Origin of the sequence: Streptomyces galbus, assembly GCF_005280195.1 — a bacterium.
Lineage (GTDB): Bacteria > Actinomycetota > Actinomycetes > Streptomycetales > Streptomycetaceae > Streptomyces > Streptomyces galbus.
Genome location: NZ_SZPR01000009.1, coordinates 1 through 57,351 on the forward strand (window position 1 = coordinate 1; position 57,351 = coordinate 57,351).

General features: G+C 72.7%; 46 protein-coding genes and 1 riboswitch (1 of these 47 only partly in view). Of the genes, 15 read left to right on the forward strand and 31 right to left on the reverse strand.

What is annotated here, in order from left to right:
• The first annotated feature begins 231 nt into the window (after nt 1–231).
• Together E4U92_RS07680 and E4U92_RS07685 are read left to right on the forward strand one after the other, a co-directional pair.
• Complete coding sequence (locus tag E4U92_RS07680) at nt 232–1,473, forward strand: MFS transporter (protein ID WP_137299538.1); 1,242 nt, start codon at nt 232–234, stop codon at nt 1,471–1,473.
• Complete coding sequence (locus E4U92_RS07685) at nt 1,433–2,752, forward strand: D-arabinono-1,4-lactone oxidase (protein WP_137299539.1); 1,320 nt, start codon at nt 1,433–1,435, stop codon at nt 2,750–2,752. The genes E4U92_RS07680 and E4U92_RS07685 overlap by 41 nt, the downstream gene beginning before the upstream one ends.
• Here E4U92_RS07685 and E4U92_RS36545 read toward each other — a convergent pair.
• The gene (locus E4U92_RS36545; RefSeq protein ID WP_373311718.1) at nt 2,676–3,548 is read right to left on the reverse strand and encodes a hypothetical protein; all 873 of its coding nucleotides are present in this window, start codon (nt 3,546–3,548) and stop codon (nt 2,676–2,678) included. The genes E4U92_RS07685 and E4U92_RS36545 overlap by 77 nt on opposite strands.
• Nucleotides 3,549–4,083: 535 nt before the next feature.
• Here E4U92_RS36545 and sepH point away from each other — a divergent pair.
• Nucleotides 4,084–5,118 carry a septation protein SepH gene (gene sepH, locus E4U92_RS07695; protein ID WP_137299540.1) on the forward strand — a complete coding sequence of 345 codons (1,035 nt, stop codon included), beginning with the start codon at nt 4,084–4,086 and terminating at the stop codon, nt 5,116–5,118.
• Nucleotides 5,119–5,175: 57 nt separating this feature from the next.
• On the opposite strand, the gene E4U92_RS07700 is transcribed toward sepH, so the two are convergent.
• Entirely contained in the window at nt 5,176–6,027 is an 852-nt protein-coding gene (locus E4U92_RS07700; RefSeq protein ID WP_137299541.1) for a sulfurtransferase, read from the reverse strand.
• Between the two features lie 296 nt (nt 6,028–6,323).
• Here E4U92_RS07700 and E4U92_RS07710 point away from each other — a divergent pair, with 296 nt between their 5' ends.
• Together E4U92_RS07710 and E4U92_RS07715 are read left to right on the forward strand one after the other, a co-directional pair.
• Nucleotides 6,324–7,127, forward strand: a complete 804-nt coding sequence (locus tag E4U92_RS07710) for a VOC family protein (protein WP_137299543.1) — start codon at nt 6,324–6,326, stop codon at nt 7,125–7,127.
• Between the two features lie 92 nt (nt 7,128–7,219).
• Nucleotides 7,220–8,053 carry an SAM-dependent methyltransferase gene (locus E4U92_RS07715; protein WP_373311717.1) on the forward strand — a complete coding sequence of 278 codons (834 nt, stop codon included), beginning with the start codon at nt 7,220–7,222 and terminating at the stop codon, nt 8,051–8,053.
• 13 nt (nt 8,054–8,066) lie between these two features.
• On the opposite strand, the gene E4U92_RS07720 is transcribed toward E4U92_RS07715, so the two are convergent.
• The 4 genes from E4U92_RS07720 to E4U92_RS07735 all read right to left on the reverse strand — a co-directional run bounded on the left by E4U92_RS07720 (nt 8,067) and on the right by E4U92_RS07735 (nt 13,610).
• Nucleotides 8,067–8,714 (reverse strand): thymidine kinase, encoded by a 648-nt coding sequence (locus tag E4U92_RS07720; protein ID WP_137299545.1) that lies wholly within the window; start codon nt 8,712–8,714, stop codon nt 8,067–8,069.
• 69 nt (nt 8,715–8,783) lie between these two features.
• Nucleotides 8,784–9,977 carry an alkaline phosphatase family protein gene (locus tag E4U92_RS07725; RefSeq protein ID WP_137299546.1) on the reverse strand — a complete coding sequence of 398 codons (1,194 nt, stop codon included), beginning with the start codon at nt 9,975–9,977 and terminating at the stop codon, nt 8,784–8,786.
• Nucleotides 9,977–10,573, reverse strand: coding sequence for a DUF5998 family protein (locus E4U92_RS07730; protein WP_174863755.1), 597 nt, complete (start codon nt 10,571–10,573; stop codon nt 9,977–9,979). Before E4U92_RS07730 ends, E4U92_RS07725 begins: the two co-directional genes overlap by 1 nt.
• A 58-nt stretch (nt 10,574–10,631) precedes the next feature.
• Nucleotides 10,632–13,610, reverse strand: a complete 2,979-nt coding sequence (locus E4U92_RS07735) for a bifunctional acetate--CoA ligase family protein/GNAT family N-acetyltransferase (RefSeq protein ID WP_137299547.1) — start codon at nt 13,608–13,610, stop codon at nt 10,632–10,634.
• Between the two features lie 178 nt (nt 13,611–13,788).
• Here E4U92_RS07735 and E4U92_RS07745 point away from each other — a divergent pair, with 178 nt between their 5' ends.
• Complete coding sequence (locus E4U92_RS07745; protein ID WP_029382363.1) at nt 13,789–14,070, forward strand: HPr family phosphocarrier protein; 282 nt, start codon at nt 13,789–13,791, stop codon at nt 14,068–14,070.
• 272 nt (nt 14,071–14,342) lie between these two features.
• On the opposite strand, the gene E4U92_RS07750 is transcribed toward E4U92_RS07745, so the two are convergent.
• The 4 genes from E4U92_RS07750 to E4U92_RS07765 all read right to left on the reverse strand — a co-directional run bounded on the left by E4U92_RS07750 (nt 14,343) and on the right by E4U92_RS07765 (nt 19,206).
• Entirely contained in the window at nt 14,343–15,038 is a 696-nt protein-coding gene (locus E4U92_RS07750; protein WP_137299548.1) for a GntR family transcriptional regulator, read from the reverse strand.
• A 187-nt stretch (nt 15,039–15,225) separates the two neighbouring features.
• Nucleotides 15,226–15,978 carry a M23 family metallopeptidase gene (locus E4U92_RS07755; RefSeq protein ID WP_137299549.1) on the reverse strand — a complete coding sequence of 251 codons (753 nt, stop codon included), beginning with the start codon at nt 15,976–15,978 and terminating at the stop codon, nt 15,226–15,228.
• A 13-nt stretch (nt 15,979–15,991) separates the two neighbouring features.
• A riboswitch (cyclic di-AMP (ydaO/yuaA leader) is annotated at nt 15,992–16,156 on the reverse strand.
• 273 nt (nt 16,157–16,429) lie between these two features.
• On the reverse strand, nt 16,430–17,818 hold the full coding sequence (locus tag E4U92_RS07760; RefSeq protein WP_137299550.1) for a M16 family metallopeptidase: 1,389 nt from the start codon (nt 17,816–17,818) through the stop codon (nt 16,430–16,432).
• Nucleotides 17,815–19,206 (reverse strand): M16 family metallopeptidase, encoded by a 1,392-nt coding sequence (locus tag E4U92_RS07765; protein WP_137299551.1) that lies wholly within the window; start codon nt 19,204–19,206, stop codon nt 17,815–17,817. The genes E4U92_RS07760 and E4U92_RS07765 overlap by 4 nt, the downstream gene beginning before the upstream one ends.
• 332 nt (nt 19,207–19,538) lie before the next feature.
• Between E4U92_RS07765 and E4U92_RS07770 the strand changes: the two genes are divergently transcribed.
• Nucleotides 19,539–21,995, forward strand: coding sequence for a DNA gyrase/topoisomerase IV subunit A (locus E4U92_RS07770; protein ID WP_137299552.1), 2,457 nt, complete (start codon nt 19,539–19,541; stop codon nt 21,993–21,995).
• Here the strand turns inward: E4U92_RS07770 and E4U92_RS07775 are convergent.
• The gene (locus tag E4U92_RS07775; RefSeq protein WP_137299553.1) at nt 21,992–23,212 is read right to left on the reverse strand and encodes a CobW family GTP-binding protein; all 1,221 of its coding nucleotides are present in this window, start codon (nt 23,210–23,212) and stop codon (nt 21,992–21,994) included. The two genes, E4U92_RS07770 and E4U92_RS07775, sit on opposite strands and share 4 nt — an antisense overlap.
• Before the next feature lie 321 nt (nt 23,213–23,533).
• Between E4U92_RS07775 and E4U92_RS07780 the strand changes: the two genes are divergently transcribed.
• Entirely contained in the window at nt 23,534–24,040 is a 507-nt protein-coding gene (locus tag E4U92_RS07780) for a DUF6082 family protein (protein WP_137299554.1), read from the forward strand.
• Between the two features lie 36 nt (nt 24,041–24,076).
• Here the strand turns inward: E4U92_RS07780 and E4U92_RS07785 are convergent, their stop codons facing one another.
• Nucleotides 24,077–24,313: a hypothetical protein gene (locus tag E4U92_RS07785; protein WP_137299555.1), complete on the reverse strand. Its 237-nt coding sequence runs from the start codon at nt 24,311–24,313 to the stop codon at nt 24,077–24,079.
• A gap of 270 nt (nt 24,314–24,583) precedes the next feature.
• The gene (locus E4U92_RS07790) at nt 24,584–25,747 is read right to left on the reverse strand and encodes a citrate synthase/methylcitrate synthase (protein ID WP_137299556.1); all 1,164 of its coding nucleotides are present in this window, start codon (nt 25,745–25,747) and stop codon (nt 24,584–24,586) included.
• 97 nt (nt 25,748–25,844) lie between these two features.
• Here E4U92_RS07790 and E4U92_RS07795 point away from each other — a divergent pair, with 97 nt between their 5' ends.
• From E4U92_RS07795 to E4U92_RS07810, 4 genes are all read left to right on the forward strand, one after another.
• Entirely contained in the window at nt 25,845–27,113 is a 1,269-nt protein-coding gene (locus tag E4U92_RS07795) for a citrate synthase (protein ID WP_137299557.1), read from the forward strand.
• 223 nt (nt 27,114–27,336) lie between these two features.
• The gene (locus E4U92_RS07800) at nt 27,337–28,281 is read left to right on the forward strand and encodes a sucrase ferredoxin (RefSeq protein ID WP_137299558.1); all 945 of its coding nucleotides are present in this window, start codon (nt 27,337–27,339) and stop codon (nt 28,279–28,281) included.
• Between the two features lie 170 nt (nt 28,282–28,451).
• Entirely contained in the window at nt 28,452–30,122 is a 1,671-nt protein-coding gene (locus E4U92_RS07805; RefSeq protein ID WP_137299559.1) for an ATP-binding protein, read from the forward strand.
• Nucleotides 30,119–30,799: a response regulator gene (locus E4U92_RS07810; RefSeq protein WP_137299560.1), complete on the forward strand. Its 681-nt coding sequence runs from the start codon at nt 30,119–30,121 to the stop codon at nt 30,797–30,799. Before E4U92_RS07805 ends, E4U92_RS07810 begins: the two co-directional genes overlap by 4 nt.
• A 40-nt stretch (nt 30,800–30,839) precedes the next feature.
• Here E4U92_RS07810 and E4U92_RS07815 read toward each other — a convergent pair whose 3' ends face one another.
• From E4U92_RS07815 to E4U92_RS07825, 3 genes are all read right to left on the reverse strand, one after another.
• Nucleotides 30,840–31,895, reverse strand: a complete 1,056-nt coding sequence (locus E4U92_RS07815; protein WP_137299561.1) for an ABC transporter substrate-binding protein — start codon at nt 31,893–31,895, stop codon at nt 30,840–30,842.
• Between the two features lie 72 nt (nt 31,896–31,967).
• Nucleotides 31,968–32,831: an ABC transporter permease gene (locus E4U92_RS07820; RefSeq protein WP_137299562.1), complete on the reverse strand. Its 864-nt coding sequence runs from the start codon at nt 32,829–32,831 to the stop codon at nt 31,968–31,970.
• On the reverse strand, nt 32,821–33,636 hold the full coding sequence (locus E4U92_RS07825) for an ABC transporter ATP-binding protein (RefSeq protein WP_137299563.1): 816 nt from the start codon (nt 33,634–33,636) through the stop codon (nt 32,821–32,823). The genes E4U92_RS07820 and E4U92_RS07825 overlap by 11 nt, the downstream gene beginning before the upstream one ends.
• 166 nt (nt 33,637–33,802) lie before the next feature.
• Here E4U92_RS07825 and E4U92_RS07830 point away from each other — a divergent pair, with 166 nt between their 5' ends.
• Nucleotides 33,803–34,495, forward strand: coding sequence for a response regulator (locus E4U92_RS07830; RefSeq protein ID WP_137299564.1), 693 nt, complete (start codon nt 33,803–33,805; stop codon nt 34,493–34,495).
• Nucleotides 34,496–34,524: 29 nt separating this feature from the next.
• Here E4U92_RS07830 and E4U92_RS07835 read toward each other — a convergent pair whose 3' ends face one another.
• The 6 genes from E4U92_RS07835 to E4U92_RS07860 all read right to left on the reverse strand — a co-directional run bounded on the left by E4U92_RS07835 (nt 34,525) and on the right by E4U92_RS07860 (nt 41,443).
• On the reverse strand, nt 34,525–36,117 hold the full coding sequence (locus E4U92_RS07835; RefSeq protein WP_137299565.1) for a solute symporter family protein: 1,593 nt from the start codon (nt 36,115–36,117) through the stop codon (nt 34,525–34,527).
• A complete protein-coding gene (locus E4U92_RS07840) occupies nt 36,114–36,653 on the reverse strand; it encodes a DUF485 domain-containing protein (protein WP_137299566.1) in 540 nt (179 codons plus the stop codon). Before E4U92_RS07840 ends, E4U92_RS07835 begins: the two co-directional genes overlap by 4 nt.
• 94 nt (nt 36,654–36,747) lie before the next feature.
• Nucleotides 36,748–37,434, reverse strand: a complete 687-nt coding sequence (locus tag E4U92_RS07845; protein WP_137299567.1) for a response regulator transcription factor — start codon at nt 37,432–37,434, stop codon at nt 36,748–36,750.
• A complete protein-coding gene (locus E4U92_RS07850; RefSeq protein WP_137299568.1) occupies nt 37,431–38,582 on the reverse strand; it encodes a sensor histidine kinase in 1,152 nt (383 codons plus the stop codon). The genes E4U92_RS07845 and E4U92_RS07850 overlap by 4 nt, the downstream gene beginning before the upstream one ends.
• Nucleotides 38,579–39,106, reverse strand: a complete 528-nt coding sequence (locus E4U92_RS07855) for a CcdC protein domain-containing protein (protein ID WP_137299569.1) — start codon at nt 39,104–39,106, stop codon at nt 38,579–38,581. The genes E4U92_RS07850 and E4U92_RS07855 overlap by 4 nt, the downstream gene beginning before the upstream one ends.
• 213 nt (nt 39,107–39,319) lie before the next feature.
• Complete coding sequence (locus tag E4U92_RS07860) at nt 39,320–41,443, reverse strand: DNA gyrase/topoisomerase IV subunit B (protein WP_137299570.1); 2,124 nt, start codon at nt 41,441–41,443, stop codon at nt 39,320–39,322.
• 443 nt (nt 41,444–41,886) lie between these two features.
• Here E4U92_RS07860 and E4U92_RS07865 point away from each other — a divergent pair, with 443 nt between their 5' ends.
• Complete coding sequence (locus tag E4U92_RS07865; RefSeq protein WP_137299571.1) at nt 41,887–42,117, forward strand: DUF7455 domain-containing protein; 231 nt, start codon at nt 41,887–41,889, stop codon at nt 42,115–42,117.
• 114 nt (nt 42,118–42,231) lie between these two features.
• On the opposite strand, the gene E4U92_RS07870 is transcribed toward E4U92_RS07865, so the two are convergent.
• From E4U92_RS07870 to E4U92_RS07905, 8 genes are all read right to left on the reverse strand, one after another.
• The gene (locus E4U92_RS07870) at nt 42,232–43,098 is read right to left on the reverse strand and encodes a serine protease (protein ID WP_137299572.1); all 867 of its coding nucleotides are present in this window, start codon (nt 43,096–43,098) and stop codon (nt 42,232–42,234) included.
• A gap of 133 nt (nt 43,099–43,231) precedes the next feature.
• Entirely contained in the window at nt 43,232–44,773 is a 1,542-nt protein-coding gene (locus tag E4U92_RS07875; protein WP_137299573.1) for an RNA polymerase sigma factor, read from the reverse strand.
• A 432-nt stretch (nt 44,774–45,205) separates the two neighbouring features.
• Nucleotides 45,206–46,093, reverse strand: coding sequence for a FadR/GntR family transcriptional regulator (locus E4U92_RS07880; RefSeq protein WP_137299574.1), 888 nt, complete (start codon nt 46,091–46,093; stop codon nt 45,206–45,208).
• A 162-nt stretch (nt 46,094–46,255) separates the two neighbouring features.
• The gene (locus E4U92_RS07885; protein ID WP_137299575.1) at nt 46,256–48,199 is read right to left on the reverse strand and encodes an ABC transporter ATP-binding protein; all 1,944 of its coding nucleotides are present in this window, start codon (nt 48,197–48,199) and stop codon (nt 46,256–46,258) included.
• 235 nt (nt 48,200–48,434) lie between these two features.
• Nucleotides 48,435–49,193: an NUDIX hydrolase gene (locus E4U92_RS07890; RefSeq protein WP_137299576.1), complete on the reverse strand. Its 759-nt coding sequence runs from the start codon at nt 49,191–49,193 to the stop codon at nt 48,435–48,437.
• Between the two features lie 140 nt (nt 49,194–49,333).
• Nucleotides 49,334–51,427, reverse strand: coding sequence for a glycogen debranching N-terminal domain-containing protein (locus tag E4U92_RS07895; protein WP_137299577.1), 2,094 nt, complete (start codon nt 51,425–51,427; stop codon nt 49,334–49,336).
• Between the two features lie 286 nt (nt 51,428–51,713).
• Nucleotides 51,714–53,492 carry a DUF4192 domain-containing protein gene (locus E4U92_RS07900; RefSeq protein WP_229863364.1) on the reverse strand — a complete coding sequence of 593 codons (1,779 nt, stop codon included), beginning with the start codon at nt 53,490–53,492 and terminating at the stop codon, nt 51,714–51,716.
• Between the two features lie 178 nt (nt 53,493–53,670).
• On the reverse strand, nt 53,671–55,830 hold the full coding sequence (locus tag E4U92_RS07905; protein WP_137299578.1) for a RecQ family ATP-dependent DNA helicase: 2,160 nt from the start codon (nt 55,828–55,830) through the stop codon (nt 53,671–53,673).
• Between the two features lie 315 nt (nt 55,831–56,145).
• On the opposite strand from E4U92_RS07905, the gene E4U92_RS07910 reads away from it, so the two are divergent.
• Entirely contained in the window at nt 56,146–56,757 is a 612-nt protein-coding gene (locus E4U92_RS07910; protein WP_137299579.1) for a hypothetical protein, read from the forward strand.
• A gap of 392 nt (nt 56,758–57,149) precedes the next feature.
• Here E4U92_RS07910 and E4U92_RS07915 read toward each other — a convergent pair whose 3' ends face one another.
• Nucleotides 57,150–57,351 carry the 3' portion of a hypothetical protein gene (locus tag E4U92_RS07915; protein WP_137299580.1) on the reverse strand. It continues 428 nt past the right edge of the window, so the window shows 202 of its 630 coding nt (coding positions 429–630); its start codon lies beyond the right edge, outside the window; its stop codon occupies nt 57,150–57,152.

Sequence of the window (57,351 nt, forward strand, 5' to 3'; positions counted from 1 at the left end):
AGGAGCAAGGCGTCGTACGGGGTGGCATCGAGCACGTCTGGCATGTCTCGATCCTGCCACCCGCCTCCGACACCGGGAAAACGGCGGGGTCGCGGACGCGGTTCCCGGTCCGTTCCCGGTGGTGCATAAGGGTGCCCTCACTCGTAAGCTGTATCGACTGCATTCGCACCTTACGAGTTCACCGCGCGCCCAGCCGTCCCCGCGCGCGTGACCCACCGACCGGAGCCGCCCGTGCCCAGCCCCTACCGCGCCCTGTTCGCCGCCCCCGGCTCCAGGGGCTTCTCGGCCGCCGGGTTCATCGGCCGGATGCCCCTGTCGATGATGGGCATCGGCGTGGTCACGATGGTCTCGCAGCTCACCGGGCGCTACGGGCTCGCGGGGGCACTGTCGGCCACCATCGCCCTGTCGGCGGCGCTGCTCGGGCCGCAGATCTCGCGGCTGGTCGACCAGCACGGGCAGCGCCGGGTACTGCGCCCCGCGACGCTGGTGGCGCTCGCTGCGGCGGCCGGACTGCTGCTCGCCGCGCACTTCGACTGGCCGGACGGGGTGCTCTTCGCCTGTGCGGCCGGCATCGGTTCGGTGCCGAGCCTCGGCGCGATGATCCGGGCCCGCTGGGCGGCGGTGTACCGGGGCACCCCTCAGTTGCACACGGCGTACTCGTTCGAGTCCGTGATGGACGAGGTGTGCTTCATCTTCGGGCCGATCATCTCCATCGGCCTGTCGACGGCGTGGTTCCCGGAGGCGGGCCCGCTGCTGGCGGCGTGCTTCCTCGCGGTCGGTGTGTTCTGGCTGACCGCGCAGCGCGCCACCGAGCCCGAGCCGCACCCGCGCGGGCGCAACGGCGGCGGTGGCACGGCGCTGCGCTCCCCCGGCCTGCAGGTGCTGGTGGCCACCTTCGTGGCCACGGGCGCCATCTTCGGCGCGGTGGACGTGGTGACCGTCGCGTTCGCCGACGAGCGGGGCCACAAGAGCGCCGCGAGCGTCGTGCTCGCCCTGTACGCGGCCGGATCCTGCGTGGCCGGGCTGGTCTTCGGCCTGCTGCACGTGAAGGGGGCGCCGGAACGCCGCTGGCTCCTGGGCGTGCTCCTGATGTCCGTGAGTATGATCCCCCTCCTACTGGTCGGAAACTTGCCGTTTCTGGCCGTGGCGCTCTTCGTCGCGGGCCTGTTCATCGCTCCCACGATGATCACGACGATGTCCCTCATCGAAGAGCACGTACCACGCGCACAACTGACCGAGGGCATGACCTGGGTGAGCACGGGGCTCGCGGTCGGGGTGGCGCTGGGTTCGTCGGCGGCCGGCTGGGTCATCGACGCGGCCGGTGCCCGGGCCGGGTACGGGGTCCCGGCGGTCTCCGGGGCCGTCGCGGCCGTGGTCGGTTTCCTGGGGTTCCGCCGGCTCAGCAGGCCGGCTCCGGGTCGGGGAGGCACCGTTGAGCAGCACGACGAGCGGCAGGAACGGCACGTGGCGTAACTGGGGCGGCAACGTCGTCGCCCGGCCCGCGCGGGAGGTCACGCCCGCCTCCGTGGACGAACTGGCCGCGGTGGTCCGCCGGGCGGCCGAGGACGGCCTGACGGTCAAGGCCGTCGGCACCGGGCACTCCTTCACGGCGATAGCCGCCACGGACGGAGTGTTGATCCGCCCTCAACTGTTGACGGGTATCCGTGACATCGACCGTGACGCCATGACCGTCACGGTCGAGGCGGGCACGCCGCTCAAGCGGCTCAACGTGGCCCTCGCGCGCGAGGGCCTGTCGCTGACCAACATGGGCGACATCATGGAGCAGACGGTCTCGGGCGCCACCAGCACGGGCACGCACGGCACCGGCCGGGAGTCCGGCTCCATCGCCGCCCAGATCCGGGGCCTGGAGCTGGTGACGGCCGACGGCTCGGTGCTCACCTGCTCGGAGAAGGAGAACCCGGACGTCTTCGCCGCCGCCCGGATCGGGCTCGGCGCGCTCGGCGTCGTCACCGCGATCACCTTCGCCGTGGAACCGATCTTCCTGCTCACCGCGCGCGAGGAACCGATGCCGTTCGAGCGGGTGCTCGCCGACTTCGACGCGCTGTGGGCCGAGAACGAGCACTTCGAGTTCTACTGGTTCCCGCACACCGACAACACGAACACCAAGCGCAACAACCGCAGCGCGGGCCCCCGCAAGCCGGTGCCGCAGCTCGCGGGCTGGTTCGAGGACGAGTTCCTCTCCAACGGCGTGTTCCAGGCGGCCCAGTGGGTGGGGCAGGCGGCGCCCGCGACCGTCCCGGCGATCGCGCGGATCTCCAGCAGGGCGCTGTCCGCGCGCACCTACACCGACATCCCGTACAAGGTCTTCACCTCCCCGCGCCGCGTGCGCTTCGTGGAGATGGAGTACGCCGTCCCGCGCGAGGCGGTGACCGGGGCGCTGCGCGAGCTGAAGGCGATGGTCGAGCGCTCCGGGCTGCGCGTCAGCTTCCCGGTGGAGGTGCGCACCGCGCCGGCCGACGACATCACCCTGTCCACCGCGTCCGGCCGGGACAGCGCGTACATCGCCGTCCACATGATGCGGGGGACGGCCTACCAGCGGTACTTCACCGACGCCGAGCGGATCTTCACCGCCCACGAGGGCCGGCCGCACTGGGGCAAGGTGCACACGCGCGACGCGGCGTACTTCGCCTCGGTCTACCCGCGCTTCGGGGAGTTCACGGCGCTGCGGGACCGGCTGGACCCGGACCGGCTGTTCCAGAACGACTACCTGCGGAGGGTGCTGGGTCCGTAGGGGCGGTGGTGGCCGCGTCGGAGCTCCCGGGTGCCGGGGTCTGCGAGGTGGCCCCGGTGCTCCCGGTAGCGTCCGGCGTGGGGGTCGGGGTCGGGGTGGCGCCGGACGGCGTGCCGCTGTCCGTGGCCGCGCCGCCGTCGTCCGCCGGGGCGCCGGAGGAGGCGCCGGACGAGGGGGCCGGGCCGCCGCCGGTGGCCGGTGCCGTGGCGGGCGGTGCCGGGGAGGGGCCGCCGCCGGAGCCGGACCGGGAGGTGCCGCCGGTGACCGCGTCGCTGACGGTGGTGCCCCGGCCGCCGCTGAAGCTGTTGCCCGACGCCAGTTCGTAGGCGGTGATTCCGGCCATGGTGACGCCGAACACCAGCGCGGCCGCGACGACCGGGCGCTTCCAGCTCCTGGTCCGCGCGCGGTAGACCGTTCCCTGCGAGTACTCCCCCGGCGCCCGCGGTGCGCCGGACCTGCCGGGTGCCCCTCGGCTCGTCCGTGCCGGCGTCTCGCGTGGGCGGGCGACGGTCGCCTCCCGCAGCTGTTCGCCGGTCCGCTTGAAGAAGTGCTGGAAGACCGTGCCGCCGCAGGTGGCGACGATGCTGACGACACCGGCGCCGAGGATCGTGCCGTAGACCCCGAAGTACGAGGCGAGCTTGGCGGCGATCACGGCCGCCACGGCGCTGCCGGCCACCTGGGGGACGCTCAGGTCGATGCGCCTGACCGGCACCGGCTCCCCGGGGCCCGGCCCCGTCCCTTCGGTTCCCTCCCCTCCTGAGGACGACGTGTCGACGACATCGGTCCTTTCACGCATCCCGGAACCTTGCCTGCCTTTCCCGTACTTGACCGACGATCCACCTGATCCACACTTGATCGACCAATCACCCCGAACCGTCCATTCGGTCTTGATCGACCAAGTGCACAAGAAGGGGGACGTACGAGCGAAATCCATAGTTCCGTTTCTGCGGATTCCGTGAAGTACGCCACGTGGACGATCACGTCGGCCGCGTGACGGACGGCCAAGTCGCACCCCTTGCCAGAAGTTGGACGGCGCGCCAATCCACGCACGTGGCCCAAATGGAGTACTGTTGCGAGCCCTGGGTCCGGTCTCCCGCCAGGGCGTCCGGGGCCTCACTGGACGGCCGGGAGGGAGCTTGTTGCTCAGGGTGACGGACTTGGTCACTCAGCGTGGCGAATAGGTAACCGTGCCATAACGGCGATCCCGGGCCCGAGCCCGACACGCCGGGCAACTCGGCAAGGTTGTGGCAGGCTGCACCCGGGCAGGCCACACTCGACTAGCGGAAGCAGCGACGCACGTGACGTCGGCAGGCACCACCCGGGAGGTCCCCATGCCCGAACTGCGTGTCGTGGCCGTCTCGAATGACGGCACACGGCTGGTGCTGAAGGCTGCGGACAGCACGGAGTACACGCTTCCGATCGACGAACGGCTCCGCGCCGCCGTGCGCGGCGACCGTCCCCGCCTCGGCCAGATCGAGATCGAGGTGGAGAGTCATCTCCGCCCCCGTGACATCCAGGCGCGTATACGTGCCGGCGCGACCGCGGAAGAGGTCGCCCAGATGGCCGGCATCCCCGTCGACCGCGTGCGCCGCTTCGAGGGTCCCGTGCTGGCCGAGCGCGCCTTCATGGCCGAGCGGGCCCGCAAGACGCCCGTCCGCCGCCCCGGTGAGAACGCCGCGGGACCCCAGCTCGGCGAGGCCGTCCAGGAGCGCCTGCTGCTGCGCGGCGCCGAGAAGGACACCGTGCAGTGGGACTCCTGGCGCCGCGACGACGGCACCTGGGAGGTCATGCTGGCCTACCAGGTGGCGGGCGAACCGCACTCGGCTAGCTGGACGTACGACCCGCCCCGGCGGCTCGTCCAGGCGGTCGACGAGGAGGCGCGCTCGCTGATCGGCGAGTCCGACGACCTCGCCGCGCCGGAGCCCAGCTTCCCCTTCGTCCCGCGCATCGCGCGCCTGCCGCGCGACCGCGGCATGGACCGCGCCCTCGACCGGCCGAGCCTGCCCGCGCAGGCCGCCGAGCCGGCCGAGGAGACCGTGGAGCGGGAACGGGACTCGCTGACCAGCCTGTTGGAGGCGGTGCCGAGCTTCCGAGGCGACCTGGTCGTCCCGGAGCGCCCGTCGGACGAGCCCGACGACGAGCCCGTGCCGGAACCGGCCGCCGAGGAGCCCCCGGCTCCGGCCGCGTCCGCCGGCTCCGCCTACGCGGACGTCCTCATGCCCCGTTCGGTCGGCAGCCACCGTGACCGTCTGGTCGGCGCCACGGACCGTCAGGCCGAGGCGGACGGCGTCCGCCCGGGCCGCCGCGCGGCGGTCCCGAGCTGGGACGAGATCGTCTTCGGGACGCGCCGCAAGAAGCAGGAATAGGTCAGGACAGGACACACAGGTGGGGGCCGCGCCGGGGACGGCGCGGCCCTCACCGCGTCACTGCGGGTCCGGCCCCACGGCCACCGGACGCGACGGGTCCGACGACCACTCCGACCACGAACCGACGTACAGCGCGGCCGGGATGCCCGCCACCGCCAGCGCCAGCACCTCGTGCGCCCCCGACACGCCCGAGCCGCAGTACACGCCGACCGGTGTGCCGTCGGCGGCGCCCAGCGCCTTGAAGCGTGCGCCGAGCTCCTCGGCGGGCAGGAACCGGCCGTCCGGGCCGACGTTGTCGTTCGTGGGCGCGGAGACGGCCCCCGGGATGTGCCCGCCGACCCGGTCGATGGGCTCGACGTCACCGCGGTAGCGCTCACCCGCCCGCGCGTCGAACAGGACCCCGGAGCGGGCCAGCGCCGCGGCCCCGTCCGCGTCCAACAGGCCCGCGGCCGCCGGAACCGGCTCGAAGTCGCCTTCGGCCGGCGCGGGGACGTCCGTGGCGAGCGGCCCCTCCCACGCCGTCAACCCGCCGTCGAGCACGCTCACGTCCGGGTGACCCGTCCAGCGCAGCAGCCACCACGCGCGCGCCGCCGCCCAGCCCTGCCCGCCGTCGTACACGACGACCGGACGCGCCGGCGACACGCCCGCGCGGCGCATCGCCGCGCCGAACTCCGCCAGGTCCGGCAGCGGATGACGCCCGTCGGCGCCGGGGCTGCCGGCCAACTCCCGGTCCAGGTCGACGAAGACGGCACCCGGGAGGTGCCCGGCCGCGTAGGCGGCGCGGCCGTCGAAGGGCGGCTCCCCGGCCGCCTTCGCCACACTGAGCTGCCAGCGGACGTCGAGCAGCACCGGCGGGTTCTCGCCGGCCAGCGCGCTCGCGAGTTCGGATGCGGAGATGATGGCGTTCATGGGCCCATCCTCGCGCACGGGGTGGCCCCACCGCCGATGTCCGGCTACTCTGCTCCGCCGGGCAGACCCGGTCACGTGGCGTACGGGACCGGGTACGTGCCGTACAGCCGATCGACAGACATCGGCCATCGCACGGAAACGGACGGACACCGCACATCGGGCATCCTCCGGTCGCGGGCCACCGTGCGACGGCGCGCCCCCGTGGCGCGCGGTACCACCGGTGGTGCGGGCATCCGCGCGCGGGCCGGAGGGCGGAAGCGACGCGGCCACCACAACAGGCCGAGAAGAGAGTGACGATGACCGGGGCACGTGGGTCGGCCGGACACAACGGCGAAGCACACGCTCGGTACGCGCCCGGCACACCCTGCTGGGTGAGTCTGATGGCGCACGGGTTGACGGCCGCGCAGGAGTTCTACGGAGCCCTGTTCGGCTGGGAGTTCGTGCCCGGACCCCCGCAACTCGGCCCGTACGCGCGGGCCCTGCTCGACGGCCGCGAGGTGGCCGGCATCGGCCAGCTCGCGCCGGACCGGCTCGCGGCGGTCGCCTGGACGCCCTATCTCGCCTCGGACGACGTCGACTCCACCGCCGAGACGGTGCGGCTGTGCGGCGGCACCATCGGCGTGGGCCCCCTGGAGGCCGCCGACTTCGGCCGCCTCGCGCTCGGCTCCGACCCCTCCGGCGCGGTGTTCGGCATCTGGCAGGGGGCGGCCCACCGCGGCACCGGGATCACCGGCGTGCACGGCACGCCCGCGTGGAACGAACTGGTGACCTACGAGACGGCCGGTGTCGCCAAGTTCTACGAAACCGTGTTCGGTCACGAGCGTCAGGCCCCGGACTCCGCCGACCTGGACTACGTGACGCTCTGTCTCGACGGCCGCCCGGTCGCCGGCCTGCACGGCGTGGGCACCGCGCTGCCCCGGGACCGCGGGCCGCACTGGACGACGTACTTCGAGGTCACGGACGCCGACGCGTCCGTCGCGCTGGTCGCCGAGTTGGGCGGCCGGGTGCTCACGCCGCCCCACGACAGCGCCCACGGGCGCGTGGCGACGGTCCGCGATCCCGAGGGGGCGCACTTCGCGCTCGTGGAGGGGCCGCGCTGAGAGCCGCGGCCACGGCCCCGCCCGGAACGTGTGCGGCATCCGTCCGCTCCCTGCGCCCAAAACCATGGTCATCGGCGGTACTTGCGGGAAGGATGGTCCCCATGACCGAAGGCCTCTCCATCGACCCCACCAAGCCGAGCATCGCGCGCGTCTACGACTACCTGCTCGGCGGCAAGGACAACTATGCGGTGGACCGGGAGGTGGGAGACGTGTTCAAACGTGACCTGCCCGGTTCGGTCGCGATCGCGTTCGCCAACCGCGCGGCCCTGACCCGGGCGGTCCGGGAGATCGCGACCACCACCGGGGTACGGCAGTTCATCGACCTGGGAAGCGGCCTGCCGACCGCCGACAACGTGCACGAGGTCGCGCAGCGGCACGCACCCGAGTCGCGCGTCATATACGTGGACACCGACCCGCAGGTACTGGTGCACGGCCGCGCCCTGCTCGAGAGGAACGAGCACACGCGCGTGGTCGCGGCGGACGTGCGCGAACCCGAGGCGATACGCAACCACCCGGACACGGTCGAGCTCATCGACTTCGAGCAACCCGTCGCCGTGATGTTCAGCGCCATCCTGCACCACGTGAACGACGAGGAGGACCCGGCCGCCATCGTCCGCTACTGGAAGGACCAGGTGCCGTCGGGCAGTTACTTCTTCGTCAGCCACTTCCGGTCGGGCAACAACGCCGAGACGGCGGAGGCGGAGACGGTCCTGCAGCAGACGTTCGGCCGGGGCCGGTGGCGCACCGACGAGGAGATCCTCGCCCTGCTGGACGGCCTGGAGATACTCGAACCGGGCGTCGTCCCGGCGTCGTTGTGGCACCCCGACGAGGTGACCGAGACCGACGGTCCGTGGCGCGGTCAGGCACCCCGGGAACTGACCGTCTGGGAGCACCTCATCGCCGCGACGCTGGCCCGCAAGCCGTAGGCGCAGCGGCTCGTCAGGCCGGGGTGACCGGCAGCACGTCGGGCGAGAGGACCGCCGCCCGGGCCGTCGCCGCCGTCATGCGACGGCGGTGGTGGCGTCGGCACAGCACCTCGTAGCCCACGGTGGCGGACTGGTCGACGTCGCCGACGACGACCTGTGCGCCCTCAACGACCATGACGCCGCCCACCGTACGGGCGTTGTGGGTGGCGCGGGCGCCGCACCAGCACAGCGCCTCGACCTGGAGGACCTCCACCCGGTCGGCGAGTTCGACGAGGCGCTGCGAGCCGGGGAACAGCTTCGAACGGAAGTCCGTCGTGATGCCGAACGCGTACACGTCGATGCCCAGGTCGTCGACCACGCGTGCGAGCTGGTCGATCTGCTCCTCCGCCAGGAACTGCGCCTCGTCGGCGATCACGTAGTCCGCGCGGCCGCCCTGCGAGAGGTGCTCGACGAGGTACGCGTACAGGTCCCGTCCGTCCTCGACCTCGACCGCGTCGGTGACCAGGCCGAGCCGCGAGGACAGCTTGCCCTGGCCGGCGCGGTCGTCCCGGGTGAAGATCATGCCGACCAGGCCGCGCGAGGAGCGGTTGTGCTCTATCTGGAGCGCCAGGGTGGACTTCCCGCAGTCCATGGTTCCGGAGAAGAACACCAGCTCGGGCATGGGGAGTCGAACACCTTTCGGCATGGGGAGAGCAACGGGACGTGGGCGGGGGGCCGGGGGCGGAGGATGTCAGGTGCGCACTTCGAGCAGGGGGACGAACTGCTCGGCAGGGGTGAGCGAGCCGTGGTTGCCGACCATGGCGGACTCCTTCGGCTCGCGCTCCGAGGCGATCAGGAGCACGTCGTCGTGGGCGGCGGCGACCACGTCACCGATGCGCGCGTACACCCGTTCGTCGATGCGCGGCCCGAACCAGCCCGCCGCGATCGCCTCGTCCCGCGAGGCCACCCAGAACTGCTCCCCCAGCACCTCGCGCCAGCAGGTCAGGACGTCGTTCGCGGCGCCCGGCACCGCGTAGACGTGGCGGGCGCGGCCCTCGCCGCCCAGCAGGGCCACGCCGGCGCGCAGCTCCCAGTCCTCGTCGAAGTCGATGCGGTGTTCCTCGTCGAACGGGATGTCGACCATCCCGTGGTCGGCGGTGACGTACAGCGCGCTGCGCGGCGGGAGTTGCTCGGCGAGGCGCTGCGCCAGCCGGTCGACGTACATGAGCTGGCCGCGCCAGGTGTCGGAGGCGACGCCGTAGCGGTGGCCGGCGCCGTCGAGTTCGGCGTAGTACGTGTAGACCAGCGCGCGGTCGCCTGCGGCGAGCTGCTCGGCGGCGAAGTCGACGCGCTCCTCGCCGGTGAGGCGCCCGTGGAAGGTGCCGCCGCTGAGCGCGACCTTGGTCAGCGGGGTGTTCTGGAAGGTGGGCGAGGAGACCTGGGCGGCGTGCACGCCCGCGTCGTGGGCCAGCTGGAAGACCGTCGGGTACGGCTGCCAGGCGCCCGGCGGGCTCCACGGCTGCCAGCGGAGCTGGTTCATCAGCTCGCCGGTCTCCGGGTTGCGCACGGTGTAGCCGGGCAGGCCGTGGGCGCCGGGGGGCAGGCCGGTGCCGACGGAGGCGAGGGAGGTCGCGGTGGTCGCCGGGTAGCCCGCGGTGATCGGACGGCCGGTGCCGCCGCGGGAGGCGGGCAGCAGCGAGGTGAGGAACGGCGCCTCGTCGGGGTGGGCCCTGAGCTGCTCCCAGCCGAGGCCGTCGACCAGGAAGACGCAGTTGCGGTCCGCCGGGGCCAGTTCCTCGATGGTGGCCGTCAGGCCGGGCACGCCCGCGCCCGCGGCGAGCGTGGGCAGCAGGTCGGCGAGGGAGCCGCTGCCGTACTGCGGGGCGGGAGCGGAGCCGACGGCGAGCGGCTCGGCGTGCTGGTCCCAGGGCGCGGACTGGGCCATCAGCGGGTGAGGTCCGCGGTCGCCTCGGAGAGCGACTGCGCGAAGGCGAGCGCCTGGCGCACCGTCTCGGGTCCGTCGCCCGCCTCGCTCACCCGCAGGCTGAGGTCGTCGGCCGTCGAGTTGCCCGTGTAGCCGTGGTCGGCGTCGCAGTTGGGGTCGCCGCAGGCGGCCGGCTCCAGGTCGATGCGGGAGACGGCGCCCCAGCCGATGGTCAGCACGACCTCGCGCGGGAGGGTGCCCGGCGTGTACGACTCGGGGTTGGCGACCACGCGGCTGACCACCACCGAGGAGATCCGGCCGATCTTCACCGACTCCGTGGAGGTCGTGGCGTACGGCGTCGGGGAGGTGTCGTCGGCGGCCTGCTCGTCGGTGTGGCTGACGATGAAGCGGTGGGCGGTGAGGACCAGCACGGTCACGTGGCGGCGCACCTCGTTCTGGTCGAACGTGGTCTCCTGGTGGACCAGGTACGACCGGATGGGCTCGCCGCCCACGGCGGCCTCCACCGCCTCGGCCACGAGGGCCGGGTAGTAGCCGCTGCGCTCGATCGCCGCTCGCAGCCCCTGGGTCGTCGTACTGGTCTTGGCCATGCCCTCCATCCTACGGGGACCCACTGACTGCGAGGCACCGCTCACGCGTCGTCCCGGGCACGCCGTCTCAGTAGACGGGGAGTGTCCTCGGGCCCAGGTCGTCGCGGGCGGGCGGCGGGGCCAGGCGGACGGACGCGTCGAGCACGCTCAGCCCGTGCGGGGCGACGACGACGGGCTCCAGGGTGACCGCGACGACCTCCGGGTGGTCGTCGACCAGCCGGGACAGCCGCAGCAGCAGCTCCTCCAGGGCCGGGGTGTCCACGGGCGTGGAACCGCGCCAGCCGAACAGCAGCGGTGCCGTGCGGATGGACCGCACCAGCGAGGTGGCATCGCGGTCGGTGACCGGCACCAGGCGGTGCGCCATGTCGTCGAGAAGCTGGGAGGCGGCCCCGGCGAGGCCGAAGGACAGCACCGCTCCGGCCGCCGGGTCGATCACGGCCCGCACGACCGTGTCGACACCGCGCGGCGCCATGCCCTGCACGACCGGCCGCAGCTCCTCGGGCTTGCCGAACAGCTCGGTCAACTCGGCGTACGCGCGGCGCAGTTGCTCCTCGTCCGCGAGGTCGAGCCGGACACCGCCGAGGTCGGCGCGGTGGCGCAGGTGCGGGGCGGTGGCCTTGAGGGCGACGGGGTAGCCCAGGTCGCGGGCGGCGCGCGCGGCGTCGTCGGGGGTGGGCGCGGGCAGCGCGCGGCGGACCCGGATGCCGTAGCGGCCGAGGAGTTCGCAGGCGTCCTCGGGGCCGAGGGTGAGGCCCTGGCCGCGGGCGAGCAGGCCGTCGATCAAGCGGGCGGCGCCCTTCTCGTCGATGTCCTCGTACTCGGGGACCCGGCCGGGGTCGGCGGCGTCGCGGCGCCATTGCGCGTAGCGGACGGCCTCGGCGAGGGCGCGCACCGCGCGCTCGGCGGCGGGGTAGGCGGGGATGAGGCGGGAGTCCTCGGGCGCGGGCGCCTGGGCGGCGGGGGGCGGCGTGTCCGTCGGGCCGGTGGCGGTCCGGCCGGTCGAGGGGGCGGCGGCTGCGGTCGGCTGCCCGGGGACCGGTTCCGCGGCTCCTGGTCCGGAGGTCGTCGGTCCGGTGGTCGGGGCGGTGGCCGGTCCGGGGGCCGGCTCCACGGCCGGCTCGGCGGTCGTGCCGGGCACGCGCGTGGTGCCGCGTGCGGGGGGCGCGGAGCCGGTGGCCTGGGGGGCGGTGCTGGTCGCCGCGGACAGCGCCTCGGCCAGGCCGCCCAGCTCGACGTGGACCACGAGCACCGGTTTGGTGGGGACCGCGGCCGCGGCCGACCGCAGCGCCTCGGCCAGCTCGGCGTCGCCGGGTGAGGACTCGCCGATGGCCGGGATCGCCGTCACCGCCACCGCGTCGCAGGTGTCGTCGGCCAGGGCGCGCGCGAGGGCCGCGTGGAAGTCGGCGGCGGACGCCTGGGTGGTGAGGTCGCGCGGGGGCTGGGGGCGCAGCCCGGCGGACAGGCAGGCGTCGTAGGTGAGGACGCCGAGGGACTCGGAGTTGCCGAGGATGGCCACCTTGGGCCCGCGCGGCAGCGGCTGGCGGGCGAGCAGGAGGCCGGTGTCGACGAGCTCGGTGATGGTGTCGACGCGGATGACGCCGGCCTGCCGCAGCAGCGCGGAGACGGTGGTGTGGGGCAGCCGGGTGGCGCGCACGGCGTGGCCCTGCGGGGCGGATCCGGCGCCCTGCACGACGACCAGCGGCTTGGCGGCCGCGGTGCGCCGCGAGAGCCGGGTGAACTTGCGGGGGTTGCCGATGGACTCCAGGTACATCAGGACGACGTCGGTGTCCGGGTCGTCGTACCAGTACTGCAGGACGTCGTTGCCGGAGACGTCCGCGCGGTTGCCGGCGGAGACGAACGTCGACACGCCGGTCACGCCGGTGACGCCGCCGCCGCGCCGGTGCAGCCGGGACAGCAGGGCGGTGCCGATCGCGCCGGACTGGGTGAACAGGCCGATCCGGCCGGGCCGGGGCAGTTCGGGCGCGAGGGAGGCGTTGAGGAGCACCTCGGGTGAGGTGTTGATGACGCCGAAGGAGTTGGGGCCGATGATCCGCATGCCGTACGCGCGTGCCTGGCGGACGAGCGCGCGCTGGCGTTCGCGTCCCTCGGGGCCGCTCTCGGCGTACCCGGCGGAGACCACGACGAGTCCCTGCACGCCGTGGGCGCCGCACTCGGTGACGGCCTCGGGCACGTGCTCGGCGGGGACGGCGACGACGGCGACGTCGACGGGGCCGTCGATGTCGCGCACGGAGCGGTGGGCGGGCACGCCGTCCAGTTCCCGGAGGTCGTCGGGGAACGCCTTGTTCACCGCGTACAGGCGCCCGGTGAAACCGGCCTCGTGGAGGTTGCGCAGCAGGCCGCGGCCGACGCCGCCGGGGGTGCGGCCGGTGCCGATGACGGCGACCGAGCCGGGCGCCAGCAGACGGCGTACCGAGCGGGCCTCGGCGCGCTGTTCCCGCGCGCGCTGCACGGCGAGGGAGCGCTCGGTGGGCTCGAGGCCGAACTCCAGGCGGACGACGCCGTCCTCGAAGCTGCGCTTCTGGGTGTAGCCGGCGTCCGTGAACACCTTGATCATCTTGGTGTTCGCGGGCAGCACCTCGGCGGCGAAGCGGCGGATGCCGCGCTCCCGGGCGACGGCGGCGATGTGTTCCAGCAGGGCGGAGGCGACGCCCCGGCCCTGGTGGGCGTCCTGCACGAGGAACGCGACCTCGGCCTCGTCGGCGGGCGCGGAGGCGGCCATGCCGTCGGCGCCGATCCGGTCATAGCGTACGGTGGCGATGAACTCACCGCCGACCGTGGCGGCGAGTCCCACCCGGTCCACGAAGTCGTGGTGCGTGAAGCGGTGGACGTCCTTGGCGGACAGGCGCGGGTAGGGCGCGAAGAAGCGGTAGTACTTCGACTCGTCCGACACCTGCTCGTAGAAGCTGACCAGGCGCTCGGCGTCGTCGACGGTGATCGGGCGGATGCGCGCGGTACCGCCGTCGCGCAGCACCACGTCGGCTTCCCAGTGGGCGGGGTACTCCGGCCGGTCCGAGGCGCTCTGCATGGGGCCCAGCGTACGGCTCGCGTCCGACAACGGCGCGAGGCAGTCTGTGGAGGACGCAGGTCGGGTCGAGGCCGCGGCCCGGCGCCCGCTCCGCAGGGGTCGCAGGACCCCTGAGGGCACGCGTCACGATGTGGAACACTGGTCTAGACAACCCTGAGACACTGAAGGGCAGCATCACATGGCTGAGCGCCGCGTCAACGTCGGCTGGGCCGAGGGCCTCCACGCCCGCCCCGCTTCCATCTTCGTCCGGGCCGCCACGGCCACAGGCGTCCCCGTGACGATCGCCAAGGCCGACGGCAACCCCGTCAACGCGGCCTCCATGCTGGCCGTGCTGGGCCTGGGCGCCCAGGGCGGCGAGGAGATCGTGCTCGCCTCCGACGCCGAGGGCGCGGACGCCGCCCTCGACCGGCTGGCGAAGCTGGTCGCCGAGGGGCTCGAGGAGCTTCCCGAGACCGTCTGAGCAGCGGGCCGTCTCTCCTGCGCGGGGAGACGCCCACCGCTGTGCGCCGAGCCGCGCCGCCCGCACCGGGCGGCGCGGCTCCGTCGTTCGCCCGCCGCCTTCCGGGCGGTTTCCGCACCGTGGCGCGGGGCCCGGAGAAAAGACGCAGGCGCAACCGGAATCTGTTCGCGGGCACACCGAACGAGCGCCGTCGCGAATTCACGGCGGACGCACAAAAAGACAGCCCGAATACCCGGCCGTCGAATAACTTCCCTTTGTATACGGCGCTCGTGTTAATGCCGCGGGCCCGACATGTTTACGGGATGTTGCGAAGTCCTCACACGGTCCTGGCGGTCGCCGCCGCCGGAAAAGCGCAGCCGGTGCGCGCCCGTGGAGCGCTCGGTGTGCAGCGCCGTGACCGCCCGCGCGCGCTCGCCGTCGCCGCGCGCCACCGCGTCGACGATCGCGCCGTGCTCCGCCCAGGTGTCCGCCGGGTTCGCGGGGGCCTCCACGGCGTACATCCAGGCGATCTTGTGGCGCAGCTGGGTGAGGGTGGACGTCAGGGCGTGGCTGCCGGAGGCCTGGGCGAGCGTCTCGTGGAACCAGCCGCCCAGGGACCGCAGGTCGTCGCTGCTGCCCCGCCGGGCCCGCTCCTGGCCGAGCCGCACGAGGCCGCGCAGCACCTTCAGGTGCGCCTCGGTGCGCCGCTGGGCGGCCCGGGACGCGCCGAGCGGCTCGAGGAGCAGGCGCATCTCCAGCAGGTCGGCGGCCTCCTGCTCGGTCGGCTCGGCGACGCACGCGCCCGCGTGGCGCCGGGTGACGACGAAGCCCTCGGCCTCCAGGGTGCGCAGGGCCTCGCGCACGGGAACGCGCGAGACGCCATAGCGGCGGGCGAGGAGTTCCTCGGTCAGCCGGCTTCCGCGCTCGTAGACACCCGCGACGATGTCGTCACGGATGGCCGTGCACACCGAGTGCGCGGGAATACGCATGGCCGACCTCCGCATTAATCCCCGTGAAACGTCGACGATTGACGTGTGCTCAGCGACTCTAATGCAAACGGCCGGAATTTCCGACGCCGGCCCGGAATCCAGGGATATTTTTTGGACAGCGGGGCGGGAGAAACGCGAAAGCCCCGGCTCGGGGAGCCGGGGCCGCGAGGTCTGGTGCCGGGTGGCGTCAGACGTCCACGCCGTGCTTGCGCAGGTAGGCGATCGGGTCGATGTCCGAGCCGTACTCGGCGGTCGTGCGCGCCTCGAAGTGCAGGTGCGGGCCGGTCGCGTTGCCGGTCGCGCCCGAGAGGCCGATCTGCTGGCCGGGGACGACCGTCTGGCCGACCGAGACGGCCAGGGACGACAGGTGCCCGTACTGGGTGTAGACGCCGTCGCTCATGCGGATCACGACCTGGTTGCCGTACGCGCCGCCCCAGCCGGCCTCGACGACCGTGCCGTGGCCGACCGCGTGCACCTCGGTGCCGGTCGCGGCGTGGAAGTCGATGCCGGTGTGGCTGCCGGAGGACCACAGGGAGCCGCCGGTGCGGTATCCGGTGGACACGTAGGAGTGCGCGATCGGCGTCACGAACGTGTTGAGCCGCTTGCGCTCGGCCTCGCGGGCGGCGCGGGCCCGGGCCTCGCGCTCCTGCTTCGCCTTCTCCACCGCCCTCTTGCGCGCGGCCTCCGCGGCGGCCTTCTCCTCGGCCGCCTGCTTCTGCGCGACGGCCTGGTCGTCGATCTGCTGGGCGACCGAGTCGTTCACGGTGAGGACGGGGATGAGCCCGGTCTGCTCGACGGTGGGCTCGGCGGCCAGGGCCGGGGAGGCCACGGTGGCCAGGACGCCGGTGGTGGTGAGCGCCGCGACGCCCGCCGCGCGGGCGGTGGTGCGCTGGAGGCGGCCGGGACGACGGTGCTTACCCGTGGCGCAGCTGAACGCCATGTAGTGGTGCGGTCCTTTCCTTCCCTCTCGCCTACCGGGTTAGCTGACGGGTTCGGAGCAGGAAGGTCTCCTACGGGCCCCCTCGCGACACGCGCGGGCGCCCGATTCACCCCAGGGACTGCGATGGGTCCCCGGCTCCCCTGGCTCGCGCCGTACGGGGACTCGGCGATGACTGTCCGGTGCCGCGGATGCGGCGCACTGCCTGACGGACAGCCCGGACGAACCTAGAGGGGTCCGCCTCCGATTCCCAAACGGAAACGGGCTCTTGTTACGCATCCCACAGGGCAGACGGGCAACCACTCGCCCAATTCGGACACACAGGGGCCCTGGTGACGCTTCCGTCGCCCAGGGCCCCTGTGCCGTACGCGGTGTTGACGCGCCGTACGCGCGCGTACGGCGTCGTCGGGCTCGGCGCGCGCCCGGTCCGCCCGGCCGGCTCGGCTTGCCGGGCCTACTCGGCCGCGACCACCGTCACCTCGCCGATGCCCAGCGCCTCGACGGGCTCCTTGATCGTGGCGGCGTCACCGACGAGGACCGTCACCAGGCGGTCCACCGGGAACGCGTTGACGACCGCCGCGGTGGCCTCCACGGTGCCCGTGGCGGCGAGCTGCTGGTAGAGCGTGGCCTGGTAGTCGTCGGGCAGGTGCTGCTCGACCTGGTCGGCCAGCGTGCCGGCGACCGCCGCGGCGGTCTCGTACTTCAGCGGCGCCACCCCGACGAGGTTCTGCACGGCGACGTCGCGCTCGGCGTCGGTCAGGCCCTCCTCGGCGAGTGTGCGCAGCACCTTCCACAGGTCGTCCAGCGCGGGACCGGTGTTGGGCGTGTCGACGGAACCGCTGATGGCGAGCATCGCGGCACCCGACCCGTCCGGCGTGGAGCGCAGCACCTGGCCGAACGCGCGCACGCCGTACGTGTAGCCCTTCTCCTCGCGCAGGACGCGGTCGAGACGGGAGGTGAGGGTGCCGCCGAGGCAGTACGTGCCGAGCACCTGCGCGGGCCACACCCGGTCGTGCCGGTCGGGACCGATGCGGCCGATGAGCAGCTGCGTCTGGACGGCGCCGGGCCGGTCCACGATCACCACGCGCCCGGTGTCGTCGGCGGTCACCGGCGGCACGGGGCGCGGCTGCGCGGCGGAGCCCGTCCAGGCGCCCAGGGTGTCGCCGAGCAGCGCCGTCAGGTCGACGCCGGTGAGGTCGCCGACGACGACGGCGGTGGCCGTGGCGGGGCGGACGTGCCGCTCGTAGAAGGCGCGCACGGCCGCGGCGTCGATCGCCTCGACCGTCTCCGCGGTGCCCTGGCGCGGGCGCGACATGCGGGCCGTCGCCGGGAAGAGCTGCCTGGAGAGCTCCTTGGCGGCCCGGCGCGAGGGGTTGGCCAGCTCGTGCGGGATCTCGTCGAGGCGGTTGCGCACCAGGCGCTCGACCTCGCTGTCGGCGAACGCGGGCGCGCGCAGCGCGTCGGCGACCAGCCCGAGCCCCTTGGACAGGCGCGAGACGGGCACTTCGAGGCTCAGCCGGACGCCGGGGTGGTCGGCGTGCGCGTCGAGCGTGGCGCCGCAGCGCTCCAGCTCGGCCGCGAACTCCTCGGCGGAGTGCTTGTCGGTGCCCTCGGAGAAGGCCCGCGCCATGATCGTGGCGACGCCGTCCAGGCCGGCCGGCTCGGCGTCCAGGGGCGCGTCGAGCAGGACCTCGACGGCCACGAGCCGCTGGCCGGGGCGGTGGCAGTGCAGGACCGTCAGACCGTTGTCGAGCGTGGCGCGCTCGGGCGCGGGGAACGCCCACGGCTTGGCCTCGCCCGCGGTCGGCCGGGGGTGGAAGTCCATCGTGGCGAGCTCGGTCACTTGGCCGCCTCCTCGTTGTCGTCGGCTTCCACGGTGGCCGCGGACTCCGGGTCTTCGGTGCCCTCGACGTCCTCGACGTGCTCCGGGGCGAGCGGTTCGTAGACGAGCACCGCGCGGTTGTCGGGGCGCAGCCGCGCCTGGGCGATCTCGCGCACCTCCTCGGGCGTCACCTCCAGCACCCGCTGGACGGCCGTCAGGGCCAGCTGCGGGTCACCGAACAGGACGGCGAAGCGGCACAGTTCGTCGGCGCGGCCCGCGACCGTGCCGAGCCGGTCCAGCCACTCGCGCTCCAACTGCGCCTGGGCGCGCTCCATCTCCTCGGCCGTGGGGCCCTCCTCGGCGAACCGGGCGAGCTCCTCGTCGATGGCCGCCTCGATGACGGGCACCTCGACGTCGCCGGAGGTCTTCACGTCCAGCCAGCCCAGGGAGGGCGCGCCGGCCAGCCGCAGCAGGCCGAAACCGGCCGCGACGGCCGTACGGTCGCGGCGCACCAGCCGGTTGTACAGGCGGGAGGACTCGCCGCCGCCGAGGACGGTCAGGGCCAGGTCGGCGGCGTCGCACGCGCGCGTGCCGTCCTGGGGCAGGCGGTAGGCGGCCATCAGGGCGCGCGCCGGGACCTCCTCCTCGACGACCTCGCGCAGCTGCTCGCCGATGACGTCGGGCAGCGAGCCGTCGCGCGGGGCGGGCTTGCCGTCGTGGGAGGCGATGGAGCCGAAGTACTTCTCGACCCAGGCGAGCGTCTGCTCGGGGTCGATGTCGCCGACCACGGACAGCACGGCGTTGTTCGGGGCGTAGTAGGTGCGGAAGAACGCGCGCGCGTCCTCCAGCGTCGCCGCGTCCAGGTCGGCCATGGAGCCGATCGGCGTGTGGTGGTACGGGTGGCCCTCGGGGTAGACCAGGGCGGTCAGCTTCTCGAACGCCGTGCCGTACGGGACGTTGTCGTAGCGCTGGCGGCGCTCGTTCTTGACGACGTCGCGCTGGTTCTCCATCGACTCGTCGTCCAGCGCGGCCAGCAGCGAGCCCATGCGGTCGGCCTCCAGCCAGAGGGCGAGCTCGAGCTGGTGGGCCGGCATGGTCTCGAAGTAGTTGGTGCGCTCGAAGCTCGTGGTGCCGTTGAGCGAGCCGCCCGCGCCCTGCACCAGCTCGAAGTGGCCGTTGCCCTTGACCTGGGCGGAGCCCTGGAACATCAGGTGCTCGAAAAGGTGAGCCAGGCCGGTACGGCCCTTGACTTCGTGGCGGGAGCCGACGTCGTACCAGAGGCACACCGCCGCGACCGGGGTCAGGTGGTCCTCGGAGAGCACCACGCGCAGGCCGTTGGCCAGGCGGTGCTCGGTCGCTGTCAGGCCCCCGGAGCCTGCCTGGGCTGTGGCCGTGTGACCCATGGGCATGTACGTCCCTTCGCTCGCGGACGCGGTCGTCGGACCGCGCTGTTGCTGCCGGTCCTGTCACTGTATGCAAGCGTGCCGACGGTCGGCGAAGTTCCCGCCGCACGTACGCCCACAGCGGATCGCGTAGCCTGCGGTCAGCCGCGGGGAGGGGCGTCCGGGGGCCGGCCGGTCCGCCGGGACCGGGTGCTCGCCCGCGTTGTCAGTGCCGCGGTCCACAATGGACCGCACAGATCCCGTCACACGCTACAGATCCCGTCACACGCTTCAGCGAGAGCGAGCCGGAGGGGCGCACCCGTCGGCGAGCCACCAGGAACCAGGAGGAGCCGGCAGCGATGGCCCGCCGCAGCACGAAGACCCCGCCGCCCGACGACGCGTTCGAGGAGAAGATCCTCGACATCGACGTGGTCGACGAGATGCAGGGCTCCTTCCTCGAGTACGCGTACTCGGTCATCTACTCCCGCGCCCTGCCGGACGCCCGCGACGGACTCAAGCCCGTGCACCGCCGCATCGTCTACCAGATGAACGAGATGGGCCTGCGGCCCGACCGCGGGTACGTCAAGTGCGCGCGCGTGGTCGGCGAGGTGATGGGCAAGCTCCACCCGCACGGCGACGCGTCGATCTACGACGCCCTGGTGCGCATGGCGCAGCCCTTCTCCATGCGGGTGCCGCTGGTCGACGGCCACGGCAACTTCGGCTCGCTGGGCAACGACGACCCGCCGGCCGCCATGCGGTACACCGAGTGCCGGATGGCCGCGGCGACGGGCCTGATGACGGAGTCGATCGACGAGGACACGGTCGACTTCCAGCCCAACTACGACGGGCAGGAGCAGGAGCCGGTCGCGCTCCCGGCCGCCTTCCCGAACCTGCTGGTCAACGGCGCCTCCGGCATCGCGGTCGGCATGGCGACGAACATGCCGCCGCACAACCTGGGCGAGGTCGTCGCGGCCGCCCGGCACCTGATCCGCCACCCCGGCGCGGACCTCGACGCCCTGATGCGGCACATCCCGGGTCCCGACCTGCCCACGGGCGGCCGGATCGTCGGCCTGGACGGCATCCGCGACGCCTACGAGACGGGCCGCGGCACGTTCAAGATCCGCGCCACGGTGTCGGTGGAGACCGTCACCGCCCGCCGCAAGGGCCTGGTGGTCACCGAGCTGCCCTTCACCGTCGGCCCCGAGAAGGTCATCGCCAAGATCAAGGACCTGGTGGGCTCGAAGAAGCTCCAGGGCATCGCCGACGTCAAGGACCTCACCGACCGCGAGCACGGCCTGCGCCTGGTCATCGAGATCAAGAACGGCTTCGTGCCGGAGGCGGTCCTGGAGCAGCTCTACAAGCTGACGCCCATGGAGGAGTCCTTCGGCATCAACAACGTGGCGCTGGTGGACGGCCAGCCGCTCACGCTCGGCCTGAAGGAGCTGCTGGAGGTCTACCTCGACCACCGCTTCACCGTGGTGCGCCGGCGCAGCGAGTTCCGCCGCGGCAAGCGCCGCGACCGGCTGCACCTGGTGGAGGGCCTGCTCACCGCCCTCGTCGACATCGACGAGGTCATCCGGCTGATCCGCTCCAGCGACAACAGCGCGCAGGCCAAGGAGCGGCTGATGGAGCGCTTCTCTCTGAGCGAGGTCCAGACGCAGTACATCCTCGACACGCCGCTGCGCCGCCTCACCCGGTACGACCGCATCGAGCTGGAGGCGGAGAGGGACCGGCTCACCGAGGAGATCGCCGAGCTGACCCGGATCCTGGACTCGGACGCGGAGCTACGCAAGCTGGTGTCGAACGAACTGGCCGCGGTCGCCAAGAAGTTCGCGACCGAGCGGCGCACGGTGCTGCTGGAGTCGGCCGCCAGCACGACCGCCACGGTGCCGCTCCAGGTCGCCGACGACCCGTGCCGGGTGCTGCTGTCCTCCACCGGCCTGCTGGCGCGCACGGCGAACGCCGAGCCGTTCGCGGCGGACGAGGACGCCCGGCGCACCAAGCACGACGTGATCGTCTCGGCGGTGCCCGCCACCGCGCGCGGGGAGATCGGCGCGGTCACCTCGGCGGGCCGCCTGCTGCGCATCAACGTCGTCGATCTGCCGCAGCTCCCGGACACGGCGAGCGTGCCGAACCTCTCGGGCGGCGCCCCGCTGGCGGAGTTCGTCTCCCTGGAGGGCGACGAGACGGTGGTCTGTCTGACCACGCTCGACGAGTCCTCCCCCGGGCTGGCCCTCGGCACGGAGCAGGGCGTGGTCAAGCGGGTGGTGCCCGACTACCCGACCAACAAGGGCGAGCTGGAGGTCATCACCCTCAAGGAGGGCGACCGGATCGTCGGCGCGGTCGAGCTGCGCACCGGCGAGGAGGACCTGGTCTTCATCACGGACGACGCGCAACTGCTGCGGTACCAGGCCTCGTCGGTCCGCCCGCAGGGCCGTCCGGCGGGCGGTATGACGGGCATCAAGCTCGCCGAGGGCGCCAAGGTCATCTCGTTCACGGCGGTCGACCCGGCGGTGGACGCGGTGGTCTTCACGGTCGCCGGCTCGCGCGGCACGCTGGACGACTCCGTCCAGACGACGGCCAAGCTGACCCCGTTCGACCAGTTCCCGCGCAAGGGCCGGGCCACCGGTGGGGTGCGCTGCCAGCGGTTCCTGAAGGGCGAGGACTGCCTGTCCCTGGCCTGGGCGGGCGCGACCCCGGCCAAGGCCGCGCAGAAGAACGGCACACCGGCCGAGCTGCCGGAGATGGACCCGCGCCGGGACGGCTCGGGTGTGTCCCTGCCGAAGACGGTGGCGGTGGTGGCGGGGCCGATCTAGGCGCCGCCGCAGGGAGCGTCCACGGGCCCGGCGGGTTCAGCGGGGTCGGCCGGCGTGGCCGGGTCGCCGGGCTCGCCGGGTGCGTCGGCCCCGGCGGGTCCGCCAGGCTCCTCCTCGGAGCCCTGGACGAAACGCAGGACGCCCCACATGCCGTACTCGTCGGCGGCGTCCGGGGAGTCGCTGCGGCACGCCTCCAGCTCCTTGCCGAGGGCGGAGGTGTCGATGCCGGCGCCGATGAGGACGAGCTGGGTGAGGCGGGACCCGGCTCGCTCCCGGTCACCGGCGGGCGTGCCGTGCGGGGCCACGGCGCCGGCCCACGGCTCGGGGTAGAAGCGCAGGAAGCGGCCGACGGCGTGGACGGCGTACCGGTGGTCGGGGTCGTACGCGCCGAAGTCGACGTACCCCTTGATCCGGTACAGCCCCTCGGGCCGGCTGTCGAGGAACTGCATGAGCCGGCGGGGGTCGAGGGGCACGTCGGAGACGAACGACAGGCTGTCGTAGGCGCTGTGGAGATGCGCGCCGTGCCCCTCGGCGAGGCCGCCGGTCCGTCCCGCGGGGTCCGCTTCCCCGGTGTGCAGGTCGTCGAAGGAGAGCTGCCCGACGCGTTCCTCGTCGGGGCGGCAGTCGAAGAGGAACTCCGGGTCGATGCGGCCGTAGGTGGCCGGGACGACCGCGGCGCGGTCGGCCAGCGAGCGGACGAGGTCCAGGACGCGCGTGCCGTCGGGTGCGCGGTCCAGCTTGTTGACGACGACCAGGTCGGCGAGGGCGAGGTGCCGGTCGATCTCCGGGTGCCGGACGCGGGTCTCGTCGAACTCGGCCGCGTCGACGATTTCGACGAGACCGCCGTACACGATCCCGGGATGTTCGCTGGCCAGCACCATCCGCACCAGTTCCTGCGGTTCGGCCAGGCCGCTGGCCTCGATGACGATGACGTCGATGCCGGCGGAGGGGCGCGCGAGACGTTCGAGGTAGCCGTCGAGTTCGCTCGCGTCGACCGCGCAGCACAGGCACCCGTTGCCGAGGGAGACGGTGGAGTCGCCGAGGGCGCCGGCCACGGCCATCGCGTCGATCTCGATCGCGCCGAAGTCGTTGACGATCGCGCCGATCCGGCTGCCGCCGCTGCGGTGCAGCAGGTGGTTGAGCAGGGTCGTCTTGCCGGAGCCGAGAAATCCGGCGAGGACGACGACCGGGATCTGCGGTGTGCGGCTGTGCGGCACGTACGACCTCTCTCACGCCTTGGCGCGCACCGGCTCACGGCCCGGGCGCGCGGCCGGGAACGGAATGCCGTCCCAGGATACGAGCGGTGGCGCCGGCCACAGAGTGAACGATTGTCCGCTGCGCGCGCGGGGCAGACGTTTCGTCAAGGCGCCGGGGTGTGCGACCCTCGCTTCCTTCCGTGCGCCTCCTCTCCGCCTCCCCGCCGATCAGAGCCGCTCGGCACCCTGGGAGACGGCAAGCGCCGCCCACCGCTCGCCGGTCCCCGTCCGCCCACCCGCACCCCGACGACCGGCGGACGGCCGCCTGAACCGGGGGTTGACATGGCCACACAGAGTTCGGGAGTCCGGAAGATCGTCTCGGCCGCGAAAGGGACGCTCGCGGCCGTTTCCGGCTCCCTCAGCACACGGAACACCCGCCATCGCAGGAGGGCCGTCCTCGCCCAGCAGCACCGGCTGCACTTCGACCTGATCTGCAAGGCCATGGACGACCCCGTCCTGGCCGCGGTCCTCGACACCTACGAGACCGACGTCCCGCTGGAGAAGCAGCGGCAGTTCCTCTTCGCCAACGCCCTCTACATCAACGCCCTTTACTTCCACCGCATCGGAGCGATGAACCGCGCGGAGCTGTACGGGCACCTGCGGGTCATGTGCCAGAACGAGGTGTTCCGCGAGTACTGGGAGGCGACCCGGCACCACCGCATGAGCCTGCCCGAGGCGTCGGAGGAGTACGTCCTCGGCCTGATGATGGACGACCTGATCCAGGAACTGCTCGACGCCGACACGGACGAGTGGTGGGTCGTCGGCGAGCCGCCCGAGCAGTCCGTGTGACCCCCGGGCGGCACGACGTCGTGCGGTCGTCCGGAGTCAGACGTCGGGGATGTCGCGCTTGGCGCGGACGAGCGTGTCCCGGGTGATGACGACGATGCGCTCGTGGTCGGCCCGTGCGGCGTCCGACGGGAGCTCCGGATCGAGTTCCGCGGTCGCTTCGCGCCCGATCACGGCGAAGTCACCGTTGCTGAGCTCGAAGATGTCGGGGCAGGTCTGCCCGGTGGCACTGCCGCGCTCCCTGGGGGAGGCCCCGACGCGTCGCACGATCTTCACGGAGGGATACCGCCTTGTGGCTTGTGGTTCGAAGAGGGACGGAGGCAGCCCTGACTCGGACGGCGTTGTGCCCGCTTCGGGTGTTCCACGGTGGGTTGTCCACGGTGTCCACAGGGTCCACGGCGGTTCGTCGCACTGCGCTCTCCGAGCGCAAGGGGTGTTCGCCGGAGCGCCTGGAGAGGGCCAGGCGACAAGATACTGGAGTGACGGCGCCCTCGGCCCCCGCGAGCACGGCACGCCGGGCGCTTCACTCCAGGGGCGGGGCTCCGGTCACACGGACGGTACCGGTACGGGCGCGTGCGGCCCGACATACCGCGCGGCCGGCCGGATGATCTTGCGGTCCCCGGCCTGCTCCAGGACGTTGGCGCTCCAGCCGACCACCCGGGCCGCGGCGAACGTCGGCGTGAACATGGCACGGGGCAGGCCGCAGAGTTCCATGACCACGCCCGCGTAGAACTCGACGTTGGTGTGCAGTTCACGGCCCGGCTTCAGCTCGGCGAGGATCGCCTCCACCCGGCGCTCCACCTCGATCGCGAAGTCCACGCGCGGGCCACCGAAACGCCGGGCGATGTCGCGGAGCATCCGCGAACGGGGGTCCTCGGTGCGGTAGACCGCGTGTCCGAAGCCCATGATGCGCTCACCGGCGAGCACGCGTGCGCGGATCCAGGGGTCGATGCGGTCGGGGGTGCCGATCGCGTCGAGCGTGTCCAGGGCCCGGCTCGGGGCTCCGCCGTGCAGGGGGCCCGAGAGGGCGCCCAGCGCACCGACGAGGCACGCGGCCACGTCCGCCCCCGTCGACGCGATGACCCGGGCGGTGAAGGTTGACGCATTGAAGCCGTGATCAATGGTGGAGATCAGGTACTGCTCGACCGCGCGCGCCCGCACCGGGTCCGGCTCGGAACCGGTCAGCATGTACAGGTAGTTGGCGGCGTACGGCAGGTCGTCCCGAGGTGCGACGGGCTCGAGTCCCTGTCCGAGACGGTGCAGCGCGGTGAGCAGGGTCGGTACGGCGGCGGTCGCCGCGACGGTGTCGTCGCGGCGCCGGTCCGGGTCGAGGTCGTACACCGGCCGGAACCCCCTGGCGGCGCCGAGCAGGGACAGTGCCGTGCCCAGTCCGGCGAGCGGGTTGCCGCCCGCACCGGCCGCCGCGATCGTCGGCAGCGCGGCGGTGACCTCGGGGGGCAGGCGGCGCAGGCCGGCGGTGTGCGCGGCGAAGGCGGCGGAGCGGGCCGCGTCGGGCAGGTCGCCGTGGATGAGCAGGTGCCAGACGTCCTCGAAGCTGCGGGTCCGGGCGAGGTCGACGGCCGAGTACTGGCGGTAGTGGTAGAAGCCCTCGAGCCCGCGGACGTCCCCCACTTCGGTGTCGGTGACGACGACGCCGGCGAGGCCGCGGGGCACCTCGACGAGTGCGGCTGCGGAGCTGTTGACGGACATGTTTCCTCCCTCGGATTGATTCGACTGTGCATACTTGACTCAGGATCTGTCAATGTTGATTGCATCAATGAATGTGGCTGCGGATACGGTGACCCCCATGCGCGATCAGGAACACGGCACCGGCCACCCCGGACGACGGCTGAGCACCAAGGAAGCCGCCGAACTGCTCGGCGTGAAGCCGGAGACCGTCTACGCGTACGTCAGTCGCGGCCAGCTCAGCAGCCGCCGTGTGCCCGGCGGCCGGGCCAGCACGTTCGACGCCCAGGAGGTCGAGGCGCTCGCGCGGCGCAACCGCCGGGACAGCGCCGGAAGCCCGGGCTCCGGAGCGGAGCTGTCCGTACGCACCCGCCTCACGTTCATCGACACCGACCGGTACTACTTCCGTGGCGTCGACGCCGTCGAGCTGGCCTCGCGGCACTCCTACGAGGAGGTCGCCGAGTGGCTGTGGACCGGCCGGCTCGAGCCCGGGGCCACCCTCACCGCATCCGAGCCCTCGGTGGCGGCGGCCCGCCGTGCGGTCGACGCGCTGCCCGAACACACCGGCCCCACCGACCGGTTGAGGGTGGCCGCGATCGCCGCCGCGACCACGGACCCGCTGCGCTTCGACCTGTCCGAGGACGCGGTGCTCGCCACCGCGCGCACCCTCATCCCCACCCTGGTCGCCGCCCTGCCGCCCCGCCGGCACGACCACCGGGACCAGGGACCGCTGGCCCGGCGGCTGTGGGGCCGGCTCAGCGGCCGGGACGCCGACGAGGCGTCCCTGCACGTACTCGACACCGCCCTCGGGCTCCTCGCGGACCACGACCTGGCCGCCTCCACCCTGGCGGTCCGGGTGGCCGCCTCGGCCCGCGCCCACGCCTACGCGGCCGTCTCCGCGGGGCTCGGTGTGATCGAGGGTCCCCTGCACGGCGCGGCCGGCGGACTCGCCCACCGCCTGCTGCTGGAGGTCCTCGACCAGGGCGACGCCGGCCCCGTGATCGCCGAGGAACTGCGGGCTGGCCGTCGCATCCCCGGCCTGGGACACCGCCTCTACCCGGGCGAGGACCCCCGCGCGCGGGCACTGTTCGCCCTGCTGGAGGACCTCCCGGCCGCCGGACCCGCCCTGGCCGCCGCCCGCGACATCGTCGCCACCGCCGCCCGCCACGCCCCGCTGCACGCCAACGTCGACCTGGCCCTGGCCGTCCTCACCGTGTCGTCCGGGATGCCGTCCACGGCGGGCGAGACGGTCTTCGCCGTGGCGCGCACGGCGGGCTGGATCGCGCACGCCCTGGAGGAGTACGGCGAGCGGCCGCTGCGGATGCGGCCCAGCGGCCACTACGTGGGACCGAAGCCGCCCCGGCCACTGCCGGAGGCGACGGAGGCGTAGGACGCCCGCCGGGCTCACCTGAGGCCCGGCGGAGGCGCCGCGTACGGCCCCCGCCCGCACGGCGTGCGACGCATGGCAGGTGCGAGCACGGGAACCCAGAGTCCATGCACGGCTTCCGCACGCCGAACGTCCGTCCGCCCGGCCCCACGGCCCGACCCGGTCGGAGCAGGACACACCGGCACCCGGGAGCCACCCGCGGCCAACTCAGGTTAGGCTCACCTCTGTGAGTACGTGCGCGACCGACTCGCGAGACCTCGGCGAGCCGCTTCCCGGAACCGCGGCCACGGCAAGGACCTGGATCCTGCTGGAGCAGCCGGGACCCTGGGGTGCCGAAGCGCTCACCTCGAGCCACCTCGACCCGGCGCTCGGCCGGGCCCTGCGCAGGGCCGCCAAGGGCACCGGCGTACGCATCGCGCTGATCCGCCGCCCGGGACGCCACGCCGACTTCGGCACGCCGTCGGTGCGCCGGGTGTTCGCGGCCCACACGGTCCCCGGCCGCGCGTGGCTGCACAGCGCGACGACCGGCGACCCGCGGCGGCTCCTCGACCTCGACTTCGGCGCGCTGAGCCGCGGCGACCACCGCACCTTCGGCACCGCGCTCGACGGCCGCCCGCACACCGGCGACCCGCTCGCCCTCATCTGCACCAACGGCAAGCGCGACCGCTGCTGCGCGCTCCTGGGCCGGCCGCTGGCCGCCGAGCTCGACGCGTCGGGCGTGCCGGGCGTGTGGGAGGTCACCCATCTGGGTGGTCATCGCTTCTCCCCCACGGTGCTCGTCCTGCCGCACGGCTACGCCTACGGCCGCGCCGAGGCCCACGGTGTGCGAGAGGTCCTGCACGGCGTCCGGGAGGGCCGGATCGTCGTGGACGGCTGCCGGGGCAGCTCGGCCTGGGACCGGCCCGGCCAGGCGGCCGAGCTGGCCGTGCGCCGCGCGGCCGGCGAGTACGCGGCGGGCGCGCTGACCGTCGTGCGGACGACCGGCGAGGCGCCGCGCTGGGAGGTGACCGTGGCCCACGTGGACGGACGCCGGTGGCTGGTGACCGTCGCCCAGGGCGCCTCGCTCCCGCCCCGCGCGGAGAGCTGCGGGGCGTCGGTCCTCGGTGCGCCCGCGCAGATGAACGTGGTCGAGGTGCGCGAGCTGGGGCGCGTGGCGGCACTGGCCAGTTGACGCGGGGGTCCCGATCGGCCGGTCGCAGTGACGTCGTGCGCCCCGGCGAGCGCGAGTACGTCCACGAATCAACGGATCAACGGATCCTTCAGGAGATCCCTGCCACACCTTGCACGGATCCACTCCCCACCCCTACGGCCCCGCCGACCCGTCCACGTACCGTCGTCGGTATGAGCCCCACTCCCCCCGTACGCCGCCTGCGCCTGGGTCTGCCCCGGCGGGTGTTCTCGCAGGTGCTGCTGATGCAGGTGGCGATCGCCGCGGGAGTCGCGGTGCTCGCGACCGGCCTGTTCCTCGCGCCGCTCAGCGACCAGCTCGACGACCAGGCGATGCGTCGCGCCCTGGCGATCGCGCGGACCACCGCGGAGATACCGCAGGTCGCCGAGGACCTGCAGCGCACGCCGCCGACGGTCGACGGCCCGGTGCAGCGGCAGGCGGAGCGGATCCGCAAGGCCAGCGGGGCCGAGTACGTGGTCGTGATGGACACCGAGGGCGTGCGCTGGTCGCATCCGGACCCCGACCAGGTCGGCGGTCACGTCTCGACGGACCCCGGGCCGGCGCTGGCCGGTCACGACGTCATGCAGATCGACACCGGCACCCTCGGCCGTTCGGCCCGCGGCAAGGTGCCGCTGCGCGACAGCGACGGCAGGATCATCGGCGCGGTGTCCGTCGGCATCGAGTACGACAGCGTGCGGGAGCGGCTGATCCACGCGATCCCCGGGCTGCTGGCCTACGCGGGCGGCGCCCTCGCCGTGGGCGCGCTGGCCGCGTGGCTGATCTCCCGGCGGGTCCAGCGGCAGACGCGTGACCTGGCCTTCTCGGACATCTCGGCGCTGCTCGCGGAGCGCGAGGCGATGCTGCACGGCATCAAGGAGGGCGTGGTCGCCCTGGACCGCGCGGGCCGCGTCCGGCTGCTCAACGACGAGGCGCAGCGCCTGCTGGGCATCGGCGAGGAGTCCGTCGGCCGGACGCCGGACGAGGCCCTGGGCGAGGGGCGTACGGCCGACGTGCTGGCGGGCCGGGTGGCGGGCACCGACCTGCTCACCGTGCGCGGGCAGCGCGTCCTGGTCGCCAACCGCATGCCCACGGACGACGGCGGTGCCGTGGCCACCCTGCGCGACCGGACCGAGCTGGAGGAGCTGGGCCGGGAGCTGGACTCCACGCGCGGCCTGATCGACGCCCTGCGCGCGCAGGACCACGAGCACGCCAACCGCATGCACACGCTCCTCGGGCTGCTGGAGCTGGAGATGTACGACGACGCCGTGGAGTTCGTGGGTGAGGTGGTCGGGGACCACCGGGTCACCGCGGAGCAGGTCACGGAGAAGATCCATGACCCGTTGCTGGCCGCCCTCCTGGTCGGCAAGGCGACCGTCGCGGCCGAGCGCGGGGTCGCCCTGTGGGTCTCCGACGACACCCGGCTGCCCGACCGCCTCGTCGATCCCCAGGGACTGGTCACGGTCGTCGGCAACCTCGTCGACAACGCCCTGGACGCCGTGGCGGCCACCCGCCACGCGCGCGTGGAGGTTCAGCTGCGCGCGGACGGCCGTACGGCGGTGCTGAGCGTGTGCGACACCGGTCCCGGGGTCCCGCCGGAACAGCGGGAGTTGATCTTCACGGAGGGGTGGTCCACCAAGAAGCCGCCGGCCCACGGCAAGCGGGGCATCGGCCTGTCCCTGGTGCGCCGGCTCGCCGAACGGCAGGGCGGCAGCGTGGCGGTGGACGAGGCGGACGGCGGCGGCGCACGGTTCACGGTGGTCCTGCCCGAGGCACTGGCCGCACCGGACCTGGAGCCCGCCCTGACCGCGGGCCTGCACGACACCGCCGAGGAGGAGTCCCGATGATCGAGGTGCTGGTCGTGGACGACGACGCCAGGGTCGCGCAGGTCAACGCCGCCTACGTGGAGAAGGTGCCCGGCTTCCACGTGGCCGGCGAGGCGCACAGCGCGGCCGACGCCCTGCGCCTGCTGGAGGCGCAGCCCCGCGTGGACCTCGTCCTGCTGGACCACTACCTGCCCGACGAGACCGGTCTCGAGGTGGTCCAGGAGATGCGCCGGCGCGGCCACCAGACGGACGTGATCATGGTGACGGCGGCGCGGGACGTCTCGACGGTGCAGGCGGCGATGCGGCAGGGCGCGCTGCAGTACCTGGTCAAGCCGTTCGCGTTCGCGGGCCTGCGGGCCAAGCTGGAGGCGTACGCGGAGCTGCGGCGCACCCTCGACGGCGGTGGTGAGGCCGAACAGTCCGACGTGGACCGGATCTTCGGCGCCCTGTCGGCGTCGTCGGAGACCGGGCTGCCCAAGGGGCACTCCCCCACCACCGCGGAGCTGGTCCGCCGGTGCCTGATGGGCGCCGGGGGTCCCCTGTCGGCCCAGGAGATCGCCGACCGGACCGGGGTGAGCCGTCAGACCGCCCAGCGCTACCTCAAGCTCCTGGAGCGCACGGGCCGCGCGCGGCTGACCCTCAAGTACGGCGACGCGGGCCGCCCGGAACACCGTTACGTGTGGGCGACCCGCGGCTGACGCACGGCGACACGGCTCGCCGTGCGCGTCGGCCAGGTGGTCAGCCGGTCGCCTTCTGGACGAACTCCGTCGTGTAGGTCTTGTCCAGGTCCACGTCGGCGTTCTTGATGGTGGGGTTGAACGCCTTGAGGACCTTTTCCACGGTCTCGGGGCCGTTCTTCGGCATCACGCCGTCGTCGGTGAACATCGGCAGCGTGCTCTTGATGGCCGACGCGTAGAGCACCTTGTTGCCCTGGGAGTAGTCGGCGGGCATCTTGTCGGCTATCTCGGTGGCGCTGTGGGTGGACATCCACTGGAGCGTCTTGACGAATGCATTGGCCAACTTCTGCACGGTGTCCTTGTGGCTGTTCACCCAGTCCGTCTGCATGTACAGACTCGACGACGGGTACGGCCCGCCGAGCGCCGCCTCCGACCCCGCCGGGGTGCGCATGTCGAGGAGGATCTTGCCGACGCCCTTGTCCAGGACCGTCGCGACGGTCGGGTCGGTGGTCATGCCGCCGTCGATGGCGCCCTTCTGCAGCGCGGAGATGAACGTCGGCCCGGCACCCACGGCGACCGGGGTGAGCTCGCTGACGTTCACGCCGTTCTTCACGGCGAGGTACTTGGTGAGGAAGTCCGTCGAGGAGCCGAGGCCCGTGACGCCGAGCTTGCGGCCCTTGAAGTCCTTCGGCGAGGAGATGTCGTCGGCCGCCTTGGTCGAGACGACCTCCACCTCTCCGGGGGCGTGCGAGAACTGCACCACCGACTCGACCTCCTTGCCCTTCACCTGGAGGTCCAGCGTGTGGTCGTAGAAGCCGACGGCCCCCTGCACCTGCCCGGAGACGAGCGCGGTCTCGGCCTGCACGCCAGCCGGTTCGCTGAGCAGTTCCACGGCGAGGCCCTCGGCGTCGAAGTAGCCGAGCCGCTGGGTGAGCATGGCGGGGAGGTAGATGACCTTGTCCAGTCCGCCCACCATGATCTTGACCTTGGTGCCCTTGCCGTCTCCGCCGGAGCCGGCGGAGGCGGTGCCGGCGGCGTCGTCGGCGCAGGCGGTGAGCGAGGCGAGGGCGAGCAGGCCGGCGGCGGCCAGGGCGGTGCGCCTGACGGATGTGCGCATGACGGTTCACGTCCTTGTGAGGAGGCGGGGCGGCGGAGGGAGTGAGGATGCGGCGGTGTGGGACGTACGGGTTCAGTGGTCGGAACCGGACGCCTTCCACCGGAAGATGCGGCGCTCGGCGAAGGTGAGCAGTCCCTCGGCGACGAGGGCGACGACCGCGAGGATGACCATGGCGGCGTACACGCCGGCCGCGTTGAAGGTGCCCTGGGACTGCGCGACGAGCAGGCCGATGCCCTTGGTCGCGCCGATGTACTCGCCGACGATGGCGCCGATCAGGGCGAAGCCGAAGCTGACGTGGAGGCTGGTGAAGATCCAGGACGTGGCCGAGGGGATGACCACCTGGAGGGTCACCCGGCGGTCGCTGGCGCCCAGGATGCGGGCGTTGGCCACGAGGTTGCGGTCCACCTCGCGGGCGCCCTGGAAGGCGTTGAAGAACACCGGGAAGAACACCAGCACGACGGCCGAGGCGACCTTGGAAGCCGGGCCCAGGCCGAACCAGATCACGAAGATCGGCGCGAGGACGATCCTGGGGATCGAGTTGAGCACCTTGATGTAGGGACCGAGGACGTCGGCGAGGAAGGTGATCCGCCCCAGGGCGATGCCGAACACCACGCCGGTGACCACCCCGATGACCCAGCCGAGCAGTGCCTCGTGGAGCGTGTACCAGATCTGTTCGCCCAGCGAGCCGAGCGCGGTGCCGTGGGTGACCCAGGTGGAGATCTGGTCCCAGATCTTCGACGGCATCGAGAAGTTGAACGGATCGATGACCTCGGCCCGGGACAGCGCTTCCCAGAGCCCCAGTACGCCCACCAGCAGCAGTACCCGGGCGGCGGTGACGACGATCCTGCGCTTGCGGGCAGCACGCGCGCGCGAGTGGGCGCGGTCGGACGTCTTGACCGTGTCGACGGCAGGTTGACTGAGCACCTCAGGCGACATGAGCGGCTCCCCTTTCCCGGGTGATGCGGACCTCTGCGCCGAGGGACTCCCAGATCTCGCGGTAGATGTCGATGAACCGGGGCTCCAGGCGCACCGATTCGACCTTGCGCGGCCGCGGCAGGTCGATGTCGAAGACCTGCTTGACGGTGGCGGGTCCCGCCGTCATCACGACGACCTTGTCGGCGAGCGCGATGGACTCCTCCAGGTCGTGGGTGACGAAGACGACGGAGGCGCCCGTGCCCTCCCACAGCTCCAGCAGCTCGTCCGACATCAGCGCCCGGGTCTGCACGTCGAGCGCCGAGAACGGCTCGTCCATGAGCAGGATCTCGGGGTCGTTGACGAAGGTCGCGGCGAGCGCGACCCGCTTGCGCTGACCACCGGAGAGCTGGTGGGGGTAGCGGTCCTCGAAGGCGGACAGACCGACCCGGGCCAGCCACTCGCGCGCCCGGCTCTTCGCCTCCGCCTTGGCAACACCCCGGAAGCGGGGGCCCGCCATGACGTTGGACAGGACGGTGCGCCACGGGAAGGTGGCGTCCTGCTGGAAGACGAAGCCCACCTTGTCGCCCACGCCGCGCACCGGCTGCCCGGCGACGAGCACCTCGCCGTCGGTCGGTTCCTCCAGGCCGCTGACCAGGGTCAGCGTGGTGGACTTCCCGCAGCCGGTCGGCCCGACGACGGCCACGAACTCGCCGCGCCCGACGGTCAGGTCCAGTTCCCGGACGGCGGTGTGCAGACCCCCCGACGGGGTCCTGAACGTCTTGCTCGCGCCCCGCAGCTCGATGGCGGGGCTGGTGTGTGCGCTCATGGCCGGGGACGGTAGGTGTGCCCCGCGTCACGGCATCAGCCTTGTGCGCACATGCGCTTCTTTTGCTTGCAACAGCCTGTTGTGCTCGTTTTGCTCGCGCTAGAACAACGGAGCCGAAACACGGGCGTCACACCACGCCCGCCAGGCCTTGAGGGAAAGAGGCCCGATGATTGACGTCCTGGTGGTGGACGACGACTTCCGTGTCGCAGAGATCAACGCCAAGTACGTGGGGAAGGTTCCCGGCTTCCGGGTCGCCGCCCGCGCGCACAGCGCCGCCCAGGCGCTGGCCGCCGTCGAACGCGGCGGCATCGACCTGGTGCTCCTCGACCACTACCTGCCCGACGGGACGGGCCTGCACCTCGTGCACCGCATGCGGGAACAGGGCCACGGCACCGACGTCATCATGATCACGGCGGCCAGCGACGTCACGACGGTCCAGGCGGCGATGCGCCTGGGCGCCCTGCACTACCTGGTGAAACCGTTCACCTTCGCCGCCCTGCGGGCCCGCCTCGACTCCTACGCCGCCCTGCGCCGCACCGTCGACCGCGTGGGGGGCCACGGGCTGACGGGGCAGGAGCAGGTGGACCGCATCTACGGCGCCCTGCGCACCGCCCCGGTGCCTCCCTCCCCCGGCCTGCCGAGCGGTCATTCCGAGCCGACGACGGACCTGATCTGCGCCGTCCTGCACCGCGCGGGCCAGCCCCTGTCGGCCCACGAGGTCGCCGTGAAGACGGGCCTGAGCCGGTCGACCGCCCAGCGCTACCTCCGCCACCTCGAACAGGCCGGCCGCCTGCGCCTCTCGCTCAAGTACGGCGACACGGGCCGCCCGGAACACCGCTACGCGTGGGTGGCGCCCTAGCCGCTGTGCCCCGGGGACCCCACCACCGGCTACACGGCTCCCGCTCCCGTCAGGGACCGCACCTCGGTCTCCGCGTGCTTGGCCTCGTCGGGGACCTCGGCCGAGGTGACCGTGCCGAGCCAGCCCGCGAGGAAGCCCAGCGGGATGGACACGAGGCCGGGGTTCTGCAGCGGGAAGTACTGGAAGTCCACTCCCGGGAACAGTGACTCGGGGCTGCCGGAGACCACCGGGGACAGCACGACGAGCACCAGGGCCGGCACCAGTCCGCCGTACACGGCGCACACCGCTCCCCGGGTGGTGAAGCCCCGCCAGAACAGCGAGTAGAGCAGGACGGGCAGGTTGGCGGAGGCGGCCACCGCGAAGGCGAGGCCCACCAGGAAGGCGACGTTGAGGTCGCGCGCGAGCAGACCGAGGGCGATCGCCACCACGCCGATGCCGACAGCGGCGGCCCGTGCCACGGCCACCTCGCTGCGGGGCTCGGCGCGTCGGCGGCGCAACGACGCGTACAGGTCGTGGGCCACCGACGCGGAGGACGCGAGCGTGATGCCGGCGACGACCGCGAGGATCGTGGCGAAGGCGACGGCGGCCACCACCGCGAACAGGACCGTGCCGCCCGTCGAGTCGGCTCCGCCGCCCAGGTCGAGCGCCAGCAGGGGGACCGCCGTGTTCCCGGCCGCGTTGGAGTCGCGTACCGCCTGCGGGCCGACGATGGCCGCCGCGCCGAAGCCGAGGACGATGGTCATCAGGTAGAACCCGCCGATCAGCCCGATCGACCACACCACGGACCGCCGCGCGGCCCGCGCGGTCGGCACGGTGTAGAACCGCGACAGGATGTGCGGCAGGCCCGCGGTGCCCAGCACCAGGGCCAGCCCGAGGCTGATGAAGTCGAAGCGGGCCGTCCAGTCCGCGCCGTACTTCAGCCCCGGCGCGAGGAACGCGTTGCCGTGCCCGCTGCGCTCGGCCGCCGTGAGCAGGAGCCGGTCGAAGTCGCCGTGGAACCGCACCAGCACCAGGACCGTCAGCGCCACGGTGCCGCCGAGCAGCAGGACCGCCTTCACGATCTGGATCCACGTGGTGGCCCGCATCCCGCCTAAGGACACGTAAATCACCATGAGCGCGCCGACCCCCACCACGGTCCAGCACTGGGCCGCCGCACCGGTGCGCCCGAGCAGCAGCGCCACCAGGCTGCCCGCGCCCACCATCTGCGCGACCAGGTAGAGGACGGACACGGTGACCGAGGAGGTGCCCGCCGCGATCCGCACCGGCCGCTCGCTCATCCGCGCCGCGACGACGTCCGCCAGCGTGAACCGGCCGCAGTTGCGGACCAGTTCGGCGACCAGGAACAGCACCACCAGCCAGGCCACGAGGAAGCCCACCGAGTACAGCAGGCCGTCGTAGCCGAACAGCGCGATGAGCCCGGAGATGCCGAGGAACGACGCGGCCGACATGTAGTCGCCCGCGATGGCGAAGCCGTTCTCCAGGGGAGAGAACAGGCGCCCGCCCGCGTAGAACTCCTCCGCCGAACCGTGCCGGTCCCGGCTGACCCAGGTCGTGATCCCCAGCGTGACCGCGATGAACGCACTGAACAGCACCAGGGCCAGTGTCTGATGGTTGCCGGTCACGACGCACCGCCCCTCGCTCCACGGGTCAATTCCTGGGTGTCCCACCGCAGTTCCAACGCCGCGCGGTCCCGGCGGAGCCGGGCGTGGCGCGCGTAGGCCCAGGTGAGCAGGAACGTGCTGAGGAACTGTCCGAGCCCCGCCAGCAGCCCCACGTTCACCGCTCCCGCGACGGGGCGCGCCATGAGGCCCGGCGCCGCCGTCGCCGCCACGACGTAGGCCACGTACCAGAGGAAGAACGCGACGGTCGCCGGCACCACGAACCGCCGGTACCTGCCGCGCACTTGTCGGAACGCCGCGCTGCGCTGCACCTCCAGGTACACCTCGGCCGCCGTCGCACCGTCGTCCTGCTCCTGCCGCGCCGCCGGCACGGCCACCTGCCCCGCCCCGCCCCAGCCCGAGGCCAGTGCGTCGTACCAGGGGTCGTCGAAGCGCACGTCCCCCGATACGTCGGTGGAGGCCGGACCCCGCGCCTCGTGGTGCCCGTCCGCTGTGCCGGAACCGTCCCCGCCGCCCGCGCGACCGTTGCTGAACTGCATGCCCAAGGATGGACAGAACGGGCCGATCCCTGACTTCTCTTCCCCGCGCTCTTCACCCCATCAGGTGACCTTGCCAGAGCGGCCCTGTCGTGCGTCAGACCGCCGGTGGCCGCACCAGCCCCTTCCCGTACGCGTACCGCACGGCCTGGGCGCGGTCCTTGGTCCCGATCTTGGCGAACAGGTTGTTGATGTGGGTCTTCACGGTGGCCGTGGAGACGTGCAGCTTCTGGGCGATCTCGTGGTTGCTCAGCCCCTCGGCGATCAGCACCAGCACCTCGGCCTCCCGTGCGGTGAGCCCGTCCGGCGGTTCGGACGGAGGGGGCGGCGGCGCCGGCCCGGGTTCCGAGAGGCGCTCCAGCAGCCGTCGTTGGATGCTCGGCGACAGGCCCGCGTCCCCGGACAGCACGCTCTCCACCGCCCGCAGGATCTCCTCGCCCCCGGCGTCCTTGGTGAGGTAACCGCGCGCCCCGGCTCGCAGCGCGGGGAACAGCGAGTCGTCGTCGGCGAACGTGGTGAGCACCACGACCTGCGTACGCGGGTGCTCCGCCCGGATGCGCCGGGTGGCCTCCACGCCGTCGCACCGGGGCATGCGCAGATCCATCAGCACCACGTCGGGGTCGACCTCGGAGACGAGCCGCACCGCCTCCTCCCCGTCGCCGGCCGCACCGACCACCTCGATGCCCGGCAGCAGCCCCAGCAGCATCACGATGCCCTCACGGACGACCGTCTGATCGTCCGCGACGACGACCCGAGCGGGCCGCTTCATCGCCGCGTCGGTCATACCGGCACCCTCAACCTCACCGCGAACCCTTCGTCGTCCGGTCCGGCCTCCAGCGACCCGCCCAGCAGCTCGGCGCGCTCTCTCATCCCGAGCAGACCGTACCCGCCGCCGGCTCCCGCGAGTTCACCCGGCGCTCCGCCGGAGTCCCGGACGTCCAGCGTCACTTCGCCCGGCCCGTACTCCAGACGCACCCGCACCTCGGCACCCGGGGCGTGCTTGCGGACGTTCGTCAGCGCTTCCTGGGCGACCCTGCGCACCGCCTGCGACGCCTCGGCGGTCAGCGGTCTGCGCTCTCCCCCGATCGTCACCTCGGCCCGGGGTGCCGTGCTGACGAGCTGAGCCAGGAAGTCCTCCAGCGGCGTCAGTTCACCGCGCAGTGCGGACAACGCCTGCCGGGTCTCGTCCAGGCCGTCCCGGGCCATGCCCCGCGCCGCGACCACGCGCTCGAGGACCTGTTCGCGCTCCGCGCCCCGCTCGATCAGCAGCCGGGCCGCTTCCAGGTGCACCAGCTGTGCCGAGAGGCTGTGGGCCAGCACGTCGTGGATCTCCCGGGCGATGCGGGCCCGCTCCGCCAGGGCGGCCGATTCCGCTTCGGCGACGCGGGCCGCCCTCTCCTGGGCCAGCAGTCGCTGGGTGTGGCCGCGCGCCTCGGCGTCCAGCCGCAGGGTGTATCCGGCGAGCGCCATCCCGCCGGCGGTCACGGCCGCCGTGGGCCAGCTGTCGTTGTCGACCACCGCGAACGAGGCCAGCGCGAGCGCGGCGACCGGCAGGCCGGCCCCCAGCGGCAGCCGCTCCAGCGCGGTGATGGCGCATCCGCAGCACAGGACGAGCGCCGGTGAGCGGAAACCCAGGGCGTAGCCCCCTGCCGCCAGGCCCAGCAACAGGGTGACGAGGGCCAGTGAGGGCCACAGCCGGTGCTGGAGCGTCGTCCGGAAGAAGGCCCAGGCGAGGGCGCCCGCGAGGAGGACGCCCGCCACTCCGGCCAGCAGGCCCCAGCCGTGGGCCCGGCTGCTGTGGAAGGCGGCCGTGAGCAGGACGCCGAGGACGAGGAGCCGTACGGCCCAGGCGATCAGGCGCCGCGCCCGGGAGGTTCCCTCACGGCCGAGGGCTTCCCGGGAGGGCCAGCGGGCCAGGGCGTTGTCGGTCACACGCGCTCCTTCCGCAGTCGCGGAGACCGGGACACCTCGTCACCGTACGCCGTGGGACCGGCGGACATCTGCGTCCAGCGCGCCCGCTGGACGAGGATGCCGGAGCGCACCAGCAGGGTGGCCGCGAGGGCGATCATCAGCGCGGAGCTGCCCTGGTGGACGCCGAGGGTCGTGCCCAGCGCGAAGAGACCCACCCGCAGGGCTATGCCCACGAACCACACCACGGCGCTCGCCCTGGTGCTCTTGCTCCACACCGTGCCGTCCGGTTCGGCCCACAGCCGCGTGGTCCAGGCCCAGCCGGCTCCGATCGCGAGGCCGACCAGCAGTTCCGCGGCGAGCAGGGCGGTGGAGGCGGCCCGGTGGTGGGCGTCGAGCAGCCCCGGGCCGCGCAGCGCCACGACGACGAGGATCCCGGGCAGGAGCCACCACCGCCGGTCGGCGTCGACCCGGGCGGCACGGACCTGCCGTGCGATCACCAGGGCGGCCACGGCCACGATCACCAACGCATCGACGAGCCCGGACATCACTGCCTCCGTGAACGGGGAAGGGGAGCCGGCAGCGAGCGCTGCCGACGCCTTCGACGCTACGGATGTGCGGGGTTCCGGGGATCGGAGCAGGGGTGGATCACGGGTGGATCCAGCGCGGCCGCGGCTCTCCACCCACGGGTGGAGGCGGCCGCTCGGCCGGCCCGTGGCAGGGCCGGCCGGGCGTGCTGCGCCGGACGCCCGGCGCAGCCGTTACGCGTCGATCCGGGAGCGGTCCAGCGTCGCCGCCGAGCTGGAGATGAACTCCTTGCGCGGCGCCACGTCGTTGCCCATGAGCAGGTCGAACACCTGCTCGGCGGCTTCCAGGTCGGAGAGGTTGATGCGGCGCAGGGTGCGGTGGCGCGGGTCCATGGTCGTCTCGGCCAGCTGGTCGGCGTCCATCTCACCGAGACCCTTGTAGCGCTGGATGGAGTCCTTGTAGCGCACGCCCTTGCTCTGGAACTCCATGAGCTTGTCGCGCAGCTCGCGGTCCGAGTACGTGTAGACGTACTTGTCCTGGCCCTTCTTCGGCTGGACGATCTCGATGCGGTGCAGCGGCGGCACAGCGGCGAAGACCCGACCGGCCTCGACCATGGGCCGCATGTAGCGGTGGAACAGGGTCAGCAGCAGGGTGCGGATGTGGGAGCCGTCGACGTCGGCGTCGGTCATCATGATGATCTTGCCGTAGCGGGCGGCGTCGATGTCGAAGGTCCGCCCGGAGCCGGCCCCTATGACCTGGATGATCGCGCCGCACTCGGCGTTCTTGAGCATGTCGGTCACGGACGACTTCTGGACGTTGAGGATCTTGCCGCGGATCGGCAGGAGCGCCTGGAACTCGGAGTTCCGGGCGAGCTTCGCCGTGCCGAGCGCCGAGTCGCCCTCGACGATGAACAGCTCGCTGCGGTCGACGTCGTCGCTGCGGCAGTCGGCGAGCTTGGCGGGCAGCGAGGACGACTCCAGGGCCGTCTTGCGGCGCTGCGCGTCCTTGTGCTGGCGGGCCGCGATACGCGTGCGTGCGGCGGCGACCGCCTTCTCCATGACGACCCGGGCCTGGGCGGCGGCGTCGCGCTTGGTGGAGGTCAGGAACGCCTTGAGCTCCTTGGAGATCACGGTGTTCACGATCCGGCGGGCGGCCGAGGTGCCGAGGACCTCCTTGGTCTGCCCCTCGAACTGCGGCTCGGCGAGACGGACCGTGACGACGGCCGTGAGGCCCTCCAGGGCGTCGTCCTTGACGATATCGTCCTCGGCGACCCGCAGGAGCTTCTTGGCGCGCAGGACCTCGTTCATGGTCTTGGCGACGGCCTGCTCGAACCCGGCCACGTGGGTGCCGCCCTTGGGGGTGGCGATGATGTTCACGAACGACCGGAGGGTCGTGTCGTAGCCGGTGCCCCAGCGCAGGGCGACGTCGACGCCGAGTTCGCGGGTGACCTCCGTGGGGGTCATCTGGCCGTGCTCGTCGAGGACGGGGACGGTCTCCTTGAAGGTGCCCTGACCGGTGAAGCGGAGGACGTCGCAGACGGGCTTGTCGGTGGCCAGGTACTCGCAGAACTCGCTGATGCCGCCGTCGAAGCGGAAGGACTCCTCGCCCTTGCTGCCGCCCTCGCCGAGGCCGTACTCGTCACGCACGACGATCGTCAGGCCCGGCACCAGGAAGGCGGTCTGGCGGGCGCGCTGGTGCAGCGTCTCCAGGGAGAGCTTGGCGTCCTTGAGGAAGATCTGGCGGTCGGCCCAGTAGCGCACGCGCGTGCCGGTGCGGGTCTTGGCGATCCGCTTGGCCTTGCGCAGGCCGCTCCCGCTCTCGAACTTGCCGTCCGGGCCGTCGGCGGCGAACGCGCCGGGGACGCCGCGCCGGAAGCTGATCGCGTGCGTGTGCCCGGCCCGGTCCACCTCGACGTCCAGGCGGGCGGAGAGGGCGTTGACGACGGACGCGCCGACGCCGTGCAGGCCGCCGGAGGCCGCGTAGGAGCCGCCGCCGAACTTGCCGCCGGCGTGCAGCTTGGTCATGACGACCTCGACGCCGGACAGGCCGGTCTTGGGCTCGACGTCGACCGGGATGCCGCGGCCGTTGTCCCGGACCTCCACCGAGCCGTCGTCGTGGAGGATCACCTCGATGTGGTCGCAGTAGCCGCCGAGGGCCTCGTCGACGGAGTTGTCGATGATCTCCCACAGGCAGTGCATCAGGCCGCGGCTGTCGGTCGAGCCGATGTACATGCCCGGGCGCTTGCGTACGGCCTCGAGCCCCTCGAGGACGAGCAGGTGCCGCGCGGTGTAGTTGGAACCGTCCCGGTCTGCTCCTGTCAGGAGAGCTGTGGACGGCACGGACGTGTCGGCGGTCACGCGGTTCGCTCCTCGCTGAATTTCAGGTGGGGCCCTTCTGGGTAAGGGCACGGCTTCGGTCGCCGCCACGAGGGTACCGAGCCCTGGTAGAGCCGTTGTGACGCCACCCTCGCGGTGAAGTCAGCCTAGTCCAGGCTCGCATGCTTGTTCGATCCCTCGATGGGGTGAAGTACATATCACGTTCCCTTCGAGGCATGAACCATTTAGGCTCCGGGCACGTCCTCATGAACAAACCGGCAAGCCGGCCGGGAGGACCTGACCATGACCGACAGAGCGAAACCGTAAGCACCGCAGACACGCACTACGGCACATTCGCCGCCAGACCGGAAGCACCCAGCCACCACGAAAGAATTTTTTCGTGGAACGGCCACGAGCGGGAACGTTTGGGGCTGGTTGGATGTTGACCCTGGTACGACAGCTCGTCGAGCTAGAGAAGAGGCGACGTGACTACTGTTCTGACCCCCGCGAGCCAGCTGACGGCCGCTGACCGCTGCGACCGCTGCGGCGCCCAGGCATACCTGCGCGTCGTCCTGCTCAGTGGCGGAGAACTGCTCTTCTGCGCCCACCACGGTCGCAAGTTCGAGCCGGAACTCAAGAAGATCGCCGCTGAGATACAGGACGAGACCGAGCGCCTGACGGCCGTTCCCGACACCGCCTCCGAAGAAGAGCGCTGATCCTCGGCGTCCACGACGAGCCAGAACCGGCACAGGCCGGTCAGCAGGCGGCCGCCCCTCCTACCGAGGGGCGGCCGCCTGCGCTCGTGGCGCCGTAGAACGCGCTGAGCCGCCTCAGGGAGCCCCGTGGGCCGCCCGCGAGCCGCGGTCCCACCCCAGCGTCCGCAGCGCGTCGGACACGCGCGTGTAGACGCCCGGACTCCCCGCCCGCCCGCACCCGCTCCCCCACGACACCAGGCCCACCAGCCGCCCCTGGGCCACCAGCGGGCCCCCGCTGTCCCCCTGGCACGAGTCGACGCCGCCCCGCTCCTCCCCGGCACAGAGCATGCTGCCGGCGACGTAGCGGCCGTCGAAGTCACCCGGATAGGCCCTCTCGCACACGGCGTCCGCCAGCACGTGGACGGACGCGGCCCGCAGGCTGTGCGGGTAGGCGCCGGTCCCCGCGGTGTCGCCCCAGCCGTAGACCGTGGCCGCGGTACCCGCCGTGTACGCCGGATCGCCCGCCGGGGCCATCCGGATGACCGCCGACGCCGGCAGGGGCTCGCTGAGCGTCAGCACGGCGAAGTCACCGGACTTGGTGGAGGAGCGGTAGGCCGGATTGACCCAGACCTCGCGTACGGCGATCTCCTTGCCGTCGGTCGTGGACAGGTCCGTACGGCCGGTCACGACCTTCAGGTCCCGCGCCTTGCTCGCGGACGTGCCCAGGACGTCCCGGCCCATGCAGTGGGCCGCGGTGAGGACCGTCGTCAGACCGACGGCCACGCCCCCGCAGAACTGCCCCGACCGCGTACCTCCGAACTGGTCACGGCTGGACAGCGCGACCGTCCACGGACTCTGGGAGACGTCGACCGGGAAGCCGCCCACCACGACACCGCCGGGGGCCGCCTCCGCGGCGTGGGCGGCCGTCACCAGCGGTATCGCCATCACCGCGGCCGCCAGGGCCACCGGCCGGACCAGGGCCCGGACAAACGAACGACGCATGGATCCTCCTCACTCTGGGCTGACGACAGGACACCCAGAGTGATCCAGTACCGGCCGCGCCGCACGCGCGCCGACACGCCGAAGGCCCGGCTCCCGCGGGGGAACCGGGCCTTCGGCGTCGTGCGACGGTGACCTAGTCGAGGTAGTCGCGCAGCACCTGCGAACGCGACGGGTGGCGCAACTTCGACATGGTCTTCGACTCGATCTGGCGGATGCGCTCACGCGTCACGCCGTACACCTTGCCGATCTCGTCGAGGGTCTTCGGCTGACCGTCGGTGAGACCGAAACGCATGGAGACGACGCCCGCCTCGCGCTCGGACAGGGTGTCCAGCACGGAGTGGAGCTGCTCCTGCAGGAGGGTGAAGCTCACCGCGTCGGCCGGGACGACGGCCTCGGAGTCCTCGATGAGGTCACCGAACTCGCTGTCGCCGTCCTCGCCCAGCGGAGTGTGCAGGGAGATGGGCTCACGGCCGTACTTCTGGACCTCGATGACCTTCTCCGGGGTCATGTCGAGCTCCTTGGCCAGCTCCTCCGGGGTGGGCTCGCGGCCCAGGTCCTGGAGCATCTGGCGCTGCACGCGCGCGAGCTTGTTGATGACCTCGACCATGTGCACCGGGATACGGATGGTGCGGGCCTGGTCGGCCATCGCGCGGGTGATCGCCTGACGGATCCACCAGGTGGCGTACGTGGAGAACTTGTAGCCCTTGGTGTAGTCGAACTTCTCGACGGCGCGGATCAGACCGAGGTTGCCCTCCTGGATGAGGTCCAGGAAGAGCATGCCGCGGCCGGTGTAGCGCTTGGCCAGGGAGACGACCAGCCGGAGGTTGGCCTCCAGGAGGTGGTTCTTGGCGCGGCGCCCGTCCTCGGCGATGATCTCCAGCTCGCGCTTGAGCTTGGGGGCCAGCTTGTCGGCGTTGGACAGCTTGTCCTCGGCGAACAGACCGGCCTCGATGCGCTTGGCGAGCTCGACCTCCTGCTCGGCGTTGAGCAGCGGGACCTTGCCGATCTGCTTCAGGTAGTCCTTGACCGGGTCGGCGGTGGCGCCCGCGGCGGCGACCTGCTGGGCCGGCGCGTCGTCCTCGTCCTCGTCGGAGAGCACGAAGCCGGCGCTCTCGGCGCCCTCCGGCTCGTCACCGGGCTTGGCCTCCTCGAGGACCTCTTCCTCGATCAGCTCGACGTCGTCCTTCTTGGCCGCCGTCTTCTTGGCGGGCGCCGCCTTCTTGGCGACGGTCTTCTTCGCCGCCGCCTTCTTCGCGGTGGTCTTCTTGGCAGCCGCCTTCTTCTCGGTGGCGGCTTCCTCGGTGGCGGGGTCGTCGACGGCGGGAGCGGCCGGGGCGGCGGGCGTGGTGGCGGTGGCCTTCCTCGCGGTCACCGTCTTCGCCGCGACCGTCTTGGTGGCGGTGCGCTTGGCCGGACTCTTCGCTGCGACGCTCTTTCGGGTGCGCTTTGGCTCCGCGGCACTGACCATCAGCGTCACACCCTCTTCCTCGAGGATCTGGTTGAGGCTGCGCAGTACGTTCTTCCACTGAGTGGCCGGAATCTGGTCAGCTTCGAAGGCCCGACGCACATCGTCGCCGGCGATCTGCCCCTCAGCCTTTCCCCGCTCAATGAGCGCCATGACAGAGACGGACTCGGCGATCTCCGGCGGGAGCGTACGGGATGTGCTGGCCGACACGAACAACCTCTCGGAACGTTGGAAAACGGCTTCCGGCCCCGTCCACGACGGACAGGAGCCGACCACCGGCCTGGGGATGGGCCGACGGTGCGGGCGGGGGCCGGGAGATGCACAGCGCCTTGACCGGCGTCCGTATTCCCTCCGCGGCTGTCACCTCTTAGGTCATCGCATAGTTCCCGTGAGCGTTACGCCCAATCTTCGTGGCCCGAGTCACACCACGTAAGCGCTCAAAATCGGTCAGACACGGGCAGACAAGGTCGCCGGAGGGGGTGCGACGGACAGCCAGGGGTGCGCGTCGGCGGCTCGCACCGTCGGACCCCGCAGGGCCGCGGAGGCCTGCGGGGTCCGACGAAGGGGCGGGTCCGACGGTCGGAGGACGGCGCAACGAGGAGAGAAAGACGTCCCCGGCCGTACCGCCCGGGGTGCGCGGTTTCAGTGCTCGCGCGGCGCCGGCACCACGCGCTCGACCTCGGGGTGCACGGTGAGCAATTGGCGCATGGCCGTCTCGGCACCGGCGCCGTCGCCCGCCGCGAGGGCGTCGACGATCCGCAGGTGGTGCGTCAGCGACGCCTCGGTCGGCCGGTCGCAGCCGGTGACCGGCCCGCCGGAGACCTGCAGGGCGGCCGACACGATCCCGTGCAGGTGCTCCAGCATGCGGTTGCCCGCGACCTGGATGAGCAGCGTGTGGAACTCGGCATCGGCCCGTGCGTACGTCAGGGCGTCACCCTGGCCCATGGCGTGCCCCATGATCTCGACCATGTCACCCAGCCGCTGCTGGACGTCCTCACGTCCGTGCCCGGCGGCCAGGCGCGCGGCGAGCGGCTCGATGGTCCAGCGCAGCTCGCTCAGCTCGCGGCGCTGGTCGTCACGCTGCGGCCCGTAGGCGCGCCATTCGATGATGTCCGCATCCAGTAGGTTCCAGTCACTGACGGGACGCACGCGCGTCCCGACGTTCGGCCGCGCACTGACGAGGCCCTTGGCCTCCAGGACGCGCAGTGATTCACGGACGACGGTCCGGGAGACCTCGAACCGCTGTCCGATCTCCTCGGGGACGAGCGGACGGTCGGCGCCCAGGTCCCCCGAAACGATCATCTGGCCAAGCTGCTGCACGAGCTGGCCGTGCAGCCCGCGGCCGCGGCTGCCGGAGGCACGTCGGCCCACTCGGCCCAGCTCGGGTTCCGCGGCCTCCCAGGCGGCGGGTCCGACGCGCTCGGCGGAGGGGGCCTCGGCGTAGGGGTAGCGGTCGAGATCGCCCGGGCCTGCCAGACCGGAGTCGGTGGAGCGGGCGGCGGTCATCATGGTGTGCGCAAGGGTACTCACGCATCTTTTGTCGGCGTCGTCTCCAACTGCCTTGAGGTCTTTGGTGAAAAGCACACGAAAGGGTGATCGCTCACACCGTCGCAATTGACGCCTTATCGGAAAGAAATGGACGTTCTCCGGGGAGTTGCGCACAGTGCGGGCACGAACGGTCGATGCCGGTCGTCATCGCACCCGACTTCGCAGGGTGGTGAGCACATACGCGCACAGGAGGACCGTCAGCGACAACGTCAGCGCCCCGCCGACAGGTTGGGCGATCACCCTGGCCACCGCGGACAGATAGCGCTCACCGCCGAAGGGCCACTGGTACAGGAACACCTGGCGCATGCGCATCGGCAGCCCGGCGGCGCTCCGCACGGACGCCCCTTCCCATGCCTTGTGCACCACCGGTACGACCACGACCGGCACGGCCAGCACCGCCGCCAGCCCCGCCGTGGTGGACCGGAACACCCCGGCCGCCAGAACCCCCGCCCAGGCGCACCCCACCACCAGGCCGATCCAACTCGCCCCCATCGACAGCCACTCCCCGGGGACCTTCACGAACTCCCGTCCGTAGACGAGGTACAACACCTCGGCGTCACACCCCACCGTCACGAACGCCAGCATCAACGCCGTGGCCGCCGCGACGAGGAGCTTCGCGCTCAGCAGCCCCAGCCGCCGGGGCACGGTGCCACGGTCCGCCGCCAAGGCGGGGTGCCGGAACTCGTCCCCGAACGCCAACGCCCCCAGCAGCCCCGCACCCAGCGCGGCCGGCGGCAAGGGCAGCTCGGCCGGCCACGCGGCCAGCAACCGCTCCTGCGGCGTGTGACCGACGCGCGCGAGGAGCAGGGCCATGACGGCGGAGGTGAGCAGCACGGCCCCGGCGGTGAGGAACCCGGTGCTGATCCCGGCGGCGCGACGCAGTTCGTAGCGCAGGGGGCGAAGAGGGCTGGGGGCGGGACGGACGGCGATGGGAGGCGGGAGGTCGGGGAGGCGGACGGGTGAAGCCTGCGGGGCGGGGGCGGTCGGGGTGGCGGATTCGGGGTGCGGGGTGGGGCGGGGCAGGGAGAGGGGGGAGGGAGGGGAGACCACCGGGAGGGCGGTATCGCGGGACTTCTCGCCAGCAGGCTGATCACTGCCGCTCTCGCCCACCCGGCACAGGCGGTCGGCGCCGGCGACGCGCTCGATCGCAGGCTGCTCACTTTCGCTCATCGCCGCACCGGCCGACACTGTGAGGGCGACATCTGCTGTGTCAGGCCCCATGTCCCCCACCTCGTCCGCGAGTTGGTGCACCAGTACGCCGTGCCGGAACGCCGTCTCGCCGACATGGGCGCAGCTACTGCCGTACACGGAGAGCCGGTTGCCGCTGTCCTGGACGACCTGGACGGAACGCTGCGCCGCCCGGGCCTCCTTGGTGAGGAGGGCGGCGAGACGGGCGGCGTGGGGTGTGCGGACGACGACGCGGGGGCGCAGGCGGGTCCGGGCGAAGCCTTGGGCGTCCTGGTCGGCAACGACTCGGCCCTGTTCCAGGGTGATGACGTGATCGGCCGTGCGTGCGGCCTCCTTGGGGTCGTCCATGGTGAGCAGGACCGTGCCGCCCTGGGCGGCGTGGGCCTTGAGCATGTCGTAGAGCCAGCGGGCCTCCCGGGCGGAGAGCCCGTCGCCGGGGGCGTCGAGGACGAGGGCGTGGGGGCCGGGCAGGAGGGCGCAGGCCAGACCGAGTCTGCGGTCCATGCCACGCGAGAGGGTGCCGAGGCGCTCCTCGCGCAGGCTGACGAGGCCTACGGCTTCGAGGACTTCGTCGGCTCGCCGCACGGACACTCCGGCCGCCGCGCACAGCATGCGCAGGTGACCGCGCACCGTACGACCGGGGTGGCCGGGCACGTCGCCTAGGAGGACACCGACCTCGTGCGAGGGATGCGGGACGTGGTGCAGGGGGCGGCCTCTGAATTGGGTGATGCCTCTGCCCTGTTGGAGTTGGAGCATGAGTCTGAGAACCGTGGTCTTGCCCGCGCCCTGGGGCCCGAGGAGCGCGGTGACATGGCCCGCGCGCGCCTCGAACGAAACGTCGTCGACGGCGGGCGGAAGGTCCTTGCGGGGGACGCTGGTCAGTCCGAAGGCCTGGATCACCCGTAGCAAGATAGCGCCCTATGCCCGTTTTGTCGGGAACCTAGCGGTGGGGTCGACCCGCTGGGTCGACGAGCAAGCTCCTGTGGCGTGGCGTGGCGTGGCGTGGCAGGGCATGGCATGGCGGGCATGCCGACGTGACGCCGCACCCATGTGGTGGACGTGTCCCGACCCCTCCGTGAAGGCGAGCAGGGCCGTACGCCACGACCGGCGCGACCGCCCCGTCATCGGGCCGCTCTCAGACCTCCGGCCGCAGCATCGGCGGGTTGAGGAGGGTGGCCCCGCCGGCGCGGAAGAGCTGAGCGGGGCGTCCGCCCTGGCGGGTGGTGGTGCCGCCGGTCGGGACCAGGAAGCCCGGGGTGCCCGTCACTTTGCGGTGGAAGTTGCGGGGATCCAGCGCCACGCCCCAGACGGCTTCGTAGACCCGGCGCAGCTCGCCCACGGTGAACTCGGGCGGGCAGAAGGCCGTGGCCAGCGACGAGTACTCGATCTTGGACCGAGCGCGTTCCACGCCGTCGGCGAGGATCTGGGCGTGGTCGAAGGCGAGAGGAGCCATGGGCTCGTCCTCGCGGCCGTAGCCGCCTTGCTGGAGGAGTTCCTCGACCGGCGCCCAGCGGGCGTTGCTCGCGTCGCCGCCGGCGCGGGGCGCGGGGAGATCGGGGGCGAGCGCGAGGTGGGCCACGCTGACCACCCGCATCCGGGGATCCCGCTTGGGGTCACCGTAGGTCGCGAGCTGTTCGAGGTGGGCACCGTTGTCCTGGACCGGGACGGAGGCGTCGTGGGCGTGCAGCCCGGTCTCCTCGGCCAGCTCACGCGCCGCCGCCTGGGCCAGGTCCTCGTCGGCCCGCACGAAGCCGCCGGGGAGCGCCCACCGCCCCTGGAACGGCGATTCGCCCCTGCGGACCGCCAACGCGCACAGGGCATGGCGGCGTACGGTCAGCACGACCAGGTCCACGGTGACAGCGAAGGGCGGAAAGGCTGACGGGTCGTAGGACATGCCGCGATCATAGTCGTCTGCCTGACGATAAACACTCCCTTCGTCGGTCCCGTCGGTGACTGATCCCCGGCGGTCGGCGTCGGTCGGCGCAGTCCGGCTCCCAGGCGTCACCCATGTCGCATATTCACCGTTGTGCGAGGTCAGGAGCCCAGTTGCAGTCCTTCGGCCGCCTCCTCGACCATCGCGAGGCCGAGCCGGCTGACCCGTACCGAGAAGGGGGCGCCCGCGACGCGGAGTCCGGTGAGGACGAGCTCGCCGAGCGGTGCGTTGCGTACGGGGCGGAGGGTCACGGTGCCGGCGGGGGCGTCTGGGCGGATGCCGACGAGGGCGGTCAGCAGCAGGATGCCGGCGGCCGCCGCGGTGGCGGTGGGGCGGCAGGCCGCCGGGTGGGGCGGCGGGGCGCCGCCGTCGGTGCGCTGCTGCCCCGCGTACATCTCCGGCAGGCGGTACCCGAAAATCTCGGCTGCGGCCAGGAGGCCGTTGATCAGGGACGATGCCTGCGCCTCGTACCCGGCCGCGATGAGTCCCGCTGCGGCGAGTGCTGTCTCGTGGACGCGCACGGCTCCGCTGCGGTGGCCGAAGGGGTTGTATCCCGGCTCCTTGGTGCCGAGGGAGCGCAGCCCCCAGCCGGAGTCCATCGACGGGCCGTCCAGCAGCCGGGCGAGGTGTTCCGTCTGTGTCTTGTCCAGGAGTCCCGGTGCGAAGTGCCCTGCGCCGAGGAGACCGGTGTCGAGGAGGTGGACCAGGCCCGCGCCGAGGTGAGTCAGGTGTCGTCCGTCCGGGAGGCGCGCGACCGCGGGGCGACCGCCGCCGGGGGCGTCGATCCAGAAATCCCGGCGGAACGCGACGCCGAGCGTGTCCGCCCACTGCCGCAGTCCGGCGCCGTCCGGTCGCCCGCAGGCGTCGAGGAGGTCGGCGCCGAGGAGGGCGGCTCGGTGGGCGTGTGCCTGGGTCTCGCAGCGCACGGGTCCGCCGGGCTGCGGGTCGGGCAGGTAGGTGCCGTCGCCGACGGCTTCCCTGAGCCAGGTCAGGCAGCGCTCGGCGGCCGGCAGCAACTCGTCCGTCTCGGCTTCGGGGAGTCCCCAGCGGCGCGCCTCGGCGAGGAGGACGGGGAAGAGCAGCGTGGCTTCCGTCGCGGTGCAGCCGGGAGGCAGATGGGGGCCGGCGTCCCGGCGGGGACCGGGGATCATGCCGTACTGGGGTCCCGGGGCGGTGAGTTGGGTGCGGGCGAGGATGCGGAGGGTGCCGACGGCCAGGCGGGTGCCGAGCGGCAGGGTCATGCGGGCCGCGGCGAGCGCCTCGGCCGGGGCGAGGCCGCAGCGCCAGGGCGCGCCGGCCGCGAGGTGCATGTCGGCGGGCCGGGCGGGGTCGCGAACCAGCAGGGCTTGCAGGTCCTCGACGCTGGTCCGCAGCAGTGCCTGAGCGCGGGGGTCGTCGCCGCTGGCGTGTGCGGGCGCCAGGAGGTTAGTCGTCGCGCGACCGGCGGGACGAACGGGACCGCTCCCGTCCAGGCGCACTCGCAGCTCCACTGCCACGCTGCCGCCCGGGGGCAGGTCGAGTTCCCAGCGCAGCATCCCCGCGGAAGCGAGGGCGTCCGCGGGCGGTGGATCAGCGGTCACGGACACCGACGCGGAACGACCGGACCAGCGCAGGCCGGCGTCGCGGACGCCGGCGGGCAGGTCGCGGCCCGCGGTTCCTGAGGCGATCGCGCTCAGGTCGGCGAGATCCGTCCCGAGGGTGATCTCGACGGGGACGCGTAAGGGGTGTGCCGCCGCGCTGCGCAGGATGATGCTCTCCGTGCCGTCCGCTGAACGGGTCCGCTCGACGACGACGTCCGGGTCGGGGCCGCCGTGCGGTGCCGCGCGCAGGGTGCCGGTGAAGCGGGCTCGGTCGGCCGAGAGCATCCGGGCCTGGACGGGAAGCGGCTCCCGTCCGGCGACGCGCAGGTGGCAGCGGGAGAGCAGGCGTCGGCCCGCCCGGTAGAAACCCTCCAGGCCCCGGCCGGCGAGCTGTCCGTCCGCGGTGGAGAGGGTCAGCCCGGGCAGGGCGACGCAGATCAGGGCGTCGTGTGCGGGGGGCAGGTCCCTCGGCCTGCGGGGCGTGACGGGTGAGGAGGGTGTGGGTGCTCTGGGCGCCGGTGCGGGAGGCGGTGCACCGGCGGCGGACCGGAGGGGAGGCACAGGCCGTTCAGCGGTGCGGCAGTGGTCGGCGGAGGGGGGCGTCGGCTGATGCATGCGCTGGTTTCTTCCGCTCTCTGTGAATCCGGGCGTGTTCGACGGCAGGCAGGCATTCCGGTTGGACGACGGGCGGGGTGGCGGGACGCCCCGCACGGGCACTCCGCCACTCAGGTGAACGGGGCGGGTCTCCCCCAGGTCACGCCCGGCGCCGGGTGAGCCCACCGAACGGCGGCAGGTGATCCGGTGTCCGGCTGGGTGCCGTCGCCTCACCCGTCCGGCGGACGGTGGGCCGGTGTCCGCCTCACCCGTCCGGCGGACGGTGGGCCGGTGTCCGCCTCACGCGTTACCTGAGTTCGTCGCCGGTGGCGGAGTCGCCTTCCGGGGTGCCTCCGTCCCCACGGACGGCGTTGACTTCCTGGGCCTCCACACGGTCCGCGCGTCGCCGTGACGCCGTCGGCTTCCCCGGCGTACGGGGGCCGGTGCTGCCCCGGCCGGGCAGGCCGGGCCGGGTGCTGTCCGACGCCGACGTGCGCGAGCGGCGGCCCGACGGGCTCGACACCTCTCCCTGGTCTGTCGCGGTGAGCGGTGAGGTACCGGAGCGGGTGCGGCGACGGTGCCGTTGTTCCGGCACGTGCGGGGAGAGGCTTCCCGGTCCGAGAGCTGCCGGGTTGGCAGAGTGGGCCGAGGGCGTGGTGACGTCGGGAGCATCGCCCGCTGCTCCCCCGCGTTCTGCCCTTCCCGGCCCCGCCGTGCGTCCGCCGCGCTCGGCGCGCAGGCAGCGGCGGACCGACTCGGGATTCAGGCCCTCGTTGCATGCCTGGTGCAGCAGACGGGCGAAGAGGTAGTCGGGGTCCGCTCCGAGTGCCATGGCGAGGGCTTCCCTGGCTTCGAGTTCGTCGCCGGTGGACCAGGCGACCCAACCGGCGAGTGTGAGGGGTGCTGCGGCGTGTTCCGCGTAGGGGCCGACGCAGCGGCGGGCCAGTGCGCGCCAGAGGCGGAGGGCGGGGCCGGCTTCGTCGCCCTCCATCCACTCGGCCGCCCGGTCGCGGGTGGTGCGGTCCTGCAGGCCGAGGATCAGGGCGGCGGCCTCGTCGGCGCGGAGCAGGTCGTCGTCGTGCCGGTCCGCTGCGGCGGAGGTGGGGACGGGTGCCGTGGCGGCGAGGCGCTGCATGAGTCGTTCGGCCAGCTCGATCGTCTCGTCGGCCACCTCTGCGCGGCCGTTCTCGTCGAAGATCCGGGGGACGAGAGACATGCCCGCGGTGTCGAGCGCGATTTCCTGCTCGACCGCCACGGCGGTCTCCAGGGGCATCAGCCGGGCCCTCAGCTCGCGCAGGGTCCCGCGTACCTGGATTCCGGCGTAGGCGGCGGCCGCGGCCAGGACCGAGGTGCCGGGCAGGCCCATGGGTTCACCTTCGTCGGGGCAACAGCCCTGCCCTCCGCAGCAGTAGGACCAGAAGCGGCCGTCGGAAATGCACAGCGCCTCGATCACGGGCACGTCGAGACGGCCGCAGGCCACGCGCAACTGGTGGGCGAGCGGCTGCAGCCGTTCCATGACGCTCCGGCCGGTCTCGCCCTTGGCGGGTTCCTGGCAGAGGTAGGCGACGATCTGCTCGGGGCGTGCTCCTCGCCGTTCACTGCCCGTCACCAGCCCGTGGGCCAGTTGCTGCGCCACCGCGGCCCAGTCGTCGGAGCTGGTGGGGATGCCGAGGCGGGCTCGGCCGCCGAACCGCCCGCGGCCGCCCCTGTCGTGCAGGCTGACCAGGATGATGCTGTCCTCGGGCCGGTATCCCAGGAGGTAGGGCAGGGCGTCGGCCAGTTCGGCGGGGGTGCGCAGGGTGACCTGGTGGACACCGAGGTCTCCGTCGTAGGTGGTGCGACCGTGGGGCGCGTAGGCGGGTCCGCCTTGGTACGAGACGTCGTCCGGGGCGGGAGGCGTGGGGCTGTCGCGCGGGACGGCTTCGCCCGCCGAGCCGAGTTCGGCGGGACCGGTCGCTGCCGAGGAGCCCGGCGCTCCGACCGATCCGCCCCTACCAGCAGCCCACTCGACAGGCCCAGCCTCCCCTGCTGCTCCGCGCGGGTCGTCGTTGTCGAAGGATCCGGTGATCTCGTCGTGGTTCGTCATGCGCCGACGATCCCGCGGATCACGAAGTCCCGTGTGAGCCTGTGGACAAGTCAGAGCAGGGACACGTCAGAACATGACGTCTCCGCTGGTCAGAGCGATGTGGATAGTCACATATACCCCCGCCGGGTGCCCGGGCCGCCTCGATCCTCCACTCCTCCGCCGGTCCTCCCGCGTCTCCTCAGCCCGCCGCGGCCAACACCAACGGCAGCACCTGCTCACTGCCCGCCCGGCGCAGCAGTCGCGCGGCAACGGCCAGGGTCCACCCGGAGTCGGTGTAGTCGTCGACCAGCAACACGGGTCCGGGAGCGGCCGCGATCGCCTCGGCCAAGTCCTGCGGGACGGCGAAGGCGCCGGACAGGGCCCGCAGGCGCTGCGCTGAGTTGCTGCGTCGGGCCATGTGCGCGCCCTCGGGTCCGGTGTACGCCAAGGTGCCGAGGAACGGCAGGCGGCCCACGCTCGCGATGCCCTGCGCCAGGGAACCGACCAGCTGCGGGCGGCTCAGGGACGGGACCGCGACGATGCCCACCGGCCTGGCCGTCGCGTCCGGAGCCTGGGTGGCCCACCCGCCGGGTGAGCGCGCCCAGTCGGCCAGGACCGCGACAGCGGCTCGCAGGACGTCGTCGGGGACGGGCCCGTCGGGTGCGTTCTCGGACAGCAGGGGGCGCAGGCGGTTGCCCCAGCCGATGTCGGAGAGCCGGCCCAGAGCGCGCCCGGTGGAGCACTGCTCGCCGGCCGGGATGCGGCCCTTGAGGTCGATGCCCAGGGCGGGCATCCCCGTGGGCCACATGCGGCGCGGCTCGATCTCCACGCCCGGGCGGTCCAGTTCCTCGGCCGCCCCTGTCAGCGCTTCCTCCGATACGGAGGCGTCGATCCACGCGCCGGCGCAGTTGTCGCAGCGGCCGCACGGAGTGGCCTCCTCGTCGTCGAGTTGCCGGCGCAGGAACTCCATCCGGCACTGGGACGTCGTCACGTAGTCACGCATCGCCTGCTGCTCGGCTGCCCGCTGCCGTGCCACCCGGTCGTACCGCTCTGCGTCGTACACCCACGGCCGGCCGGTGGAGGTCCAGCCGCCCTTGACCCGCTTGACGGCGCCGTCCACGTCGAGCACCTTCAGCATGGTCTCCAGCCGGGTGCGGCGGAGGTCGACCAGGGCCTCCAGGGCCGGCACGGAGAGGGGGCGCCCGGCGTCTGCGAGCGCCGTGAGGGTCTGGCGCACCTGGGCCTCGGGCGGGAAGGCCGTGTCGGCGAAGTAGCGCCAGATCGCCTCGTCCTCCTTGCCCGGCAGCAGCAGCACCTCGGCGTGCTCCACGCCGCGGCCCGCTCGTCCCACCTGCTGGTAGTAGGCGATCGGGGAGGACGGTGAACCGAGGTGCACCACGAAGCCGAGGTCGGGCTTGTCGAAGCCCATGCCGAGCGCCGAGGTGGCGACGAGCGCCTTCACGCGGTTCTCCAGCAGGTCGGTCTCGGCCTGCTGGCGGTCGGCGTTCTCCGTGCGCCCGGTGTACGAGGCGACCCGGAAGCCGCGCTGCCGCAGGAAGGCGGTGGCCTCCTCGGCGGCGGCCACGGTCAGCGTGTACACGATCCCCGAGCCCGGCAGCTCGTCCAGGTGCTCGGCCAGCCAGGCCAGGCGGTGCGCGGCGTCCGGCAGTCGCACCACGCCGAGTCGCAGGCTCTCCCGTTCCAGGGAGCCGCGCAGCACCAGCGCCTCGCCGGCCCCGGTGCCCAGTTGTTCGGCCACGTCCGCCGTGACGCGCGCGTTGGCCGTCGCGGTGGTGGCCAGGACGGGCACCCCGGGGGCGAGGTCGGCGAGCATCGCGCGCAGCCGGCGGTAGTCCGGGCGGAAGTCGTGGCCCCAGTCCGAGATGCAGTGGGCCTCGTCGACCACCAGGAGCCCGGTCGTGGCCGCGAGCTTGGGCAGCATCTGGTCACGGAAGTCGACGGAGTTGAGGCGTTCCGGGCTGACGAGGAGGACGTCCGTCTCACCGCGCTCGACCTCCTCGTGGATGGTGTCCCACTCCTCGGGGTTGGCCGAGTTGATGGTGCGTGCCCGGATACCGGCCCGAGCCGCCGCCTCGACCTGGTTGCGCATGAGCGCCAGCAGCGGCGAGACGATCACCGTGGGGCCCGCTCCCCGGCGGCGCAACAGCGCCGTGGCCACGAAGTACACCGCGGACTTGCCCCAGCCGGTGCGCTGCACCACCAGTGCCCGTCGCCGCTCCCGCACCAGCGCCGCGACCGCCTGCCACTGGTCCTCCCGCAGCCGCGCGGAACCTCCCGGAGCCCCGACCAGCTCGGCGAGGACGGCATCGGCTTCGGCGCGGAGCTCCTGGGTGTCCATGCCTCCATGCAACCCGATACCCCGGGTCACCTGCCAATCCACCCTTGTCGATCACCTGTGACGGAGCGTGATCGAACCGGTCGTGCCGGGCGGAGCAGGCTTCACGTCCGCCCGGCCTGGGTAGTGATATAAGCCACGCATCGCCGCATAACCGTCGGTGGCCCCAATTGCTCGTTGCCGCATCCCAGTTCGGCAGGAAGAATTGAGTTCCGCTCCCCGCACGGCTCGCCCGTGGCCCCGGTAGGGGTCTGTTGCGGTGCGCGCTCCCCCCAATCCGACCCGCCCGCTGTGTGGGCCGTAGCCGAAGGGAGGACCGTGACCTTCGGATTCGCTCCGTCCTCGGCGGCATCGTTGGCCGCGGCCGACGCTTCCGCCAACCGCTTGCTCGAGCCCGCGGAATGGGCCGCAGCCGGCATACCGCTGCTGCGCAACCCGCGCGAGGTCGTGAGCGGGCTGCACGCGCGGCACCGGCCCGGCCCGGCCACCGCGATCGTGGCCGTGCTCGACCCGGACGAGCGACTCAGGGCCAGCGCCTCGTTCATCCGCCGCCCGGCTCCCGCCGACGGATGGATGTTCCGCAACGCACTCCTCGCCCAGCTGCGCCGGATCATTCCGCACGACCTGCGGCGCCGTACACCGGTGCGCACGGCGGTGCTGCTCTACTGCCGCCAGGGCGACGCGCGCTGGACGGAGGAGGACGGAGCGTGGATGTGGGGGCTGCGTGACGCGTGCACGTTGCACGGGCTGCGCTGCGGGGCGTACATCACCCTCACCGACGACGGCTGGCAGGTGCTCGGCGAGGGCCGGGGCGGCCGCCGGCCCAGTCTCGGCTCCGCTCCGGAGCCGTTCGCCCTGTCCGAGGTGCCGCCGCTGCCCCGCACCGGCGGCGCCGCGTCCGACGTCCTGCGCCGCGCCGCCGCGCGCTGAGCGGCACCGGCCGATCTGGCGATACGGCGGACCGACGGGTCCCGGCTGATACGCCAGACCCCGGACCAGTCGGCACAGCGCACCTGCCAGAGCCCGCCCGGCACAGTGCACCCGGCTTGGCCCACACGGGGCGGCAGCCGTATACGCCTCAGCCTCCACGCCAGCGCCTCTGGAGGCCCCGGCGAGGACGGTCGTCAGAACGCCCCACCGCGAGCGCCGAACCTCCGTACGGCCACTGGCGGGCGGGGCCGCCCGGACGGGCGCCCGGGCATGCCGGGCCCGCGCACGCGCCGGCACTCGCCGTCACACACGCGTCAGCCGGCACCGGAGCCCCCTCCGGCGGTGACGCCGGAGGTAGCCGCAGGCGCCTGCCCCGACCGTCGGGACTCGGCTCAGACTCCCGCGCCCAGCACCGCGTTGATCTGCTGCGGGTCCCCGCAGGCGATCAGCAGGGCGCCGGCCCGGGTGCGAGCCAGGGACAGGACGGACTCGACGGCGGAGGCAGGACCTCCGTTGACGGCGACCACGACGACCGGACGCTCGGACGCCCGGCCCACGGCCTCGGCACCCGCGTAGAAGACGTCGTCCCGCGCG

Excerpts from the sequence above, each read along its gene's own strand:
- E4U92_RS36545 (WP_373311718.1), bottom strand. The coding sequence starts at position 3,548 with ATGCGTGAAAGGACCGATGTCGTCGACACGTCGTCCTCAGGAGGGGAG.
- sepH (WP_137299540.1), top strand. The coding sequence starts at position 4,084 with ATGCCCGAACTGCGTGTCGTGGCCGTCTCGAATGACGGCACACGGCTG.
- E4U92_RS07700 (WP_137299541.1), bottom strand. The coding sequence starts at position 6,027 with ATGAACGCCATCATCTCCGCATCCGAACTCGCGAGCGCGCTGGCCGGC.
- E4U92_RS07710 (WP_137299543.1), top strand. The coding sequence starts at position 6,324 with ATGACCGGGGCACGTGGGTCGGCCGGACACAACGGCGAAGCACACGCT.
- E4U92_RS07715 (WP_373311717.1), top strand. The coding sequence starts at position 7,220 with ATGGTCCCCATGACCGAAGGCCTCTCCATCGACCCCACCAAGCCGAGC.
- E4U92_RS07720 (WP_137299545.1), bottom strand. The coding sequence starts at position 8,714 with ATGCCCGAGCTGGTGTTCTTCTCCGGAACCATGGACTGCGGGAAGTCC.
- E4U92_RS07725 (WP_137299546.1), bottom strand. The coding sequence starts at position 9,977 with ATGGCCCAGTCCGCGCCCTGGGACCAGCACGCCGAGCCGCTCGCCGTC.
- E4U92_RS07730 (WP_174863755.1), bottom strand. The coding sequence starts at position 10,573 with ATGGAGGGCATGGCCAAGACCAGTACGACGACCCAGGGGCTGCGAGCG.
- E4U92_RS07735 (WP_137299547.1), bottom strand. The coding sequence starts at position 13,610 with ATGCAGAGCGCCTCGGACCGGCCGGAGTACCCCGCCCACTGGGAAGCC.
- E4U92_RS07745 (WP_029382363.1), top strand. The coding sequence starts at position 13,789 with ATGGCTGAGCGCCGCGTCAACGTCGGCTGGGCCGAGGGCCTCCACGCC.
- E4U92_RS07750 (WP_137299548.1), bottom strand. The coding sequence starts at position 15,038 with ATGCGTATTCCCGCGCACTCGGTGTGCACGGCCATCCGTGACGACATC.
- E4U92_RS07755 (WP_137299549.1), bottom strand. The coding sequence starts at position 15,978 with ATGGCGTTCAGCTGCGCCACGGGTAAGCACCGTCGTCCCGGCCGCCTC.
- E4U92_RS07765 (WP_137299551.1), bottom strand. The coding sequence starts at position 19,206 with ATGCCCATGGGTCACACGGCCACAGCCCAGGCAGGCTCCGGGGGCCTG.
- E4U92_RS07770 (WP_137299552.1), top strand. The coding sequence starts at position 19,539 with ATGGCCCGCCGCAGCACGAAGACCCCGCCGCCCGACGACGCGTTCGAG.
- E4U92_RS07780 (WP_137299554.1), top strand. The coding sequence starts at position 23,534 with ATGGCCACACAGAGTTCGGGAGTCCGGAAGATCGTCTCGGCCGCGAAA.
- E4U92_RS07790 (WP_137299556.1), bottom strand. The coding sequence starts at position 25,747 with ATGTCCGTCAACAGCTCCGCAGCCGCACTCGTCGAGGTGCCCCGCGGC.
- E4U92_RS07795 (WP_137299557.1), top strand. The coding sequence starts at position 25,845 with ATGCGCGATCAGGAACACGGCACCGGCCACCCCGGACGACGGCTGAGC.
- E4U92_RS07805 (WP_137299559.1), top strand. The coding sequence starts at position 28,452 with ATGAGCCCCACTCCCCCCGTACGCCGCCTGCGCCTGGGTCTGCCCCGG.
- E4U92_RS07810 (WP_137299560.1), top strand. The coding sequence starts at position 30,119 with ATGATCGAGGTGCTGGTCGTGGACGACGACGCCAGGGTCGCGCAGGTC.
- E4U92_RS07815 (WP_137299561.1), bottom strand. The coding sequence starts at position 31,895 with ATGCGCACATCCGTCAGGCGCACCGCCCTGGCCGCCGCCGGCCTGCTC.
- E4U92_RS07820 (WP_137299562.1), bottom strand. The coding sequence starts at position 32,831 with ATGTCGCCTGAGGTGCTCAGTCAACCTGCCGTCGACACGGTCAAGACG.
- E4U92_RS07825 (WP_137299563.1), bottom strand. The coding sequence starts at position 33,636 with ATGAGCGCACACACCAGCCCCGCCATCGAGCTGCGGGGCGCGAGCAAG.
- E4U92_RS07830 (WP_137299564.1), top strand. The coding sequence starts at position 33,803 with ATGATTGACGTCCTGGTGGTGGACGACGACTTCCGTGTCGCAGAGATC.
- E4U92_RS07840 (WP_137299566.1), bottom strand. The coding sequence starts at position 36,653 with ATGCAGTTCAGCAACGGTCGCGCGGGCGGCGGGGACGGTTCCGGCACA.
- E4U92_RS07845 (WP_137299567.1), bottom strand. The coding sequence starts at position 37,434 with ATGACCGACGCGGCGATGAAGCGGCCCGCTCGGGTCGTCGTCGCGGAC.
- E4U92_RS07855 (WP_137299569.1), bottom strand. The coding sequence starts at position 39,106 with ATGTCCGGGCTCGTCGATGCGTTGGTGATCGTGGCCGTGGCCGCCCTG.
- E4U92_RS07870 (WP_137299572.1), bottom strand. The coding sequence starts at position 43,098 with ATGCGTCGTTCGTTTGTCCGGGCCCTGGTCCGGCCGGTGGCCCTGGCG.
- E4U92_RS07890 (WP_137299576.1), bottom strand. The coding sequence starts at position 49,193 with ATGTCCTACGACCCGTCAGCCTTTCCGCCCTTCGCTGTCACCGTGGAC.
- E4U92_RS07895 (WP_137299577.1), bottom strand. The coding sequence starts at position 51,427 with ATGCATCAGCCGACGCCCCCCTCCGCCGACCACTGCCGCACCGCTGAA.
- E4U92_RS07900 (WP_229863364.1), bottom strand. The coding sequence starts at position 53,492 with ATGACGAACCACGACGAGATCACCGGATCCTTCGACAACGACGACCCG.
- E4U92_RS07905 (WP_137299578.1), bottom strand. The coding sequence starts at position 55,830 with ATGGACACCCAGGAGCTCCGCGCCGAAGCCGATGCCGTCCTCGCCGAG.